Genomic DNA, 57,671 nt, shown 5'->3' with positions numbered 1-57,671 from the left:
TGCCCTTCTGGCAATTTTATCTTCATAAGCAGGGCCAATACCACGTCCTGTTGTACCAATAGCTGTATTACCTTTTTCTCTAGCTTTATCTAGTGCAACGTGAGTAGGTAAAATTAATGAACAAGATTGGCTAATATGCAAACGTTCTCGAACTTTAATCCCTTTGCTCTCTAGCTCACTAATTTCTTTTAATAAATCATTAGGTGATAGTACAACGCCATTGCCAATATAGCATTGGACATGGGAACGTAATATGCCAGAGGGAATTAAACGTAAAACCGTTTTTTCACCATTAATTTTTAATGTGTGGCCCGCATTATGCCCACCTTGATAGCGAACAACAACTTGAATATCGCCTGTTAATAAATCAACAATTTTACCCTTACCTTCATCACCCCATTGGGTTCCTACAATGACTACATTTTTACCCATAACTAACTCTTACTCTGCAAATTGGTGAATAATAGTAAGGAGTATTACGCCCGCTAACATACTTAATAAGCCCGTAATACGTAATACCTTTTCATCCTGTATAATGACTCTGCTCAGCAAACGTTTCCAACGCTCGGGAAAACCAAATGGCATTAGCCCCTCAAAAACAAATACTAAGGCTAGTGCTGAAAGAAAATTAATTAACACTTATATAGCCTCCACAAAAAAACAGGTTAAGCCACACCACTTAACCTGTCTTTTAGCTCCAGTTACCTACTCCAAGCTATTAAATCGATAGCCAACTTAAATTGCTCACTAAACTCTTTGCACAGATTAAAAAACTAAGAAAACCATGCTCAACCGGTATCCCAACTTTCGAAGCTCCCTTGCCAGATCCCACGAACAAGCCGCAAGTCGTTGGCATAGAGAAGGACACCTATTTATCAGTCTTTCAATTTTCCTGCGCTGAGCACCAAACTAATCATTATAATCCGTTTTTCCCTTGTACTCCATTACCTTTTAACAAAGAATGCTTAAAGTAATCAAAAAAAGTACTACTTTCATCAAGTACCATTAACGTACGCTCATTATTTAAGCTTGCTTCATAAGCTTTTAAACTGCGATAAAAATTAAAAAATTCTTGGTTTTTGCTATAAGCAGCATTATAAACAGCAGTTGCTTCAGCTTGGCCTTGGGCTCTTATGATTTCTCCTTGGCTTCTCGCCTGAGCAAGTAAGATAGTTACTTCAGCATCCGCAGAAGCTTGAATAGCTTCTGCTTCGGCAATACCGTCAGCTCGATGCCGGTTAGCAATTCTTTGCATGTCTGCACGCATTAATTGATAAACTGCATTCCTAGTGTTAGGGGGAAGCTCAATGCCTTTTACTCGTACATCGACTACCCTAATACCTAAGCCATGTGCCTGTTGTACTGCCTTTTCGCGCAGTAGATTCATAATGTCATCACGGCCAGATACTAGATCAGAAATGGTGCGCTTACCAAATTCCGCCCTTAAAAAAGTATTTAGTTGCTGCTCAAGCAGTGTCTCTGCCTTAAACTCATTGCCTCCTGTTGATTTAAAATAGTGAGCCAAGCTAGCGATACGCCATTTAACATAATAATCAACAATGACATCTTTCTTTTCTCGAGTAACAATCCGCGAAGATTTAATATCTAAAGTTTGTAGGCGTGTATCAAATACTCTAGCACTTTCTATAAAAGGCACTTTAAAGTGTAGGCCAGGTTGTAAGATCTTTGCCTCATTAGTATGTGAATCATTAACTAATCGACCTAGTCGTAACAAAATACCTTGTTGGCCCTGTTGTACAGTAAATACACTTGCTAAAATTAGCATTAAAATAAAAAATATAAATATTCCCAACATCGTTTTAAATGCATTCATCTATTCACTCCTTCCTGGGCGGAGAGTTTGTCTAACTGTATTACGAATTTTGTTATTATCTGTATCCCCATTAACTCCCATAGTTTGCTCTGCAACAGCATCACTACCTTCAACTTTACTTTGGTTTGGATTAGAAGGAAGTGCAGTCATTAATTTATCCAAAGGAAGATAAAGTAAATTGCCAGCCGCTGCTGCAACAATAACTTTATTACTTTGAGTCAATACTTTTTGCATCGTATCTAAATACATACGCTGCGAAGTTACAAAGGGTGATTGAGTATAAAATGGCAAAATAGCTTGGAATTCAGCGACCTCACCTTTTGCACGAAATACCACTTGTCTAGCATAAGCTTGAGCCTCTTCAGTAATACGTTTTGCATTACCTTGAGCTATTGGCACAACACGAGCTTGATAAGCACGAGCTTGCTGTTTAAAACGCTTCTCATCTTCCTGTGCTTTAATGGCATCATCAAACGCATCTTGAACATTCTCTGGCGCCCTTGCAGGTTGCGGTGCAACATTTACTATTACAATACCTGTTTTATATGTCTCTAAAATTTTAACTAAATAATCAAAGACATTACTACCCCAAGCCTCTCGCCCTTCAGTAATAATTTCATCTAAAGTAGTTAACCCAATAACATGACGAAGTGCACTTGATGTGGCTTGTTGTAAACTTTCTTCCGGATTACTAACATTAAATAAGTAAGCCTGTAAATCGCCAATACGATATTGGACTACTAGAGAAACAGCGACTAGATTTTCATCTTTTGTAAGCATTTGCGCTGAATAAGAATAATCCGATACACGCTCAACATTAACAACAATTTTAGAATCAATTAAGCGAGGTATCCAATGCGGCCCTGGCCCAACTGTTTTAATATATTTTCCAAAACGAAGAATAGCAGCCTGTTCTGCAGGGTCAACAATAAAAATACCTGATAGAGCCCATAGAATAAAAAGAATTAACAGAACTATTAAAGCAATCAAACCCCCATTACCATTAGCTGCTGTTGTTTCCTCTGGATCTTCAGGATTATTTGAATTTCCACCGCCTCTTAAGGCCTTCTTCAATTTACTTTGAAAGCGTTTTAAAGCCTCATCTAAATCTGGTGGCTGCTTCTTGCCAGTCCATGGATCTTTATCTTTCTCTGGCTCATTCCATCCCATTTGTTTCTCCGCCTTCTTAATTTTAAAGAAAGCTAGAATTCTAGGGCTTACCCAAGTTTTAAGCAAGGGTATAAATAATTAGTGGCAACTTTTAAGTCAGCTGCCACTAATGATTAACGTGTGTTTACCAACATCTGCTCTAATAGCGGTTGTTCTTCACTTTCAGTTAAATTAACATAAACTTCAGGCTGCGGTTTAGTCATCTCAGCCACAATACGTGCTGTCCGCGTTTTAGGATGTTCTTTTGCATACTGACACACGCCTTCCCACGAATTAATCTGACCCGTAGTGATTTTCCATAACATTTCACTCCAAGGCGAATAAATAGTAGCGCGCTTAATAACTTCTCTATATCTTTTTACAAAAATAGCAAATAATTTTTCATCTTGATCAAGCTCCTGCTTATTACTATCAGCAAGCACTAATTTCTCACACTTAAATGCTAGGCGATCAGAAATACCAAAAAATTTCTTTACAGAATATGACCATGTTTTATTAGTATAAATAATATCATGTAAGGAATTATTTTTATCATGGCTGGCACGTAAAAATTGAATACTTGAGTGGTTATCCTCTATTGTGTAGTTCTTTACCGCCTTCACCAACTCAACTCGATGAGTATTTAATAAATTACGAAACGTCTCGGTGGAAGGGGTTGTTGCCCCATGACATAGTAAAATAGCAATGCCTTGTAGCGCTTGTTTTGGGGCAATATTCTCTTGTAAGCGTAGACATAATAAATCAATTGCCGTATATCCATCATCATTTCTATGATTAAGTTGCTGCCTGCAAATAGCGCTCGTTTTGGGATGATTGAGTAACACTTTTAAAACATCTACCGAACCTGAATGTGCAGCTAATAATAAAGCTGTATCTTTAACCTCTAAACTAAGATTATCTGCACAAGCGCCAGCATCAAGAAGCTTACTTACTGCCTCAGGAAAATTTACTGCTATTGCATGCTGAAGCGGTTGCAAACAGCCCTGCAGTCCACCTTGTAGTTTAGTTTCACTTGCCTGATTAATATCTAAATGAAGTCCTATAATTGTAGAAAATGTGTCAGCATTACCTAAATTAATTGCATGCGCTAAAATAGTTTGCCCATTTATATCATAGGAATTTAATGCTTGCTTATAGGATATATTAGGCTCTGAGTCATTTTTTATTTCTCTATCTGGGGCATTTACCAGAGTAGATAACGGTAAACGAGCTAAAAAGACTGGTAACAAGTCTAGCTTACCAAGCTTTAATAATAGGTGAAATGGCTGATGCAAATAAATGTCTATTCTTTTCTCTAAAATAGTTTGAATAAATTCAGTTAAATTTTTATTTTCTTTATCATGCTGATGAATTAAATAATTTAATACAGAAACTTGCTGCCCGTTTAACCAATAAGCACGATACAAAAACTGATTATCTAATTCTAACTGATTATCAATAAATCTTTTAAAATCATTAATATTTTCAAGGTGCTGCGCCAGCTCATTAAACATATCCATAGTTTTACCTCAAGTCTTAAATTAGAGAGACAACCTCTCTTATCCTACAGTAAAAAAATTTATTACTCCTAATATAAATTACATGCTGTTCAGACTAAAAGTAAGACTTACCTAGATTTATTTAAGTTTAAACATTTAAATAAAGATTCAACTTTATTTTTTATAATAAATTAAATCCCAAACCCCATGCCCTAAGCGATTACCTCTTAACTCAAATTTCGTAATTGGTCTTGAGCTAGGTCGGGGCGCAAACCCATTATCAGGCTGGCTATTTTTTAAGGCAGTTTCAGCTGATAAAACTGCTTGCATAGACTCTGCATAATCTTGCCAGTCAGTCGCACAGTGCAAAAATCCGCCTGGTTTTAGGCGATTAGCAATTAATTTAACAAAATCTGATTGGATTAAACGTCGCTTATGATGTCTTTTTTTATGCCATGGGTCAGGAAAAAAGATTTGCACACCATCTAAGGATTCCGCTGCGATTTGCTGATTAAAAATAGCTACAGCATCGAACATAGCAACTCGAACATTACTAATTTCTTTTTCATGTAAATCGGCCACTAGGCTTCCAACACCAGCTCGATGGACTTCAATACCAATAAAATTTTTATGAGGATTCTGCTCTGCCATCGCAATAAGCGAAGCGCCCATACCAAACCCAATTTCAACGATAGTTTCAGTATTTCGGCCAAAAATAGCTTGAAAATCCCAAACGATATCATCTACAGGTAAAATATATTGTGTCAGCCACTTATCTAAAGCAAGTTGTTGACGTTTACTCATACGACCTGCTCTTAATACAAAGCTTTTAACAGTTCGTTGCATCTGAATCATTATCTCCACAAAAGGCAGCAATTATAAGCCGATAATCTATAATTAAGTAATTATTTGTCATCTTTTAACAGATGTAAGCTTTTTTAACTAAATAGGGTAAAAAAATCGCTTATCGATTGCAAAATTCTTCTTTTTTTGTTATAAAAGCGCTCTTTGCCTAACACTGAGTCAACACCCATGCCAATGGTTGTGATTTTTTCAGTTATGGTTTTATTTAGAGAAAATTTGGAGTAACAGCATGTCAAGAGTATGTCAAGTTACTGGCAAGCGGCCCATGACTGGTCATAATGTATCACACGCCAATAATAAAACTAAAAGACGTTTTTTACCTAATATTCAACAGCATCGCTTTTGGGTTGAAGAAGAAAACCGCTTTGTCACGTTAAAAGTAAGTATGAAAGGTATGCGTATTATCGATAAACTTGGTATTAAAACCGTTATCGATAAGTTAAGAGAAAAAGGCGAAAAAGTCTAATTAAGAGGATTAACCATGGCAGCTGTCACTATTAAAATTAAAATGGAATCTACTGCAGGTACAGGTTATTTTGTAACTACGACTAAGAATCCAAGAAATTGCCCTGATAAATTTGAATTTAAAAAATACGATCCCGTCGTGCGGAAGCATGTATTATTTAAAGAGAAAAAAGTAAAATAGATTGCTTTTATCTATTTAGTTCCTATTTCTCATTTTCGACTTAATAACGCCACAGTTTGGAAATAAATGTGGCTATTATTTTTTTGTCTAAAATTAATAGCCTGTTAATAACACCCACTATCTTAATTAATCCTTTATCCAATAACCAAGTAACCTAATTAAGCTTTAGAGAAGTTTTAACTTATATATAATAAAATCAACCTCTTATTACTTTTAATCCCATTATATATGGTATAAGCTACTGGATAATCTTAGTGAATCAGTTAAACTTAATAATAAGCAATGATCTAAGAGGATAGTGGATGAAACCCTCGTTGCAACTTAGTATTGGTCAACAACTGACGCTTACTCCTCAACTTCAGCAAGCGATCCGCCTGTTACAATTGTCTACTATTGATTTACAACAAGAAATACAACAAGCTGTTGAGTCAAATCCTTTACTTGAAGTTTTACCTAATGAAGAAAAGGAAGATATCACTGATAATTCCGAGCGAAGTTCTGAAGATAATGATTTTCAATGGTCACAACTTTATAATCTTAATAAACGCAGTAATTTTGAAGATACCGATTTTAATTATGAAAATTTATACTGTACAACAACTAACTTACAAGAACATTTACGGTGGCAGCTAGAATTAACGCCGATGAGTGATATCGATCGCGTTATTGCTACAGCAATTATTGATGCAATCGACGATGATGGATTTTTAACCCAGTCGGTTAATGAACTACATGCAAGTTTAAATAGTGATTCCTATCCTCTTGATATTGAAGAAATTGAGGCTGTCCGTCACCGGTTACAATTATTTGATCCCGTAGGCTGTGCTACCCTCAATCTATCTGAGTCATTGCTAATACAGCTTAGTCAATTTCCTGAATATGATAAAGATATTGAATTAACTAAGGCAATTGTTAAAAATGATTTAGAGTTACTAGGACAGCATAATTATCGGCAATTAATGAAGAATCATCATGTGAATGAAGAAACTATTAATCGAGTTTTACAAATTATTCATCAATTGCATCCTAAGCCAGGTAGTTTAATCCAACAAAATAATGTGGAATATATTATCCCAGATGTCATCGTAAAAAAAATGGATGGAACTTGGCAGGTTCTCTTAAACCAAACAATCCTGCCGCGTTTATCAATTAATAGTCAATATGCATCTATGATTCAACGTGCTAATAGCAGCGCTGATAATCAATTTTTAAAAAATAATCTTCAAGAAGCGAGATGGTTTTTAAAAAGTATTCAAAGCCGTCAAGAGACATTACTTAAAGTCGCTCGTACTATTGTAGAGAGACAAATTGAATTTTTAGAGCATGGTGAAGAAGCGATGAAACCACTCATACTCAATGATATTGCAGTTGCTCTAGATATGCATGAGTCAACTATTTCACGAGTAACAACAAAGAAATTTATGCATACGCCACGCGGAGTCTTTGAATTAAAATATTTTTTCTCAAGCCATGTCACAACAGTGAATGGAGGTGAATGTTCTTCTACCGCTATACGTGCTGTAATTAAAAAAATAATTGCTTCAGAAAACCGCCAAAAACCTCTTAGTGATAGCAAAATTGCACAGCTAATTAGTGAGCAAGGGATTAAAGTGGCTCGTCGAACAGTGGCAAAATATCGTGAAGCAATGTGTATTGCTCCATCTAATGAACGCAAAACAATCCGTAGTTAATAAGTTTTAAGAGGAGGAAAAATCATGCAAATAAACTTCACAGGCCATCAAATGGACATTACACCCGCATTAAAATCCTATACTGAAGGAAAATTTAGTAAATTAACTCATCATTTTGATAATATTACTGCTATTAATGTCGTTTTTAATATTGAAAAATTAGCACAAATTGCTGAAGCAACTATTCATGTTGCAAAAGGTACATTTCATGCACGTGCCGAACACGATGATATGTATGTTGCTATCAATGAATTGGTTGAAAAATTAGATCAACAGCTCATTAAGCATAAAGAAAAACTACGTACTCATTAAAATCTAATCTTTTACTCTGTGCCAAGGATAGGCGCAGAATAACCTTCAATTAACTGTCTAAACTTGTCAGAATTATCTAACCCACGATAAAATAATTCTTTTTAGCTGAAATGATCTTATGAACCTCGGTTATTTTATTGCGCCTCAGCATGTTTATATCGACTTAGCCTCCCAAAGTAAAACGGCTGTTTTTCACAAAATTAGTGAGTTGTTTACAACAACTATTCCTGAGCTTAACTTCAATGAGTTATTTGATGCTTTTTGGCATCGCGAACTTCTGGGTAGTACAGCAATTGGGCATGGAATTATTATTCCACATATACGGCTACCAACTATCAATCAGCCGAAAGCTTGCCTTATTAAATTAATAAATCCAGTTGACTTTGGTGCCGAAGATAAACAGCCGGCTGATTTAGTTGTAGGTTTAATTGTTCCGCCTAACCAAGAAGAACATCATTTGACAATTCTTGCTGCAATTATTAAACAATTTAGTGATTCAAGCTTCAGAAATGCTTGCCGAAAAGCAAATAATGCGGAATCATTATATGCTCTTGTAGTAAACGGTGCATTAGAGACACAAGCTTCTTAACCGTTTAATATCGTGAGTTTGACATCAAGAAATCAAATTCTCTAGATTGTAAAATGAACGTTATCCCGTAAAGGTAAAGCATTTACCGGGTCTACATCAAAGCAGGCTAGTTCAATATAAAAAAGTAAAAACCTATCTTTTATATTGAACTCACGTTAATTAATGATTATAAGTTGATTTCTATGATTGAAACAAATGTTCGGATTATTAATAAATTAGGACTTCATGCGCGTGCCTCAGCTAAATTTGTTTCTACAGCAGCCAAATTTCAAAGCCAAATTGAGGTTATTAAGCAATCTCAAAAAGTAGATGGCAAAAGCATTATGGGCGTTATGATGCTTGCTGCTACACAAGGCTCTGAATTAATTATTAAAATTAATGGCCCAGATGAAAAAGATATGGAGAAAGCGTTGGTTGAGCTCATTAATAATCGCTTTGATGAGCCAGAATAAAAAGGTTTAAACTGAAGCTTTAGAATTTTTTAAATTTCTATTATTTATCTTCAGAAGATTTTTTCTGCCTGCGTATTTTATTTAATTTTATTAATAATTGGATTGGCCCAGATAGAGCATAGATAACAAAACCTGTAAATAAGATTAAAGAAGGGTTAGCAGCAATAGCCACAAATAAAATAATCATTAATAATAGGTATAGAAAGGGAACATGCCCCTTAAAATCAACCTCCTTAAAACTATAATAATGAATATTACTTACCATAAGTGCTGCTGCAATAATCGTCAGCATTGCTGTTATTAAAGATATTATAAAGTAGTGACTTTGATTTTGGTGACAAAGCCAAACAAAAGAAGAAACTAAAGCCGCCGCTGCAGGACAAGCAAGCCCTTGAAAATAGCGTTTATCAACTGTGCCTACCTTAGTATTAAAACGGGCCAGCCGCAATGCAACTGCTGCTGTATAAATAAAGGCAACTAACCAACCAATCTTACCTAATTGCTGTAAATTCCAGCTATATAATAATAAGGCAGGCGCAACGCCAAAAGTTACCATGTCTGAAAGACTATCATACTGTGCCCCGAAAGCCGATTGAGTATTCGTTAAACGAGCTATACGACCGTCTAAACTATCAGCGATCATACCAATGAAAATTGCAATAATCGCTGCTTCATATTGGCCTTTAAATGCCGCAACAATAGCATAAAAAGCTGCAAATAAACTTGCTGTAGTAAAAAGATTAGGTAATAAATAAACACCAGAGGGATTTTCTTTTGAATTCACAACTTAAGCCTACCAGATAAATATACTTAAAATTATTATATAATATTTTCTTTGCTTGAAGTTTACTTTTTAAGTAAAGAAGTACTTAAAGCAAGCAAAATCACTTAAAATCAAACAAATATCCTAACACAATCAGCCTATTAACTGCTATGATCGATGTATTATTCTAAGCATCTTCTTGTTAAATAGGCTTTAAAAATCTAAATTAAAGTGAATCCGATATAAAAGTTAGATCTTTTATAAAAAACCTTCATCTCTTTTATAATGAACACATTAATTTCAGTTAAACTAACTTAATCATTACCTACCAATATGATGCTATAATAGGCATACTGTTTTGTTTGTGTTTTAGCTATGACTAATTCTGATGTAGATAAGAAAAAAATTGTAATTGAAGGCGTAACGGAACAAGGTAAGGCTTTTCGTCCGAGTGACTGGGCCGAGCGTATGAGTGGAGCTATGGCTGTCTTTAAAAATAATCGTATTTATTATTCGCCCTTCCTCCAACCTAGTATTAATACGCAAGGCTATAAATGTGTTTTATTAGATCCTAAATTAAAAGAAACAAGCCCCGATGTTTATCAATCGATTATAGAATTTGCAAAAGAAAATAACCTCAAGATTTGTGGTGAAGACTAATTTAAGTGCTTGTATAATTTAGAGTAAATGCAGCAATTTTACCGAAGATAGTTGCTATTACACTTACTGTATTATCAAAATTAACAGCTAAAATCCCTGCAAATAAAAACATAAACCCCTTCAATCCATCTTGACCTTGTGAGCCTGGATTACTAGCATGGCTTAATAATACAGCCCCGCGAACAAACCAAATCAAGCCAGCTATACGAATTATCAATCCCATTGAACCAAATATACTATTATGATCATAATCTGTATAGGATAAAACATTACCAATACCAAATGTCGTATTAGAAAGTGCATCTAAAGCAGAAGGTAAAAAAAGTAACGCCGCCCCGCCTAGAATATAAGCAATAGGCACATAAATGCTTTCTTGTGATGAGGAATTTGCCCGCTGATCTCCGATTTTAAGCAGCTTTTGCAGAGCTGTAATAAAAAAGAGAATACCAAGCATATAAGCTATTCCTACAATCACAGATTGGACAGGAAAAAGTGATCGGCTTAAGTTGCCGAGCATTGCAATTAAATCAGTATTTCCACTCATAGCTTAATTATACCCTAATTTCTGTATTACTACTTGCAATGCGAGCCATTTAGCCTATATTAGATAACTTTTTCAGTTAGTAGTAAAAACATGCAAGCAAAATTATTTCCCATTACTTTAATAGAAGCTTTTATGCTCTCGCCCAAGGTTAAGCATTTTATCTTTAAAGCTGATAAAACCCCGCCCTTTGATTATATTCCTGGGCAATTTATTACTATTCATTTTGAGCGAGATGGAAAACTACTTAAGCGTAGTTATAGTATAGCTAATATACCCAACCAAGATAATTATATAGAATTTGCAGCTGGATATATTGAAGGAGGGCCAGGGACCGATTTACTATTCAATTTAGCACCTGGCAACATAATTAATATTAATGGACCTTTTGGTCGCTTAATTTTGAAAGATGAGTTACCCAAGCGCTATATTTTAGCAGCGACAAGTACAGGCATAACACCTTATCGCGCTATGCTTAAGGAACTTACTAACCGGCTTAAACAAAACTTAGAGTTAAAAGTATTAATTATGCTAGGGGTACAGCGGCCAGAAGATGCACTTTACGAGTCGGAATTCTTAGCTCTGGCAAAGTCTTATCCAAATCAGGTTACTTTTAGAGTACAATTAAGCCGAGCTAATGATATAAGTCTACAGCCTCATCAGTTTCAAGGCTATATTCAACATGCTTTTCCAGAAATAGCACTAAACCCTGCTGAAGATGTAGTTTATTTATGTGGCAATCCAGGAATGATTGATGAATGCTTTGAAGAATTAAAAAATCGTGGTTTTGCAATGCAACAAATCATTCGCGAAAAATATATTTCTGCTACTACAAGGTAGTGGCAACTGTTTCTGCAGCCTAAATAAGGAGTGTAAATTAACATGTATTACGAAGAATTAGCCAACACCATAGAACAATTAACTCAAGAAGGAAAAGGAATACTTGCAGCAGATGAAAGTAATGGCACTATTGGTAAACGCTTTGCTAGCATTAATGTAGAAAATAGTGAGGACAATCGCCGCAATTACCGTCTTCTCCTGGCTACAACTTCTGAATTAGAGCAATATATTAGTGGTGTTATTTTATTTGAAGAAACCTTTCAACACCGCGATGATAATGGCACTTCAATTGCTGAGTTATTTACTCAAAAAGGTATAGTGCCAGGTATTAAGGTTGATAGAGGGCTAATTAATTTAGCTAATACTGAAAATGAAAAGGTTACTCAAGGATTAGATGGTCTTGAAGAGCGCTTAATCCATTTTAAAAAATTAGGTGCGCGTTTTGCTAAATGGCGAAATGTTTATTCTATTACTGAATCAACTCCAAGCTTAGCTGCAATGAGAGCAGGCGCTGAGAATCTAGCTCGATATGCAGCCTACTGCCAATCTGTAGGCATTGTTCCTATTGTAGAGCCTGAGGTTTTAATTGATGGTAACCATAACATTGATTTATGCGCAGAGGTCTCTGAAATGGTACTCCATGAAGTCTTCAAGGCTTTATTTATTCATCAGGTTGAATTAGAAAATATTATTCTTAAACCAAGCATGGTGACTAGCGGTAAAGAAGCACAGCCTTTCAGTTCACCCGAAGAGATTGCTGACTATACAATTGGTGTTTTCCGTAATACTGTGCCAGCTGCAGTACCTAGTATCAACTTCTTGTCAGGTGGCCAAACCTCTGAACAGGCAACAGCCAATTTAAATGCTATTAATCAAATTGGTTATCAGCCCTGGAATTTAAGTTTTTCATATGGTCGAGCTCTGCAAGACGATTGTTTAAAAAGTTGGCAAGGAAAGCCTGCAAACATTGAGGCAGCTCAAGCCGCCTTACTAAAACGGGCTCGTTTAAATAGTCTAGCCTGCTTTGGTGAGTATGAACCTAGTATGGAAAGAGAATAATTTAAATTTAATTAGAATAAATGACCTATCAAGTTGTTGCTTTATAAAGTTATAGCTTGATAGCGTTGCCTTTAGTTATCTAACTAAAGCAACTAGATTTATTAAATAGCTTAATCAAGCAATAGTGAATTTTGCAAACAAAGGCAAATGATCAGATAACGTTCGCCACGGCTTACCACTAAAACACTGTGCCTTTTCAACTTTTAAACCACGAAAATAGACCCTATCAATACATAATGTTGGTTTTAATGCAGGAAAAGATCGGGCGTGTTGCCCTTCTAAAACTTTAAAAGCTTCTTGAATGCCTAATGCTTCTGCTAGAGGCCTAGATAAATGCATCTGCCAGTCATTAAAATCACCCGCCATTAAAAGAGGCTCGTTATCAGGAATCACTTCTATAATCCGATTAACTAAAGCCCGGCATTGAGAAGCACGCTCTGCTTTAAATAATCCTAAATGCACACATAATAAGTGTAAAATTTGGTTATTATCTAATTTTATTTGTCCATGTAATATGCTTCTAGAAGCGCGATTTTGTCTCGATAAGTTAATATTTTCAAAGCTCACAAAGGGATATTTACTTAAAATAGCATTACCATGGTGTCCAGACTGATAAATAGCATTTTTAGCATATAAATAATGCGGCCAATCTTTCTCAGCAATATATTCAAACTGTGGTAGATTAGGCCAGGTTTGAATCCTTTGAGCCCGCCGTTGATGGAAACCCTGGACTTCTTGTAGAAATACAAAATCAGGATTTAAATTAGATAATGCATAGCGCATTTCAGGTAGCAAAAATCTTAATTTGCCAACTCCAAAACCTTTGTGAATATTATAAGTTACCAGCGACACACTTTGTCGCGGTTGCTTCATAATTAATAACCTTCAATAAACAGATTTAATAAGCATAACATTAATAATTTCTTTTTAAAGTAGTAAGTATTAATTTAATAGTTTAGTTTATTAAAATGTCATCAATAAATTATAAGCATCTTAAAAATTATAAGCGTCTTAATTTCGTCACAAAAATAAAATTATTTTATGTCACAAGATTTGAGATAAATTTTAAATTATGTTAGCTTGTATATGTTGTCAATGAAAATGAGGCAAAATTTAAATATAGATCGTGATGTAAATAAGGAGAGAGCTATGAAGCAATCTTGGTTAAAAGAAATTATATGTCTTACTAGTGCTGCCGTATTTAGCGGACTAGTCTACTCTTCCTCAGATGAACTAAGTTTGAATGACGGCTTACCTATTATGGTTGATAGTAGGACAGAACTTAATGATATCCATTTAAAAGACGATACCGTAACGTTCACTTATCAAATTAAAGATATTAATGTTGAACAAGCATTAGAGATAAAAGATGATAATAAAGCTATTATTGAACAAAACGCTTGTGAGGATGAACAAATTAAAGATTTATTTTGTAAAAATTTTCATGTCAATTTTGTTTATTGGATTGAAAATAAAAAAATCCTTGAAGTTCCTGTTGATAAACACCTTTGTCAAGTTCGGCAAAATCAAATTGCTTAACATAATTATTAATAAGAGTTAAGTTGTAACTTAACTCTTATCTTTGAAAGGCAATCCCTTTTTCTGTCATTTCTTCTATTTCATCAGCCATTGATTCCAATGCATCCACGAGGTTTGCATTATGTAGATTTAATACCTTAGTTGAAGGTTTATAATTTTTAATATTATGACTTCTTAAAGCGAGTCTTTGATCACCAGAAATAGGTTTAAAAAATCCTGAGGTTAAACGGGGTGAGATTGCATCATAATTATTAACGGTAGGATAACAGGCCGTTTCTGTTTGACTTATTTTTAACCAAAGTGGGTACTTAACTGGTTGTTGTAGCGGTGGAATTTTAAGCGTTCCCTCAAAATAAAGCTTGCCCAACTCATAGTCATTATCTACTTTGAGATAGCTACTTGCTTCCGATTCCGAGGTTATGATACACGCCTGATGATAATAGACAGATCCATCCTGACTAAGCTGAATACTGATATATGGAGAATTTCCTATATGATACTTAACTTTCATATGCAAATAAAATAATTAAACTTAATGTTCTTTATTATTACATAAGTGATAATAATTAGTCAACTATTAACATCAGTTCAGTATTTTAGTGATAAGAGTACATTTATAATCTAATAGCTTCTGCAGAAATTTAATTGGTAAAAAAATAGCATTTATTGCAAAATTAATTATGCTCGATAAAAAGCGATAATATTATGGATGAGTTCAAATTAAATATCCCAGGCTTTACTATTGCTATTAAAACATGGGGATCTAAAAATTTACCGCCCCTATTAGCCATTCATGGCTGGTTAGATAATGCTAATTCTTTTGAGCTACTTGCGCCTTATCTTGCTAAAAAATTCTACGTCATTGCTATCGACTTACCCGGGCATGGATTATCTTCGCATTTATGTGAAGGTGGTTATTATCACTTTATCGATGGCGTTTTTACTTTAATTAATATTATTGACGCACTTCACCTCAAAAAGGTTCACTTATTAGGCCATTCTCTAGGAGCTTGTTTAGCGAGTATATTAGCAGGTGTTGCTCCAGCACGTATTTCTACTGTTACCTTGATTGAAGGGCTTGGGCCCTTTTCCCGCCCTGAAGATACTTGCCGCGAGCAGCTATCAGCTTATCTATTTAAAATTATTGAGAAAAAACATCCTAAGCCTAAATTATATTCTTCCTTAGAATTAGCAGCTAAAGCCAGAGCTGCTCGTGGATTTCTGTCGCTCGATCTAGTGCGCCTTTTATGCCCACGTGGAATAAGTGAAAGCAATGGTAAATTTTACTGGCATCATGATCGCCGCTTAGTATATACAAGCCCCTTGCGTCTTACAGAAGCCCAAGTTATTTCTTGTCTCTCTGGCATTACATCGCCGACATGCTTAATCCTTGCTGAGCAAAGCTCCTTATTTAATGAAGCTGATATTCAGCAAAGAATTATGGCTGTTAAAAATTTAAAGCTCATTAAAAAAAATGGTGGACATCATTTGCACATGGAGAATCCAAGCGTTGTAGCACAACACTTGGATGATTTTTATAGAAGTGTCTAGTAATTAATCACAAGAATTAGCGTCAATTCCTACTTTCTTTAATGAAGCCTTAACACCTTCCAGCTCAATACCAAGATCTTTTGCTGCGCTCAATACACCACAACCACCTTCAGCAAAAGTTGAATAAGGTATCCAGTAATCCATATTTGCTTTAACCATAACATCAAACGCTTTACGAGCATCAAAGCCTGGAAGATTAGCTATTAAATAATATAGTCGGTTAAATACACCACTTGAGTAGTGAACATCTAAGCCACCATAATAATCATCAGCTGTGTCAATAGAGGTGCCATCACGGCTTGGTACATCCATAAAACGTAGTGCTTCATAACCGCTACTTTCTTTCATAATTTCTGCGCCAATCTGCCAGCTTGCTTTGCCCACTGAATAAAATTCAGCAGCTTGGGCTGCCATGTCAGAAAATGACTCATTCATGCCACCTGACTGACCATAGTATTCCAAGTTAGAATGTTGTTCAGTAAAGCCGTGACTAATTTCATGAGCACCAACGCCAAGTGAAACAAGAGGATACATCATGTATTCACCATCCCCGAAAGTCATTTGCCGACCGTCCCAATAAGCATTCTCATAGCCATCGCCATAGTGAACACGCATAACTAATTGCATCGGCGAGCCGTCAGATTTAGAAAGTGCGTTAATGCCGTACCACTCTTTATACATATGATTGATTACATAACCAGCATAATGAGCATCGTTGGTAGGTGAATAAGCGCCATTTTCTTTATCATAACCATCAGCTTTATAACCTGTCCAATAGATACCATCTTTACCAGTAGTATCTTTACAGTCAAATGTCATAGGATTATTTCTAGAAGAATAACGATGCTCCATATCCACTACGCGTACGCCATCATTTTCCATATAGCATTTAGCTGAATCAGAATCGCGGGTTATTTCAAGATAGGCTAATTCATCACCATATGAAAATCGACCTACTTTCTTATTACCACCATAACCTTTACCCTTTACTGCTGAACGTTCAGTTTTTACATCATTCCACTGAATAAAAGGTAGATGAGTCGTTGCATCAATTATTGCGGTTGGCCTTTCAGGAATTTTATCTTGATGAGTAACAAATACGCTAACTCTATAAGCCCAATGCGCTTTTGAATCTTTATCAATATAGACGATTGGTTTTACTGTTTCCTCACTTACAAGTTGATTAGCAAATTGAGCTTTAAATTGTTGTAATGCAACTGCAGCATTTTTAACAAATGTTGGTGATGGTTTACCAAGCTCACCTTGTAAGCCTTCATAAACAACACCATTCATCTTTACATAAGAATCATGTTTATCCGCTAAAATTGTCTGCGCTGCTTGTGGCGTATGGATAATAGCATAACCGCCAACCACTAAAAACCCTTCATATTGTTGCTGCATACGAATGTGAGTAACTTTATTTTTATCTGTATGCTGCTTAACGAAATTTAAGCTATTAGTAGAAAATAGTTTTCTCTCTGCAATACTAAGAGTAAATTGCTTCTTAATTGCTGCCAAAGAGGACTTATTTAAATGAATAGGTTCGGCTGCTTGTACAGAGGAAACCACAGTAAGCGCTAAGCAAGCTGCTGCAATAGGTGATAAATAAAAATTTGAGTGCATTAATCTTAACTCCTTCAGTTAATACACATGAAGCAAATCCATTTAGAATGCTCACGTTGTTAATCTTATCCATGTGTGCATAACTCATCCTCCATTTACAATAAAGTCCTTTGATTGTTGTACTATTCCTTTTACCGCTCGAAATGACAGGTACAACAAATAAGCTTACTTTGTTATTAAAATGGTTGACTCATAACATCCTAGCTATGAACAAGCATGGTAACAAAAGCAATTATTAGGTGCCTATTTTAATTGCATCGTAGAATTTAAGACTAAGAGGTTGGCCTTACTCTCGAATTCAAGGACGTAATTCTAACAGGTATAGAACAAACTACCATAATTTTTTAAATTTTAAAATCAGAAACTTAATTTCCAGACTATAAGCTATTCAGTTTGCTTTTTTGTTAATACAAAGAGGAAAAAATAAATTTAATAAGAAATCTTAGACTCCTTATGCTTGTTTTTAGTACAATAAAATTTGCCTTTTGAAGATATAAGCGCAATATTAAGTTTAAAATGAGTCAATAACATACGAGAACTAATATTATGTTAAACCTATGAGCACAGATAGAGCTTAACAAAAGAGCGTTATAATTAGAATTAGCTGAATTAAGTCACTTAAATTATGAGCACTATTACTAAAAACATCGATGAAGCAATTATTGAATTAAAGGCTGGAAATCTTGTTGCAATACCTACTGAGACCGTTTATGGTCTAGCAGGTAGTGCTGAAGATGAAGCAGCTATCTTAAAAATTTTTGCTCTTAAAAAGAGACCTATCAATCATCCGTTAATTATGCATGTTGCTAAAAACTCGGATTTAACTAGATGGGCTACATCAATCCCCGCTTATGTGCAAAAACTAATTGATACATTCTGGCCGGGTCCTTTAACTATTGTACTAAATTGTCAACCTAATGCAGTTAACCCTTTGATTACAGGTAACCAAAAGACGGTTGCAATTCGTTGCCCTAAGCACCCTGTCACTCAATCATTGCTTGAGGCGCTAAATTTTCCTCTTGTGGCGCCCTCAGCAAACCCTTTTGGCAAGATTAGCCCTACCACAGCCCTTCATGTACAGCATAGTTTTAGTAATCAACATCTATTAATATTAGACGGTGGGCGCTGTGAAGTGGGTATTGAATCAACTATTGTTGATGCTACTTCTCCTACTCACTATCAAATATTACGACATGGATTAATTGACGAGCAATCTATTCAAGAAGCGGTAGCAATAGAAATAGCGAAAGATGAGAGAGATATCCGCGTGTCTGGGCGTTTATTAACCCATTATCAGCCAGACAAACCACTTTATTGTTTCTCTGCAGCGCATGAATTGGATCACTTATTAAGCTTATATCCTAATGCTTACATTTTTTCATTTAGTAAAGATTTAAATTTAAATAGACCCTTTTACTATCAATTTTCGTTAAATCCTAAAGAAGTTGCTTACGAACTTTATTATCAGCTTCGTCATGCAGATAACTCACAAGTTTCCACCATTCTAGTAGAGTTACCGCCAGAGGAAAAAATTTGGAAAGGTATTAAAGAACGCTTATTAAAAATGGTTAATCGGCAAGCCGATAGAACATAATTTGAATAATTCGGCAATATTTGTGAAAATAAATGTTAAAATTATAGTTATATAGATAAATTGGAATACACATGACCGACTTACAAAAACCTTACAAAAAATTATATCGCTCCCGTATTGAAAGAAAGATAGCTGGTGTCTGCGGCGGGTTAGCAATTTACTTTAATATGGATCCTCTTTGGATGAGGCTGTTATTTGTTCTTTTCTTTCTTATTGGTGGCTCAGCGTTTTTACTTTATATTATTTTATGGCTTCTTGTCCCACTTGAGCCAACAACACTGCCTCCATCAGGAGATTGGAAACCTTAAATAATTTTTTTCGTAAAAAAGTAAATACATCTATACCTCTTGCCTTTGAAGAGACTGGTTTTTTTACGACTTAATTTTTGTTTCTAAGCAATTTTAAGAAGCGTGAGTAATTCTATTGCAAGTTTTTTAAAATTAGAAAAAGTAAAAATCCAGTACCTTCAATGGCGAGAGGTATATCACTATTGCAGGCTCTAATAAACTATAGTGCGCTATATTACACCATGGTGGCTAGCTCATTTTAGATTTTATAGATCGTGACTCTTACTTTTAAATTTAATTCCATGAATTCGACATAAAAAGCTCCCTTAGAGCTCAATTTTAGATAAATGCTTTACATGAAACTCCTATTTGTTAGTGAAATTACATTAATTAAAATAAATTTTTCTAAAACATGGTAACAATCATGCTTAGATCTTGCCGATATCATCTAAGTTCTAGACATTAGCCCTAACTTCAGGCAGAATCGCAAAAACATTGTTTAGTTCACCCAAAATGAGAAAAATTTTAGTTTTACATGGACCTAATTTAAACAGACTAGGTACTCGCGAGCCTTCTGTATACGGTTCAACAAACCTGGCAGATATTAATAGTAATTTGCGCAAACTAGCAGCAGATAACGGCTGGGACTTAAGTTGTTTTCAAAGCAATAGTGAAGCAGCATTAATTGAAGCTATTCATCAAGCTGCTGATGCTGGTATTAATTACATCATTATTAATCCAGCTGCTTTTACACATACTAGTATCGCGCTTCGTGATGCATTAAGTGCAGTGGCTATACCTTTCTTTGAAGTACATATTTCCAATATTTATGCGCGTGAGCCCTTTAGACATTATTCTTATTTGTCTGATGTTGCTCAAGGTGTCATAACAGGATTTGGTGTTAAAGGCTACCGATTAGCCCTACAAGCCATTTTAGAAGAATCTAATTAAGAGAGAGCTATATTAATGGATATCCGCAAAATCAAAAAACTTATTGAATTGTTGGAAGAAACAGGTATTTCAGAAATAGAAATTAAGGAAGGCGAAGAGTCGGTTCGCCTAAGTCGTTATAGTTACCCTCCTGCCGAAGTAGCGCCACCTCGTTATATCACTGCCCCCCAGCCTAATTCTCAAACAAATATACCACCGCAAACTGAATCAACAACATCTTCTATAGCTGAAGTAAAAACAACACAAAATTCAAGATTAGGACATCAAATTCGTTCTCCTATGGTCGGTACAATGTATACTTCTCCTTCACCTGATGCGCCTCCTTTTGTAACCGTCGGCCAGATGGTAAAAGCAGGCGATACGTTATGTATTGTTGAAGCAATGAAAATGTTTAATGAGATTGAAGCTGACAGAGCCGGTAAAATTGTCGAAATCTGCGCAAATAATGGTGATCCGGTTGAGTATGACCAAGTGTTATTTATTATTGAGTAAGGAAGTTGTGCATGCTTAACAAAATTGTGATTGCTAATCGTGGTGAAATCGCTTTACGTATTTTGCGTGCCTGTAAAGAACTTGGTATACAAACAGTTGCTGTTCATTCAAGTGTCGATAAAGATTTACTTCATGTGCGACTAGCTGATGAAACGGTCTGCATTGGTCCTGCACCTTCACAAAAAAGCTACTTAAATATTCCTGCAATTATTTCGGCTGCTGAAATAACCGACGCCGTTGCTATCCATCCTGGTTATGGATTTTTATCAGAAAATGCTGATTTTGCTGATATTGTTGAGCAAAGTGGCTTCACATTTATTGGCCCTCATAGTGATACTATTCGTTTAATGGGTGATAAAGTATCAGCAATTACTGCTATGAAAAAAGCGGGAGTTCCTTGTGTTCCAGGTTCAGATGGCCCCTTATCAGAAAATGATCAGGAAAATTTAAGACTTGCCAGAGAAATTGGTTACCCTATTATCATTAAAGCTGCTGGCGGTGGCGGCGGTCGCGGTATGCGTGTTGTTCATACTGAATCAAATTTGCTAAATGCGATTACTTTAACACGCAGTGAAGCAAAAGCGGCCTTTAATAATCCTACAGTGTACATGGAAAAATTCTTAGAAAATCCCCGCCATATTGAATTTCAAGTACTGGGCGATGGAAAAGGAAAAGCAATACACTTAGGGGAACGCGATTGTTCTATGCAAAGACGACATCAAAAAGTAGTAGAAGAAGCTCCTGCGCCCGGAATCTCTAAAGAATTGCGACAAGAAATTGGGGATCGCGTCGTAAAAGCCTGCTCAGAATTAAAATATCGAGGGGCTGGGACTTTTGAATTTCTTTATCAAGATGGCTGCTTTTATTTCATAGAAATGAATACACGTATCCAGGTTGAGCATCCTGTTACCGAGATGATTACAGGTATTGATTTAATTAAAGAGCAAATTAAAATTGCCAGTGAAGTACCTTTCACATTAAAGCAAGAAGACATTCAGTTAAATGGCCATGCTATTGAATGTCGTATCAATGCAGAAGACCCCCGAACATTTATGCCCTCTCCAGGAGCTATTCGCTTATTACATCAACCCGGCGGGCCAGGTATTCGCTTTGATTCTCATATCTATAGTAGCTATATCGTACCACCTAATTATGATTCGATGATTGGTAAATTAATTAGTTATGGCAAAACACGTAAAGAAGCTATTGGCCGCATGCGTAATGCGTTAGATGAAATCATTATTGAAGGCATCAAAACGAATATTGAATTACATCAGCGAATTATGCATGATAAGGGCTTTGTAGAAGGTGGGACAAATATTCATTACCTAGAGTCGATGTTAAAGGAATCTTAAATTGTGTGGTATCAGCTAGAAATTGAAGTTTGTCGGCCTGATGAAGTAGATAATTTAAGCGATATACTTGAAACAAGTGGCGCGTTATCAATTACTCTAAGCGATAAAAATGATGATCCGGTTCTAGAGCCACTACCAGGCGCTACTCCCTTATGGCCAGAAGTAACAATTAAAGCGCTCTTTCTATACGAAGAAATAGCACAAGAGCTCGCTTATAACTTATCTAAGCTGTATACCCACTTACAGATAAATATTTCTACATTGCCCGATCAGGATTGGGAAAGAGCATGGATGGATGATTTTAAACCACAATGCTTTGGTGAGCGTTTATGGGTTTGCCCATCTTGGATTGATCCGCCAAAACCTATGGCAATCAATTTAATTCTCGATCCAGGACTTGCCTTTGGCACAGGAACTCACCCTACCACTCAACTTTGCTTAACTTGGCTTGCCAAAGCAGATTTGTCTCATAAAGTCATTATTGATTACGGCTGTGGTTCAGGTATTCTAGCTTTAGCTGCTTTAAAATTAGGTGTCCAACTGGCGCATGCCGTTGACATTGATCCACAAGCATTACAAGCTACCCAAAGTAATGCGAAAGTTAACCAAATTAATGAACAACAATTGATTATAACTACGCCTGATAAGCTTACCGATAAAGCTGACTTACTTATCGCCAATATTCTTTTAACACCTTTATTGCAATTGAAGGCTAAATTTAAACAATTGCTCAATAAACAAGGAATATTAGTCGTTTCAGGTATTTTAAATGACCAAGCAGCCACCTTAATAGAAGCTTACAAAAATGATTTTGTTCATCAGCAAACGGATAATTTAGCGGATTGGTCATTACTTGTATTTACAAGTCGCTAAATCAAAATACCTATGGCCTTGCCTACTAATCTTTAGATAAGGCGCAAGTGACTGAGGCGAAGGAGTGTATAGGAAATACATGACTTAGAGCCGAGCGAACTTGCAACGCTGTATAAAGCTTAGCGGACAAGGCTATATTAAAAATTACATAATTGGAGAAGTACATGCTCCCTTTTAGCCCTAAAAGAGCGTTATTAAGTGTTTCAAATAAAAATGGATTAATTGAAATAGCTACTACACTTCATAAGCATAATGTTGAATTAGTTGCTACAGGAAATACTGCTGCTTTGCTACGTCAAGCCAGTCTTCCTGTTACCGAGGTTAGCGATTGCACCCATTTCCCTGAAATCTTAGACGGGCGTGTTAAAACTTTACATCCTGCTATTCATGCAGGTTTACTAGCACGTGGAAAACAAGATCAACACATCTTAAAGCAGCATGCCATTTACCCTTTTGATATTTTGATTGTTAATCTCTATCCGTTTGAGCAAGTTATTAGTGATCCTGATTGTAAATTTTCAGAAGCAATTGAAAATATTGATATTGGTGGCCCTGCAATGATTCGAGCAGCAGCTAAGAATCACGCCTATCTTACGGTTATTGTTAGCCCCCATGATTATCAGGAGTTAGCGGAGTATGTTAATTTAAAGAAAATACCTAAAGACTGGCGCTTTAACCTAGCAAAAAAAGCATTTGTTCATACTGCTGCCTATGATGCAGCTATTTCTAATTATCTTAATGCCTTAAATGATGAAAAAACACCTAGTGGCTTTCCTACTGTTTTAACTTGTCAATTTAACAAACAGTATGATCTTCGCTATGGGGAGAACCCTCACCAACAAGCTATTTTCTATACAGATAAAAATGCGTCGCCAGGCTCCCTCGCTCTTGCTAAAGTTATTCAAGGTAAAGCACTTTCTTACAATAACTTATTAGATGCTGATGCAGCTCTAGATTGCGCACGTGCTTTTTCAACAACTACTTCAGTCTGTGTCATTGTTAAACATGGCAATCCCTGCGGTATTGCTTTAGCAGACAGCCAATTACAAGCTTATCAACGAGCCTACCAAACTGATCCCGTATCAAGTTACGGTGGTATTTTAGCTTTTAATCAGTGTCTAGAAGAAGAAACAGCTTGCACCTTGCTTGCAACCCAATTTGCTGAAGTGATTATTGCACCAATTATTAGTGACGCTGCAAAAAAGATTTTCGCAACCAAACCCAATATTCGAGTTTTAGAAATCGGTAATTTACCTGTAAGTGATCAATTCAAACTTGATATGCGGCATATTGATGGTGGTTTTTTAGTTCAAGAACATGATAATTTTCCTATTGATATCGACAAGTTTACTACTGTCACAGAGAAAATTCCTACTCAGCAACAAAAACAGGATTTACTCTTTGCTTGGCAAGCTGTTAAGTATGTTAAATCTAACGCCATTGTATTAGCCAAAGATTTAGCAACTATTGGAATAGGTGCAGGTCAGACAAGTCGCGTTATGAGCACACGTATCGCATTATGGCAAGCAGAGCAAGCAGGCTTTTCTAGTCGAAGTGCCATCTTAGCATCTGATGCTTTTTTTCCTTTTCCAGACAGTATTGAGCTAATTGCTAAAACGGGTATCACAGCTATTATTCAACCAGGTGGTTCTATTCGCGATGAACAAATTATCGCAGCGGCTAACTCAGCAAACATTGCCATGATATTTACAGGAACAAGGCATTTTAAGCATTAGAAGATAGGCTAAGGATAGTTCAGACAAGCTGTTAATCTCTTAGAGCAGAAAAAAACAATTAATTTTATTGACTGATCAATATACATGAAGAATAATCATTGATCACTGAATTTAATTGTTCAGTTTTTTGTCATTTGTAAACGTAATTTTAAATTACGAAGAGGTTCATCATGCTTACCAAAATAGAAATCCACCACCTTATAGCAGTTTGTCAATTAATTGGTAAACTAGGCCTCGATAATGGAGTAAGCGCTCAAATACCTAAAATCCATATCGATATATTACAACCACCCAATGATTTTATAGGAGTTAATACCAATCCAGCCATCTTTATTAACAAATATACTTATCAGCTTTTAGGCAGACTTCATCCAAACTGGATAGTGAATCAGACAATTGCTGTTAAAGCAACTTTACTAAGTCAACCTAAGCTTGAAATTATCGGCGCCCTTATTCATGAAGTAGGACATGCCTTTAATGTCACAGCAAATATAGCAAATACAGAAGAGAATGCTTATATATTTGAAATTGAAGTCTTATGTAAATTATTTGCCTCAAAATTAGCATTTCTTGACGAAGTTTCTAGTAAAGATCTAAAAACTTATTTTGAATCTCGCCTTCCTTATTACAAAAAATGTATTGCTACTAATAATTACCTTACGAAATTAGTCGAACAAATTAGTAAGCAATTTAATTTAAGCTTAACGCATTATACACTACCTATACTTCAATCAGGAAATAGTACCCTTAGCAAGCTCATGTTTTTTCAAGGGAAATATAAATTAGAAGATGAAATTGTGGTGTCCAATTTAACCCTATCTTAATTAAATTTTGTAGGTAAGGTTGTTAACCATGACCTTACCCCTATAAATGTCTATATTGCAAAACTTCTTTTTAACTACGCCAAATAAGGAATTGATTGCTAGAGAAAAATCGTCTGGTAGAGGAAAAGTACTCTTTGTTAATTTACCATTGACTAGATTGTTTTCATAAACAGACGCTATGTTTTTACATATATTCCTCCGCTATTTTGCAACTGATATGCTGAAATTACCTATACTAACAGCTGTTCCTAATGTAATAGGTGGAATTATTATATATCTTCAGAAAGTTATGGCGATGTTTCACTACATTATTGGTTATTTTTTGACGCAAAGTTAAATTTACTACGTCAAGCTAAACAAAAAATTGGCGTTGGCTTTATCGATTCTAAATATGATTTAGATCATCAAATCCAGCGGGATATTCCGTGGCTATTTACTAATAATACAGAAGCGATTAGTTTTTATTTGAAGAAGCGACGAGAAGGTAATTTTAACGTAATATAGAATACCTCTTCGCTTGGGCTGGTCATATTTAGCATATCTTGCAAGAGTGTAAGAGCTTAGATCCCTCTGCTGGCAGTGGCACAAACGGTCAGATTTGTACACAGATTGTGAGAAATTATTTCTAGAATGGCTTATACTCGTGTGATTTCTAAGGCGTATAATAAAAAGGATTGGGAAGCTTAAAATTTTTTTCAGAAAAGCCGCCTACAAAATCACTGTCTTGATCACCTAAATTCAACACAATATCATAACCTTCTGAGGTAATTTTTTGCCTTACTTCTTCTTTGTAACTACTAATGGAATATTTTCCTTCTTTATTTTTATAGCCTGGGGGAATTAAAAAAAGACCATCCCAATGATTAAAGCCGACATTCTTTAAACTTTCGGCTGTAGATTCTAAGCCATCTGTGCTTCTACCAGAAATAAAAAAGACTGCTACGCCATGTTTTTTCGCTTCGTTGTATAAACTGAGCACTTGAGGAATGGCTTTATCCGGAGTTTCAAAAGCCCCAGGGCAAAAATATTTTTGATTTCTACTAAAATCGACTTTTAGTAAAGTAGACAGATTTGAAAGTGCAGTATCATCTATATCTAAAACTATTGCTAATTTTTTAGGCGGAACAATTGATTTATTTGATAAAACACGTGCTTTTAAATAAGCCCTGGCTTGCTCAACGATTCGACTGATATCTCTTTCATAATTTCCGGATTCAATATAATTTAAAATCTGCAGCTTAATAAGACCTAAGTTTGGTGGCTGAGTGGTAGTTTCTGGCGCGCGCGCAAAGACTGACGTATTAATGAAGATATTAAATAAAAATAAAAAATTTACAGGCAATAGGAAAAGATTCTTTCTGTTCATAGTATCACTCAATATAAGAGTTTGACTTTTTAATATAAACGCTATACGTTTAATAAAAGCTCTAATTTTTCTTTTAGTTTTAAAACAATATTATATTGTACTTTCAAAATTATGAAGTGTTAACTTTCCTCTCTAAGTAAGTTATTCCTCTAAATATTTAGGGAGATGAATTGTCAACGTGCTTCCGATTCTGACTTAATTGGCATCAAGTTGATTTTTATGAAAAAATTACTGTTAAATGTAAAATCCATTTTGATTTTTTTATATATGGGGTTAATGATAGCTTTCCCCTTGGGCACATTTATTTTAGTTGGCGTATTGAAAAATATTTTGCCTCATGTGCGTTCAGCAGGTTTGAGCTATCATTTCGAAACTGCCTTGACTTTTTTCTTTATCCTCCTTTATCTAATTATTACATTTTTTCTTACCGTTAATTTTTATTACTGGTATCGGCTGTCTAAACAAATTCTAACAAAAGTCTTATTACTGTTAATTCTTACAGGTGTCGCAGCTGCAAGCATATCTTACTGGTTTTCACCAAGCGGCAATAAGAATAATTTCTATGCTATTACAACAAATAACCGTTTTACGATAGGCCCATATCCTGATTTAAAGTTAATGTATCAATTAAAAGAACAGCGCTATACTACAATCATTTCTCTTCTAAGTAATTTAGTTGTACCTTTTGAGCCTTATTTACTACAAGAGGAAAAAATAAATGCAGCGAAAGCCAATTTGGAGCTAATTCATATACCTATGCTGCCATGGGTTTCAACGAATGATCAGGCAATCAAAGAAATAGAAAAAATTGTAAGAACAACTGATCAAAAGAAATACTATGTACATTGTTATTTTGGCGAGGATCGAGTTTTAATTGCGAAAAGATTAATAGCAAAGCATCTACCCTTTAAAAACACTGCAATAAAAACAAAATCATCTAGCGAAAAAAAATTAGAGTTTAGTCGTGGGCGTGCAATATGGCTGGATAAAAACGTTCTTATGTCGCCCATGATGTCTAATCTGCAAGACTTTATGTATATTATTAATAATTTTAATATTAATACGGTTGTTTCGTTAAATAGCGAAAATTCAGCTTCTGATCCAGTAAATCTAATTAAAGGATCTATACAAAAATACAATTTTAAATTAGTACAATATCCTCTTAAAAGTTATCCGTATGAACCTGAAGAGGTTTTAAAGGCTGCGAATAAAGTTAAGACACTTAAACCCCCTGTATTAGTTTATGATTACTATATGCCTCCATTGTCTGTTATAGCTGAAGGATTTATACAATCTTACACTACTGGCTTGCCATCCATCTCTGCTGCATTGTTTAAAGAGTCTTTAAAAAATGGCAAAGCTCAAACGGTAAAGACCAATTTAGTTATAGGTCCAGAACCGCAAGAGAAGGAATTTGAGTATTTAGGGAACTTGGGTGTTCGAAACTTTGCTTATATAGGTCGTTGTACAAACGTTAAAAAGCCAGAATTTTTTAGAAGAAAAGTTAATAAATTGTCCTGGGAATGTTTTGAATGGGATCGTAAAGGCTTGAGCAAGAGGTTAACCGAAAAAGGACCATGGTATATTTATGGTCCTGATGCAGAAAAAGTAAAAAATAAAATAATAGACCGAGAGTAAGAATATTATACTGGCCTTTAATCAAAAATTTTTGCAACTATTGTAACTTCTATTTAGAGAATGTTACATTACAAAACTGAATGGAAGATTTAAGTTTTTTTAAATTGAGTAAGATGATGATAAATAGGGATATTATAAGCTGTGCTATTAAATTTCTTTTGCTTTGTGCTCCATCTATAGCGCATTGTCAGACTGAATTTCCTTCAGTTACTTCTTACTCTATTAATCCCTATACATATAATATATTAAGCTTAATAATTTTAATTCCTCTTTTTTTAATTCTTTTTATTTTAGGGATTTACGCCGTTAGGCATTATGCTCTCAGCTTCAATAGATTATTTGGTTATCAGCGTAATTTATATGCTGAAATTATGGAATGTAGGTGGCCAACAGTGACCATTTTAATTCCTGCGCATAATGAAGAAAATGTTATTGAATATTTATTATCGGCTTTAGTAGATACCGATTATCCAAAGGAAAAAATTCAGGTTATTGTTATTAATGATCGCTCAACTGACACTACAGGCGATATTGTAGCAACTTATGTAGATAAATGCCCAAATTTATTTACCTTAATTAATCGAACTGAAGGAACTGCAGGGAAATCAGCTGCCTTAAAACATATTATGGATTTAGTGACAGGAGATATTACAGTAGTCTTTGATGCTGATAATAAACCAGGACGTTTCTTTTTAAAAAATATTCTTACGCCTTTTATAGACCCTGAAGTAGGGAGTGTAATGGGGCGTGCAATGCCAGGTAATCCAGAAGTAAACCTCTTAACTCGTCTTTTAGAAATGGAGCGTTCTGGCGGTTATCAGGTCAATCAACAAGCACGTGAAAATTTAATAGGCGTTCCTCAATATGGAGGAACAGCTGGAGGAATCAGGACACAGGCTCTCAGAGAAGTCGGCGGTTGGGATGAAAGATTCCTGGCAGAAGATACTGAAATAACTTTTCGGTTACTAGAGAGTGGATGGAAAACCATTTATCAAAACAACGCAGAATGTTTTGAATTAGTTCCGGATGCATGGCCAGTCCGCATTTCTCAAATCTCTAGATGGGCAAAGGGGCATAATCAGGTTTTGGCACATCATTTCTTAAAAACTATTTTTGGTCGTAATTTAACTTTAGTTCAGAGATTAGATGGGCTTCTTTTATTATTTCTTTATTTAGTATCTCCTTTATTATTTATTGGTTGGCTTTTATTTATCCTGGCTTACTATCTGGATATTGTTCCTGGTGCAAGTACTATTCTAGGCTTTTTAATTATAATTTCTTTCAGTGGCGCTGGTAACTTTACAATTTTCCACGAAATATCGACAGGCATATTTTTAGATAACCTTAGAAACATTAGAGCTAACCGTATGCGCCTTTTGCCATTCAGTTATTTTAATTTCTTTGTGAGCCTAATTGTATTAACAAAAGTATTTATTAAACAAATTACGGTTGATCTATTTAAGAAAGATATTGTTTGGGTGCGAACAGAACATAATTACAGTAAAAATAAAAAGAAATCATAATGAAATTGCCTAAAAAATTATTGCGCTTGCTTGCTGTTAGTTTCTTAACCCTTGTTAGCTATAGCTTTATAGTTAACTTTCTTTACACTCAATCAATAAGAGCTCAGGAAAAAGCAGATGTTTCTGAGACAAAGCCAAAACAAGAATCTGAAGATTTAACAGTAACCGAGTCTAAAGATAATCAAGATATTGAACTTAATGAATTACTTGATTTAAAAGAGGATGGCGCTCAAGTAGAGCAAAGTCCCTTAATGCGCATTAAACCACCTTCAGCGCCTAAGAATTTGGATGAGCTGCTCAAAACATCATCGGAACCAAAAGGCCCACCAGGCCCACCAGGACCGCCCGGGCCTAAAGGGCCACCCGGCCCACCAGGCCCACCAGGACCTAAAGGGCCACCCGGACCACCCGGACCTAAAGGGCCACCAGGAGCTCCTGGGGCTAAAGGACTACCAGGACCTAAAGGGCCACCTGGACCTCCAGGGCCACCAGGACCGCCCGGACCTAAAGGGCCACCAGGACCACCAGGACCTAAAGGGCAGCCAGGAGTTCCTGGAGCTAAAGGATTACCAGGACCTAAAGGGCCACCTGGGCCGCCGGGACCTCCAGGGCCACCAGGACCTCCTGGGGCTAAAGGACTACCAGAGCCTACTAAAGCGCCACCTGGACCACCTGGACCACCTGGACCACCTGGGCCACCTGGACCTCCTGGGCCACCAGGACCAGTGAGTACTAAACCAGCACCTATACAGCCATCAGCTGAAGGAACGTATGTCTATGGAAGGAGGGGCTATATAGAGGCTGGTCATCAACATGGAACTTTAACTGATGGGTTTGATAATATGAGGTCCCAATATGCTAGAGGCTCTATTCAAATAGGTGAGCATGATAGCCTTTTCGCTGAAACAGTTCACAAAGAGCAGTTTTTCCAATCTGGTAATTTTTTTGGGTTAGCAGAGACTCATGATTTTGATCCAAGATGGTATGGAAGAATATCTGCGGGATTTAGTGATCGAAGCGACCTTTTCGCCAGAGTACAACCTGGGGCTACAGTCTATAAAAAATGGTTAGAAAGCAGAAACTTAATAACCTATTTTGGCGCGCGTTGGTATTTTTGGCGCTCGGGTGCAAAAACTAGAGTGTTTAATCCAGGCGTTATTTATTATTTTGACTCGCCTTGGATTATTGAGGCCGGAATTAATTTTAACCGTAGTACGCCGTTTAATTTAAAATCGCGCTCACAATATATTGCAATAACCTATGGCAGGGATAAAGAATATTATCTTACCTTTAAACATAGTTTTGGGAGAGAAGCCTATTCTTCATTGGGGGAAGGCTTTCCTATATTGGGACAAGCCGATACCATGTTGGGGAATAATTTTACTATTTTTAATTTTGGCAGTCGCTCATATAGTCTCACCTGGCGTAAATGGATATCAAAAAATTGGGGTTTTAATGCAGTAGGTATCTATTACAAGAACAAATATTACGAGCGATATGATGTAGCGTTTGGCATTTTTAGAGATTTTTAATATGGATGACAACAAGAAAAGGATCAGTATATTTTTTCCCTTCAGGGCTTTTCATAATCAAGACTTTAATTTTAAAGTCTTGATTTTTCTTTTTCTCCCTCTCCTGTTTAATGGCATTACTTTATATTTACTTCCATATATCACTGCTTTTTGGGGCATAGTATTTGATTTTTTTCTTAATGAATTAGGCTTTGCAAATTCTGTATTATATACAAAATATACGCTTTTTAATTTCGATTTTATACTACCTTCAATTACTCTTAGTGCTGGATCGCCTAGTGCTATACTTTGGTTTTTTACTCTCGTTCTGATATTAGTTTTATTTTTATTGTCATTTCTAATATCAGAGCCTTTTACTCCCCTGAAATATTTATTTAGAGCTTTTCTATTTGTTCTCGCTACTTCATTATTATACTTTTATATCAGTCCAGCTTACTTTCCTTATGACATTGAGATATACACAAGAGTTGGAATGATGCAAATTCTATCTTTACTCTTTTTTATACCCTGGATATTTGCTTTAACCTATTACCTCTTTGGTTATAAATTTATAAGAAAAATAGTAATGACCGCTATTGTTCTAATATATTTTATTATTTTTGGCCCATTTCAAAATTTATTAAGCGCCTACATTATTCATAAATTCTCTTTGCTTTATATGAGTGTTTTATACATATTTTTTGGTCTCTTAATAGATATCTTTATCTTAATAGCGTTTTACGGTTTTGCTCTAAGCATAGAGCCAAGACTTCTGAAATACATGAAGGATTAGTTTTTTTCATAAAACATCGGATTTTAATATTATGTGGATCTTAATAATTATTTTTATTTGCCTGACTCTCTTTATAATACCTTTTATACCTGCTATCTATGAATGGCAAAAAAAGACTGATGCTGGATCTTTTTTTTTCAATTTCGAAGATCGCAGTATAGTTTCATACTATAAAAGACAATTTGAACATTACATTGATTCAAATTTCAATGCGATGATTAGCTCTTGTATAAAAGAAGACAAGGAAGAGAAGGGAAAACTAGCTGATGGAACTGAATATTATGTTATAGCAAGCTCACAAGATATCAATTTAAAGGCAACAGATTTAGAAGACGAAAAAACAAAAAAATTAATTTTATTCTGCAAACCGATCGTTACCCCTCCTCAAATTTTTAATGAAGATAAAATTTTTGCTCTAGATTCAATCCATATAGGTAAAAAAAATATTATTTATGATCTTTATGCTAAAAAAGATATTCATTTGGGAGAAGAATCGCAGATAAAAAACTTTATATATAGCGGTTCAGATATTTACATAAGTAAAAATTGTGACTTGTCTTTCTATGCGCAATCTTTAAATAAAATTGAATTTATTGGAAGTGCAACATTTCAATGTTTGATGGCCCCACTTATTCAATTTGGCAATGTAACTGACGCACAGGCTATACCTGAGATAAGTTTTGATAATTATGATTTTAATAACATAGAGAGATTAATTTCCAAGAAAAGTTTAGTCATCGCCCAAAACAGTCAGGTAAAGAAACATTATATTATGAAAAATTCATTACAAATTGAGGAAAACGCGCATGTGACAGGCAATATTAAAGTTTATAAGGAGTTACATATTAATAATAATGTTGTAATTGATGGGTCAGTTATTTGTGAAGGTAATATTTTTATTGGCAATAATTGTAAGATTCAAGGTCCCATAATTACTTATGGAAAAATTACATTTGGTAAAGACTGTATTATCGGAACCCAACAAGATTCTACCAGTGTGGTTGCAGATAAAGTTGTTGTAAGTCAGGGCTGTTTATTTACTGGACTTCTTTTAGCGAAGAGAGGAGGATATTTTAACGTGAATGCGTAACAGTATAGAATCCTTTTACATTCATTAGGTATTCATGGCCATATCCAGGAAGCCTTTTTATAAGAGTAAAAATCCAGATTTTTATACCCAAGGCATAAAGAAAAAAGCTATTACCAGTGGGAAAAATAACATAGTAAAATTATCGTCTAAACCGGGCTGGTTAATTAATTCTGCAATAACTACAGCAGGTATTAAAAAAGGTAAAAACCACCATACTGCACCTAAAAAAAGTGCAGAAAATATCCATACATATGAACTAATTATTATGCCAACTGCAAAGATATTCTTTTGTTGAAACTGAAAAATTCTGAGTTCACCCATTATAATGTCACACAAGCAAGCCGACCAAATAATGGGAGCGCCTATGGCCGCTCCTTTAACCCCTATATTTGGAGCTGTAAGCAATACTAATCCATTTGAAAAAATTAACCACATCCCACCTGAAATAGTTCTCTTCTCATAATCTCGCTGTCCATAGACATTAAAGTTCCCTGTAAATCTTAGCAATTCGAAAGTAATAGCGATCCCCACGAAAAGACTGACTAACTGTTCCCTACTTAGAAAAAAAAGGTTAGCAATTGCTTCTCCATGCCAATAATATAAATAAGGAGTTAGCAGAGAAAAAGCATGAATAAGTCTCCTAAGTAAATGTCCTTTTAAATAAGTAGTATTTTTATACATTTTAATATTGTTCGATTAAAGTGAATGATAATTAATTCCTATACAAATATTTAAAAATGCTTTAAATTATATTTTAAAATTTACGTCATCTTTAATGATTTGTGCATTTTGTTAGCATTTCCATCTTAAATGGATTGTTTCTCTATGAAATTATATATTTTTGATTATTTAGTAGGGTTAAACTCTCCATAGATTTTATTAGCTTTCAATTCTACCAGCTTTGCACTACCTGCTGTAAGTACTTCAACTCGCTTAGTTTTTTCTCTCTTATTATCAAGAGGGCTTTCCTAATGTTGGGCCTCTTCTTGGTTAACATCGAAATCTGCCAGGATTAAATAAAACTTTTTCACAACAGAAATAAAGAATCTATAGTTATCGGATCTAGATAAAATGATTCGTGAATGATTGGAAAGTATCTTCCATACTAGCATTTGCACATTTAGATTTGAATACATGAAATACGGTATTTACCTATCAGGCATGTTATCGGCAGCTTTCAGATGACCTGGCAAATTTCCTCCAGAGGTTTAAAGCTATCCCTATAATGTACTGTTACTATCAAGCGTTTTAAGTCATCTAGATTTAGATTAAACAAGTATATTTAACCTCGCAGTGTGAAGTAAGGTGGTAATTACTGAGTTTCCTGCGAGGTAAATTGTATTTTCAGAGATTTTTCTTGAATCAATGTTTTCTTGTAAAATTTATTAGAGCAAAATTTAAACTGACCAAAGAAGAAGGTTACAAATTTAAATATTTTCCTTAGAAATGCATTTTCCATATTTTTCATACGTAATCCAGCTTTTAAATGAGAAAAAGGATACACTGATAAAAAAGCATTAATGACGTGATAAAAAAAATAATGGTATCGCCTTCAGCAAGGATAGAACTGGTTTCTTCTGACCCTTGTCAAGATAGGTAATAAGTTTCATGATAAAATCAATTATACAAATCTTCTAAGATTGCTATACTATTTCTCTCTTTTCTTGGAACAGATTTTGCTAAGAAATATCAATACTAGACGAAACTTAGGTATAAGGCTGATATAGGGATAATTATCAATCAGTTAGGATTATAGTTTAAAATTTTGGAAAATTTAATGTCTAAAAATAGAGCTTTCTTAGAGAAATTAAAATCAAAACAGGCTATAAAAATCCTGATATTTATTTTTGCCTTATGTTTCTTAATAGTGGTTTATGTTTATTTAAAGAATGTTTTTCAGGAAAAAAATAAGTCTGACTATATAGTCCTATTAATACCTAATCAATATGAAGAAAATAGCTTACTTATTAAGGCTTGGAAAAATATTGCGATTCAACAGGGTATACACTTAAAAATTTTACGTGATGATGATTTTTTAAGGCCTTCATTAAAGCCAACTTCTTTCGCAGGTATTATCTTGGCAGACGAGATACATAAAACCGTCCCTGTCCCGCTTGTAAATCATCTAAAAAAATATGTAAAAAATGGCGGTAAACTTATGTTAATTTACGACGCAGGTACTTTAACACAGGGAAATGTATTTTTTAAGGATAAGGCTCCCTTTTCTGATTTAGTTGGTGTCGACTATGCGTTATATGAAAAATTAGGCCGCTTTACAATACAATCAAGCGAGATTGGTAATACTAAAGAAAATTTGTTAAAGCTCGGTATTCAACCAGGAAAATTTATACCCTTTAATAACCTGGTAAATGGCGGTGAAAGCCAATCTTTCCAAATGATATCAAATTATGGTTACGGACCATTAATTTACTCTTGGTTCAGTTCAAACAAAAAATCGAACAATATTCAAGTCCTACTAAAAACCCCAAACGATAACTTAATTGCTGGACGAAGATCTTATGGAAATGGTGAAGTATTATTTGTAAACCTTCCTTTAACTTTTTTATGGCTACATAGAGACAGTATGCCGCTTAATATCTTTTTACACTATTTTGTTTCTGAGATGCTCCACCTGCCAATTTTAGCAAGTACTCCAAATGGCGTCGGTGGTATGGTTTTAAATATCCAACTGGCTTCTCTAGCCGATTTATACAGCCTTTGGCTTTTAGAAAAAACTGGTCTCTTTAATCAAGGCCCTTATACCGTATCAATAGGTATCGAGGGGTATGATGGAACAGTAAGCAAGGAAAAAAGATTAGACCCAAAAGGAAATAAAATGCTGCAAGATTGGATTAAATTTTTCAAATCTGCTGGTTATTCTTTGGGAATCTATGGAATATCACCAGAAAAGTCGGATCGTTTAGAAACTAATTTAATTAAAAAAACTATTTTTAGAAATTATATTACTGATAGTCAGCAAATTTTAAGCAAATTCTATGATCAAAATATAGTTGAATATAGTCACCCAACAGGTTATCAACCGGATTGGGTTACAGATATCCTTGAACAATTAAATTTCAAAGTAGCTTATAATTATGGGAACTCTGGAGGTTCTCCTCTACAAGAATTATATAAAACCAAGCAAAATAAATTATGGACATTTCCAGCCACGCCACTTGGCAGGTATATTACTTTTTCTGAATTTTTTCAAAATAAAATTTCATCAACAGTCGTTACGAATTGGTTAATTGATACAACTAAATTTGTGGCTCAAAAGCATGTGGTACAATTTATATTCTTTCATCCTAGTAAAGCGAAGAACTATCTAGATTCTATTAGTAAGTGGCTTCAGCTAACAAAACAGTTGCAAAAGAATAATACTTTTAAATGGTATACCATGAAAGAAATAGCAACTTTCTTGGAAGCCAGACAAAATGTTAAGTGGGAAGCCCTAAGAAATGAGACATTCTTGATTCTAGAAGCTAGTCATCCTAACTCATTAGAAAAGCAAGCCTGGTTTATTAATAAGGATATTTGCTTTAAACCTATAATTACTAAAGGGGTTGGGGCGATTCAAGAAGATACGAAACGATGGATTGTCTCAGCTGGGAAAGTTACAAAATTAGGCTTTAAGTGCAAATTAATCAAAGAAAATTAACATTCGAAAGAGATATTAGTTAATATTAATCTCTTCATCAAGAATATGCTCTAAAAAGTTGGTATAAGTCTGTTAGTGTTTTGCTGCTGGTGATACTTTCTATTTTCAGAAAGATTATTTATAAGCTAAGAGATATAAGCTAGGCGATAAAACCTAGCTTTACGTTCTAAAGGCTATTTAATCCAATAAACCTAATGATTTTACCATTTCTCTTTCTTCGCGTAGCTCATTTAACGTTGCTTCAAATTTACTGCGGCCATAATCATTATGCTCTAGCCCTTGAACTACCGTTGATTTTCCTTGCTCTGTGCGGCATGGAAAAGAAAAAATTAAATTTTCATCCACGCCATATTCACCTTGCGAACTGCGACACATAGAGTAAGAATCATTGGTATTCGTATCATTAATTAGATGTTTTACGCCTTCAATCACAGCATTGGCAGCAGAAGCCGCTGAAGAAAGACCGCGTGCTTTAAGGATAGCAGCGCCACGCTGTTGCACAGTAGAAACAAATGTTTCTTTTAACCATGTTTCGTCATTGATTACAACTGCTGCTGACTGACCATTGATTTTAGCATTATAAAAATCAGGATATTGTGTTGAGGAGTGATTACCCCAAATAGTCATATTGGTTACTGATGTAATATCGACATTAGCACGTTTAGCTAATTGGGTTTTTGCCCTTAACTCATCTAGCGTAGTCATAGCGAAAAAACGATCATTAGGAATATCTTTAGCGTGATGCATAGCAATTAAGCAATTTGTATTACAGGGATTACCTACTACAAATACACGAACATCATCAGCAGCATAATCATTAATTGCTTGACCCTGTTTAGTAAAAATACCGCCATTTATTTGGAGTAAATCTGAGCGTTCCATACCTTGCTTACGAGGTACTGATCCCACTAATAAAGCCCAATTAACATCGTTCATTGCTTCATTTAAATCTGAGGTGCAAACAATACGCTTTAATAAGGGAAAAGCGCAGTCATCAAGTTCCATTGCTACCCCATTTAACGCTGGCAGTGCTTGCTCCAGTTCAAGTAATTGCAATTCAACTTCAGTATTAGGCCCAAACATTTGACCTGAGGCAATACGAAATAATAAAGCATAGCCAATTTGGCCAGCGCCGCCAGTTATGGCAACTTTAACTCGATTAGTCATTGTTTTTCCTTTCTAACCATTGTTTAACTAAAAATAGCGCAGCAATACTGCGCGCTTCTGAAAAAGATGGGTGGTTTAGTAATTCGCCATATTCTGCTAGCGGCCATTCCACCACTTCAATAGGTTCAGGCTCATCACCTGGTAGTGAACTTAAATAAAGATCACGAGCTAATACTAATTCAGTATGGGATGTAAAATAGCCAGGTGATAAAGCCATTGACTTTAGCCAGTAGAGTTCTTTTGCTGCAAAACCAACTTCTTCTTGTAATTCTCGATTAGCCGCCACTATAGCTTGCTCACCAGGCTCAATAATTCCTTTAGGAAAAGCAAGCGTATAATCATCAACACCCGCTCCATATTCGCGTACTAACAGGAGACTATGGTTAGCAGTGACAGCAACTACTAAAACTGCTCCTGCGTTACTGTGGCCGCCAACACGTTCATAAATACGTTCTTCACCATTTGAAAAGTGTAATTGTAATTGCTCAATTGTAAATAATTTAGTTTTAGCAATTACTGTTTTCTTTTTACAAATAGGTTTCTGTCTTTTTTCTACTGTCACTTTTTCTCTTTTTGTAAAATTAATTCTAATCTTAAGTCACAACTAGGATAGTTATTGCGACTCATGATACTATTGCAACGTTTAACAAGCCAGTATCCTGTAAATGATGTTACCTACTTCGCTCTATATTCATATTCCATGGTGTGTTCGTAAATGTCCTTATTGTGATTTTAATTCCCATAAAAGTCCGGAAATTTTACCTGAAAAAAATTATATTAATGCATTAATCGCTGATTTAAAAAATGACTTAACTCTCTTCCCTAAACGAGAAATAATTTCTATTTTTATTGGTGGCGGTACACCTAGTCTATTTTCCGCAGACTCTTATCAGGAATTATTTGAACAACTGCAATTATACTTATCCTTTGCCCCAGATATTGAAATTACTTTGGAAGCAAATCCAGGAACAGTAGAACAAAAACGATTTCAAGCTTATAGACAGATAGGCATCAATCGCTTATCACTTGGGATTCAAAGTTTTAATCCCAATCATTTACGCACCCTTGGGCGAATCCATAATGATAAACAAGGCCACCTTGCCATTGAAGCGGCAAGACTTGCAGGATTTGAAAACATCAATATTGATTTAATGTATGGTTTGCCAAATCAAACGGTAGAGCAAGGACTTAATGATTTGCAGCAAGCTTTTAATTATCAACCAGAGCACCTTTCTTGGTATCAGTTGACTATAGAGCCTAATACTGTTTTTTATAAAAAACAGCCTAATTTACCTAACGAAGAGATTAATGAGGAATTAGAACAAACAGGATTTCAGCTACTTAATGAGCAAGGTTTAATCCGTTATGAAATATCTGCTTTTAGCAGAAATAACAAAATGGCACGCCATAATCTTAATTATTGGCTATTTGGCGACTATTATGGGATTGGCGCTGGCGCACATGGCAAATTGACCCTTAATTTAGAGTCCACTGTATATCGTACACAGAAATATCGCCAACCTAAAGATTATCTAGATTCTGATAAAGTATTCCTAGCAGGTAAAGAAAAAGTCATGCCAGATACATTGTTATTTGAATTTATGTTAAATGCCACTCGCTTACAACAGCCTATTCCTAATAATCTTCTCACTGAGAGAACAGGCCTTCCTTTTAGCGCTCTAGTAGCCAAATTACAAGAAGCTCAAGACAAAGGTTTAATTATATTAAAAGATCATTATTGGCAAGTAAGTGAGCTAGGTCGACGTTACACCAATAATCTACAAGCATTTTTTTTACCAACTTAAGCTTATAAATTAACGTGAGTTCGCTATAAAAGGGGCGAAGTCTCTTTTGTGGTGCTAAACGAACGTTATCCCGTAAAATGCGTAGCATTTGTGCGGGATCCAAAGCAAAAATAAATAAATTCGACATAAAAGACATTCTTTTATGTCGAATTTAGGTTAGCTTACTTATCTTACTTCACAAATAAGCAACTTTCACAGATAATAACACCCTTCTTTCGTTTGAGCTTAAAAGATTATTTTTTCTTGCAGCGTTTATAGATTAACTTGTTAGAATAAGACCTATTAAATCAAATGATCATTGCTTGGAGGCATGATGCTAAGCTTTTTATTTTTTATAATCTTTGTAATTTTTGGCTATATTTGTGGTTCTCTTTGCTCAGCTATTATTGTGAGTCGGATTTTCTCTCTTCCTGATCCTCGGTTAGAAGGCTCTTTAAATCCTGGAGCGACCAATGTTTTGCGTCTTGCTGGTAAAAAATATGCAGCCTTGGTATTAGTCGGTGATATGCTTAAAGGATTTATTCCTGTTATTTTAGCTAGATCTTTAGGTCTAGGCCCTATAATAACAAGCTTTACTTGCCTTGCCGTAGTGTTAGGACATATGTACCCTGTATTTTTTAAATTTCAAGGTGGAAAAGGTGTGGCTACCGCATTAGGTGGATTATTAGGGTTAAGTTTTGTTACCGGTATTGCAACCATCGTAATTTGGCTTATTGTTGCTAATTTCACAGGTTACGCTTCTTTAGCTTCAATTATTGCACTTATATTTGCGCCACTTTACAGTATTTTAGGCTTTGGTAGTGTTGACGTTTTTCTGCCATTATTTTTTATGACTCTTTTTATTTTATATAAGCATCGTAATAACATTAATCGTTTAATTGATAGAGAAGAACCTAAATTAAACTTTTCTCAATACCGCTTTAGTGATGTTACTGATGATATTGTCATTGATGAGCAAGTTAATCAGGCTTTTGAGGAAGAAGAAAAAATAGCAGATACAGTTGCAAAAGATGTATCTGCTACTGAGACAACAGAAGAACCCATCTATGCAACCGCAGATCAGCAAGAGGATATAGCGTCAGAGCCCCCAAGTGCTGCTGAGCAACCGATTATCACTGATCCTACTACGCCTGAAACAGTAGAAACCCCGAAAAAAAAGAGGAAAAAGAGTGATAATCAACCGTCTTAGCTACTTGTAAAGTTTTTAAGAATCTGTCTACAAAGTCTACTTGGCATTGTTGCGTAGATAATGAATGTCTTTCCCGCGCAGGCGGGAATCTATCTACAAATTAACTTCAGTGCTAATTGATGAATAGATCCCCGCCTGCGCGGGGATGACATAGGATTACTTTTGGTTATAATTAACTCTAAAACTTATCCACGCAACAATGCCAGTCTACTTTGAAGACAAGTTCTAGGTTAGTGGCCAACGTGCTTGTACATTGATTGCTAAACTTAAATCGCGTTTACCCTGCTCTAAATGTAAGCTACCAGCGAAGGCAACCATTGCACCATTATCTGTGCAATACTCAATGCGAGGAAAAAAAACTTCTCCTTCATTATCTTTCATCAACGTTGTTAGTGCTGTACGCAACGTACGATTTGCACCAACTCCTCCAGCTACTACTAATTGCTGCAAATTTGTTTGTTTAACGGCTCGACTACATTTAATAATTAAAGTATCTACAATAGCCTGTTGGAAAGCAAAGGCTATTGCTGCTCGTGCTTGCTCGTCTTGCTTGCTTTTTCGCCAAACGGTTAAAGCATGTGTTTTTAAGCCACTAAAACTAAAATCAAGACCTGGCCTGTCTGTCATCGGTCGCGGAAATGACGGAAAATCAGGTGTTAATTCTTTGAGAGCAAAATCATCAGCTAGACTTGCAAGTAGGGCACCACCTGGATAAGGAATACCCATCAGCTTAGCTATTTTATCGAATGCCTCGCCCACAGCGTCATCTAAAGTATCACCTAATAATTGATAATTACCTAAGCTTTTTGCTTCAATTAATTGCGTATGGCCACCGGAAACGAGTAATACTAAAAAGGGGAAATGTAATGCATTTGTTTCTAATAAAGCTGCTAATAAATGAGCTTCTAAATGATGAACCGCAATAGCAGGTATACTTAGACTAAATGCCAAGCTTTTAGCAAAGCATGCTCCTACTAACAGCGCCCCTACTAACCCTGGACCTGCCGTATAAGCAATAGCATCTAAATCACTTTTCTTTAAATTTGCTTCTGCTAATGCCTGGTTAATTAAGGGAATAAGCCACTTAATATGATCACGTGATGCCAATTCAGGTACAACACCGCCGTATTGCTGATGCATTTTAATTTGCGAGTATAAGGCATGGGCAACTAATCCTTTTTCTGAATCATAAATAGCAATACCTGTTTCATCACAGGATGATTCAATTCCTAATACTCGCATTTCTACCTCTACTAATAACTAATTAAATACGCTATAATGATCGATACTTTATCTGCTAAGCTTATAATTTTAATCTTTCATTGATTATATTGCTAAAATTTAAGCTTAAATTTGCAAAAAGCACTCGCAATCTAACAATAACTTGACGAGTTTAACAAGTGGCACTAGAATTGCCAGCTTATTGTGTTTAATTATACCAGAGGACTAATTAATGCCCACCGTTCGTGTGAAAGAAGGTGAAAATCCAGAATACGCATTGCGTCGTTTTAAACGCTCTTGCGAAAAAGCAGGAATTTTGACTGAATTACGTCGTCGTGAATTTTATGAAAAACCCACTGCTGAGCGTAAACGTAAACAAGCAGCAGCTGTTAAACGTCATTTAAAGAAAATAGCACGTGACGTGTCTAATCAACGTAATGCTAAGCGCAGACGAAAATAATATGTCGATTAAAGATCGCATTAATAATGACCTCAAAGAAGCCATGCGTGCTAAAGATCAGAAACTGGTTGGTACGCTACGCTTAATTACAGCTGCAATTAAACAAGTTGAAGTCGATGAGCGCATCCATGTTACCGATGATCGTATGCTTGTCATCTTAGATAAACTTGCTAAGCAGCGAAAAGAATCGATTTCTCAATTTAATAGTGCAGGTCGTGAAGATTTAGTCGCTCAAGAGCAATATGAGCTCGGCGTTATCTCTAAATACTTGCCTGAACCCTTATCGGAGGCAGAAATTAATTCTTTGATTGATGAGGCCATTGCCAAACATGATGCAAAACATATTAGCGATATGGGCAGAGTGATGAATTCACTTAAGCCATCTCTTCAGGGCCGTGCTGATATGAGTAAAGTGAGCGCCCTAATAAAGGCTAGGTTGAGCTAACCATTTTATGTCCGGCTTAATACCGCGACCTTTTCTTGATGAATTACTTCATCGTACTGATTTAGTAGAATTAATTGATAGCTATGTCCCTTTAAAAAAAAGGGGTAATAGCTATACTGCTTGTTGCCCATTTCACAACGAAAAAACGCCTTCATTTAATGTTGTCGCTAAGAAACAGTTTTACCATTGCTTTGGTTGTGGTGCGAGTGGAAATGCAATTAGTTTTGTGATGAGTTATTTAAGCCAGGGTTTTATTGACGCTGTTGAAACGTTGGCTTCACGATTAGGCATGCAGATTCCACGTGAACAAAACCAAGAAAAAATCCAGCAGTCTTTAAGTCTATATCAACTTTTAGCTAAAGTTAATCAATACTATCAAAAATCATTAAAAAGCGCGCCTAATGAAGTTATTAATTACTTACGCAGCCGCGGCTTGACAGGCGAGATGGCCAAACATTTTCAACTAGGTTATGCCCTTTCAGGCTGGCATACACTAGAAAACGAATTTAAAGATTACAAAGCTGATTTGATTACCACGGGAATGCTAGTTAAAAAAGATGATGGCAAAACTTATGATCGCTACCGACATCGCATTATGTTTCCTATTCACGATAGAAACGGACGAATCATTGGTTTTGGCGGCAGAGCAATCGATAAAGAACAAAAACCTAAATATTTAAACTCACCTGAAACCATTATTTTTCAAAAAAATCGTGAATTATATGGCTTGCACCAAGTTTTACAGCAAAAAGCGACTATAAGTACTATTTTAATAGTTGAAGGTTATTTAGATGTTATTGCACTGGCTCAATTCGGTATTATCAATGCTGTTGCAGCCTTAGGAACAGCAGCAAGTAGCTATCATATTCAATTATTAAGTAAACATACTAAACAAGTAATATTCTGTTTTGATGGTGATGAAGCTGGCAGGCAAGCTGCCTGGCGGGCATTAGAAAATAGCTTACCTTTTCTAGATAATAATCTTGACGCGCGCTTCGTTTTTCTACCAGAAGGCCATGATCCAGATAGCTTAGTACGCACTGAGGGTAAAGAGAAATTCTTAGAGCATCTAGGCCATGCCATTCCCCTTAGCCAATATTTTTTTGATACGTTAGCTCAAAAAATTGATATGCAAAGTGTGGCTGGCAGAAGCCAATTAATTAGTGAAGCTAAGCCCTTTTTATCAGTTATACCAGAAAGTACTTACAAACAATTACTATTAGATGAGCTCGCTTTGCGTACTCGGATAGAGAATCATCGCTTAAGCCAACTATTAACAAGTGAATCAATACCTTCACCTAAGCTTAATACACCTGTTCATCGCTCACCACTGCGCCTAGCAATCGCCCTATTATTACAGCATCCAGAAATTTATTCTGCTTGCAAGGATTCTATTAACTTAGCAACGCTAGACACAGGCGAGCAGCAATTACTGCAACAATTAATTAAGCAAATTGCTGCTAATCCTAATACAAATACTGCTACACTAATTGAACAATGGCGTAATACATCTTTTTTCGATTCATTTAATAAATTAGCAAGTTGGGAACTTGAAATAGCAGAAAATGCACTTATTACTGAATTTGTTGATATACTTAACTTTATGCAAAAACAAAATTTAGAGCATAAAATTAATGAATATATTGCAAAATCTAGAAAACAAGGCTTAACTGAAACAGAAAGATTACTCTTGCAAAAGTTGTTACAACAACGGCATCAAACAGCAACTGATAAAAAATAATACAATTTTTTACTGGCAAGTTTGAAGCTGCAGGTTTATAATCAAAAACTTTTTTTATATTTAATTACTCATCTGACCGATATTGCCTATGACTACAAACGAACAAGAGCAACAACGCTCCCAAATCACTAAAGTGATTAGTTTGGGTAGAGAACAAAACTACTTAACTTATGCCCAAATTAATGACCTATTACCTAATATTGTTGATACTGAGCATTTTGATGTCATCATTAGCATGCTAGAAGGCATGAATATTAAAGTATTTGAAACGCCTCCCAGCGATGATGAATTAGCTCTTTTAGGTAACACGGAAGAAGTACCTGAAGATGTTGAAGAAGCAGCAGCTGTTCTCGCTTCTGTCGATAAAGAAACAGGCCGCACGACCGATCCTGTTCGTATGTACATGCGCGAAATGGGCACCGTCGAGTTATTAACTCGTGAAGGTGAAATCCGAATTGCTAAGCGAATTGAAGAGGGAATTTATCAAGTCCTTAAGTCACTCGCTCACTACCCTGAAACCGTCCAATTAGTCTTAGATGATTATGACAGTGTATTGCGTGAAGAAATGCGCTTGAGTGAAATTATCAGTGGTTTTTCAGATAGCGATGAAGAAGCGCCTGCTTCAAGCATTGGTTCTATGCTAGATGAGGTCCAAGCTGAAAATGATTTGCTCGATGAAGTTGCCTTAGAGGAGGTCGATGAAGATGAGGATGGCGAAGGTGGCAGCATTACAGATGCAGATGATGGCCCTAATCCTGAGCAAGCAAAAATTTATTTTGATGAATTACGTGAAGCTTATGATAAAGCTATGCTTGCTTTACGAGCGAAAGGACGTCATGATCCGGAGACGGTGGATTTGCTTGAAGCAATGTCTGAATCCTTCCTAAAGCTTAAATTAACCTCACGACAAGTCGATAAGCTAACTCGACATTTTCGCCAACTGCGGAATCATATTCGTGAGTTTGAGCGTAATATCATGCGCCTGTGTATTGAACGTGCACGCATTCCACGCAAACTCTTTATCGATACATTCCCAGGTCAAGAAACTGATCCAAAATGGCTTGATACAATCATTGCTAAACATGGCAAAAAATTAGATTTAACCCGGATTGAAGAATATCAAGATGAGATAAAGCATATCCAAGCAAAACTTGCTTCATTTGAAGAAGAATTTGGTCTAACTATTAGCGAAATCAAAGACATTAACAAGAAAATGTCTATTGGCGAAGCAAAAGCCAGACGTGCTAAGAAAGAAATGGTCGAAGCGAATTTAAGACTTGTCATTTCTATTGCTAAAAAATACACCAACCGAGGCTTACAATTCTTAGATCTCATTCAAGAAGGTAATATTGGCTTAATGAAGGCGGTCGATAAATTTGAATATCGTCGTGGGTATAAATTCTCAACCTATGCAACATGGTGGATTCGCCAAGCCATTACCCGTTCGATTGCAGACCAAGCGCGCACTATTCGAATTCCTGTGCATATGATAGAAACGATTAATAAACTTAATCGAATCTCTCGTCAAATTCTGCAAGAAACAGGTAGAGAAGCCACACCTGAAGAATTAGCTGAAAAAATGGATTTAAGCGAAGATAAAATTCGCAAAGTCCTAAAAATTGCTAAAGAGCCAATCTCTATGGAAACACCGGTAGGTGATGATGACGATTCTCATTTAGGTGACTTTATTGAAGACAATAATATTGACTCACCCATTGATATGGCAACAGCAGAAGGGCTTCGAGAAGCAACCCTAGAAATCTTAGAAACACTTACCCCTCGCGAAGCAAAAGTCTTGCGCATGCGTTTTGGTATAGAGATGAATACCGATCACACGCTTGAAGAAGTGGGTAAACAATTTGATGTAACTCGTGAACGGATTCGTCAAATTGAGGCAAAAGCTTTAAGAAAACTACGCCATCCTTCTCGCTCAGAGAAGCTTCGTAGCTTCTTAGAAGGAGACGATGATTAATCATCGCCCTACGCTGGTTAGGCTTAAAAGAACTTACAAAAAGGCTAACCAGCGTATACTTTTTTTAACAATTTAATATAAAATTATTATGGTTTTCTTTTAAATTTAAGATTACAATACACCTTCCTCCGGGCCCATAGCTCAGTTGGTCAGAGCAGCGGACTCATAATCCGTTGGTCCTAGGTTCAAGTCCTAGTGGGCCCACCAATAAAATCAAGTAGTTACGTGAGATTCAGAAAAATTCAAAAAAGTCATGTAGACGCAATGTAGACAGATTAATTGCACCTTCATTTTATCTCTCTTAAAAGAAAAACTATAATAAAAGAAAATGCACTTTTTTTGTACAATAAAACAGGGAGGTATATATGAATCAGTTAAAATGTTTGGAAGGTGAAATTCAATTTATTCACAAAAACTCTAAAGGAAATATAACTGGAATCGAAATACTCGGGAAAGATGGAAAACGATACTACTCACATGTAGGAGATTTTAAAGAAGTTGAAGATGTAATTTACAAAATTAGAGATGAAATACAAGCAAATATTAAAAAGGGCTCAAAAGTTTCTTTCTCTCCATTTATCGATAAAAGAGATGGTAGAGCTACGTCAGTTCAAATCATATAATTATAACGTAGGTCACCTAACTTACTCTTAAATGATAGACATCTTGATAGTATTATTTTGTTCTAATTTCTGGTTTTGTATTAAGTATATCCCTGATCTCAAAAAAAGCTCTAACACATCGATTTAAAGTGCTGATTGAATAATCATTTTCATATTCACTTGATGTTATGTCCATTAAGTGAATGTTACTTCTTAACGTCCATACATAATTAAGATCCTCCATTAATTTTTTACTTATAATCCCCTTTTTATAAAGAAACTCATTTCTTTTGCTGAAACACTTACCACATTTACCTTTTAAATAATTTTTAGTGCAGCTTTCAATAACTGCCCCTATTAGAACAATATATAATTTGATAAGCATAGATTTTGCCGTACCTGCTATATCAGTTCTTATTAACAACCATCTTATGCTATCTGACAGTTGGATTGTGTAAGCTATATTGCTTTTTAAATGTGATTCTGAAATAAAATTAAACTCATTTCTTATATTATTGCAGGTTCGTAAAAAGCCTCTTGGAAATTTGATTTTTGCCTCCGAAATTTGCTCTTTCCTACAATAGTTTTGTATATCTTGTAAAATTTCACTTACTTTTTCTACAGATTTAATTAATTCACTTTGATTACTAATTTCCATATTACCTTCCTTATTTAAACTGGCTTACATGTGGGAAAATTTAGCCTTCTAATTATAAAAGTTATTAGATCTTTTGTGGGAGGTAAAAAATTCGAGGGACAAAGGGGGCTTGTGGGCAACCCGCACCAGCATTGAGTTATAGCGCCCCTCAACCTATTTTGTACTGTGGGACGCGAGGGACATCTAATTATATCAATAGCTTCTGTCTAGAAATCGTTCCTGTTGTTTATTGCTAAGTTCCTTTATTTTTACCAATAATTGTAGCAATTTGACTTGCATCTGCTAAACGAACGTCTTATTAGTTAACAATCTTTGTGATAGTACCTGCATTTGCTTATCGGCTCTTTCAACGAGAATCACGTAGGCAAGTACCAAACCGATGACTGCTAACAGCTAAAGCACTATGACCTTTAGCACAGGTATGAATTGAAACACGGGCAAAAAGAATCGCCATGAAACCACTAAAATAAAAATTCTCTATCGTTGCTTTTAGCGAGTGTAGCCTGGGTGAAACGAAGTGAAACCCGGGTTTCGAACCTGCGGATTTGCACGCAGGCTACACTTGCCTACCTATGCTCTGCTTATATGATTTAATTTAAAATAATTAAACCAATACTGATTAATAAAATGAGAATGATAACTAGTATTTTGTGTTTATGTGCCATTAGAAAATATCTCCTGCACAAATAAAATGTTGAAATTTGATTACATGATAAAATCATAGCTTAATTTAAATTTTACGAGTATAAGTTATGACCTTTTTCTCAAATTAGCCAAGCCTTGATGCAGCAAGTGTAATTAAGGTTATCTATTGCCCTTCTAATAGAAATATAAGGTGAATTTGGACTCACTTAATCCTCCAATTGACTGAAAAAATGCTACGTTTATTGACACCTTATCAAAAACTATAGGGACAAAGGGGACTTGTGGGAAACCCGTACCAGCATTGAGTTATAGCGCCCCTCGCCCTATTTTGTACTGTGGGGCTCGAGGGACACTTAATCAGATCAACTGCTTCTATCTAGAAATCTTTCCTGTCGCTTATTGCCAATTTCTTTTATTTTTACTAACAATTGCGGCAATTAGCTTTGAGCCTACTCAGCGAATATTTATTCGTTAACAATCTTTGTGATAGTGCCTGAATTTGCTTATCGGCTCTTTCAGTGAGACTTATGTAAACAAGTACCAGAACGATGACTACTAGCAGCTATCACACTATGACCTTTAGCTCGAGTGTGAATTGAAACACGGGCAAAAGCAATCGCCATAAAATTACCAAAATAAAAGTGCTTCATCGTTGCTTTTGAAGAAAAAATTCCTATCCGTGCGGAATTTTTTTGTAAGTCTTGGGCCAAGATTAGCAAACATTCGAATGAATGTATATTGCGCCCTTACGTTTCACTTAGGGATAACGTCTACTTAAATCATTTATATAACTTACTTATTAAGTTTCTTTTAACCGTAGTATAAATTGACGCTAAATTACTATTCCTTCATTTTTTCTCTGTCGAATCTACAAAATTGACATAACATGCTATCTTCTTCATATGATATTAAAAGACTTTCCTCATCGACTTCTCCAGTGCCATTACACGTATCATGATCTTCCCATCCCATAACACCCTCACAGGCTGGGTAAAATAATGGCTCAATTTTATCTTCGAAAACTTTAATTTGTTTATCAGAAAGATTATTAGTAGATTTTTCAGAAATAAGCTGTTTTGTAATACCTTCCGCAGCATCATGATCTGTAAAATGTTCGATTTTAATAAAATATTCTAAAAGCTCTATTTGTCTGGCTGATAGGTTCATAATTCTGTCCTTAGAAAAATAATTACTAATTTATAATAAAAATTATATTTTCTATTTTAGAAGTAAACTGATGATTAATTGTTCTATTCCTAAAACAGGAATAGAACAATTAATCTCCCTACATTAAAATTATAGCTTTTATTCACTCCATATTTTGTCGGTAAACACATACAACCTCGGCGTACCCACACCTCTAGTCCTTGGCTTATGCGACGCCTTACCATCCGGCGCAGGCTTCAACCAACCAGCATTGAGTAGCACGCGAGTAACCATTCTTGGTTCAAATCCTTTGCATAGCTCATTTCTATAGACTTCTGGCAGAACCATGAAAATGCGATACCCTTCATCATTAGTACGATAAAATCCAGCACGATTTAATATACGTTCATTATTTGGCGCACGAACATTATCAAATCGACTTGGTCCGTAGGATTCAAAAAAAGCACGTACTTGTGCTAATATAGCTCGGTCTTCACGGTTTCCGTGTATGCCAAAATCCTCTAGCCAGGATTGAAAGCATTTTTGAGCTGCGCGACATGATTCACCGCTTTGCCAGCCAGTTAAACCAAATTGGCTGGCTAGCTCACCTGCTGCAGCGACTAGTGCAAACCGTCTTGCTACACGTATCATTTGGCCGGTGGCTTCTGGGGTAATCACTTTATCTACGAATTGCTTAGTCATGTTAGTTATTGCTGAAGTAATGGTTAGTCGGTTAGCTACAATACTCTGTAACCAAGCCATACCTACAGCACCATAATATTGGTTAGCAAATTCTTTAAGATTTAAAGCCATGGTTGCAGGGGTTAGTTGATTATGAAGTGTTTCAAACAATCCCATACCCGCACCTGCATCAGATTCAATATCAGCAAGTCTTATCTCTTGACCAGCATTAGCTCGCAACCCTGCTTTGGCCATAAGAGCGGTTAATGATTCTTCACCAGCTGAGAGAACAAATAAAGACCATGAGGAAGATTGCTTAACCGTTCCAGCTCGAGAAGCACGCGTTTTTCCTTGACCATTAGCAAGAAGATAAGCTGCCTCCCCTGCTTCTTTCGGATCAACTTGGCTTAACTCATCAAGAATAAGTAAGCCATCGTTATGTAGCGCTGCTAAGCCTTCTAACCCATTCGATGTGCTGCGCCATAATCGGCAGTAGGATTTAGGATTTCCCCAAACAGAAGCGGCTACTTTTAGCGCGGTACTCTTACCAGATGACGATGCACCGCGCAAATGAAAGCCGCCAGAATCTTCCCCTACAAGCTTTGCCAAAGCAGGAGCAAATGCAGTAGCTATAGCAAAAACTAGTCGTGAATTACCAGATGCGAGCTTGCCAATAGAGTTACGCCAATCCTCTACTGTTCCTGACACTGACAAAGCGGGCTCTATTGCATGTGTGTTTTGAAAAACCACCTTCTCACCCGTGTTACCGATTGTTTCATTAGCCGTTACAAAAATATCTTCATACCAACCTAGTTTATCAACGCAGCGTGCGCGCGCATCCACTGGAAAGATTTGTAAATAAGAGGTCAGTAACTCTCTTGCTGATTTACTAGGTGATATGGCTACACCTAGTCTAGCTAACTCACGCCGAACATCTGAAACATCACCCTGCAACATTGCTAAAGGCATAGCCCATTGATGAATAATGCCATCTTCATCTTGCCATTGGAGCAAACGACCCCATTCACCGCTTTTAGCATCACGCGTCTTTGCTACGATGTACAAAGGTGAGCAAAGCCAGCGTGGCGGCAGTTGATTGCCATCCTTATCGCTACTTGTGAAAAATACACCTTTATCGGTTAACTTAAAGTAACCTCCGGCATAGCCGCAAACGATAGAACGATATTTTGCAGCGTTTATTAATGTAATATTATTCTTTGACATAAAGCATTCTCCAATCAGCATTTATGGAAAACCAAGCTCGACACCGGGTAAATTCCATAAATGCAAAAACAACAATAAAAATGATTTGTTAACCTAGGCGGATAATTGCCCTTGATGGGTGGTTGAACAATAAACTCTTTGTTGTTGGAGAAACTCAAGCACATCGCTTTTGCGATATAAGATTCTGCCACCAATTTTTAAGTATGGCACGCCACTGCCTGCCCAGCGATTACGCTCAAGCAATTGCGTAGAACAGCTCAATACCGCAGCAATGGTTTGTTGATTAAATAAGGCAGAAAGGGGTGCAGATTCAAATTCGTTTAAAAGATCTAGGCGTGATAGTTTTTGTAAAGACATAAAAAGGAACCTCGTCAATTGATTTCATTTCAGCATAATGCCGACCAGTCGCATCCTGCGTAATGAATATCACTTGTATACCCGGTTCAATTTCAGATAAAACGATGATCATTCTTTTCCATTAACTACTAGCCTTTAAGGCCATGAGCGCTAATTAAGCTCGAGAGAAATATGCAGAAAATTTAAAAGGTTGTCAAGAGATGTAGATCTGATTAAAAGAGATGATAGGGTATTATTCAAATGATATTGAAGTTTAAATGTCCCCTAGCCCCATTTTTGCAAATGAAAGCAGGGACGTTTAAACTCAATACTGATGCGGGTTTCCCACAAGTCCCCTTTGTCCCTGCATTTTTTTATGTGATTGAGAATAACTTCAAATTACTCGTTTCATTTTAATGTAAAAAATATTAATAATTACTTTATATTCCATATTAGCCGAACCTTTAATCCATAATGGTCGAATTTTTAAGACGGAACCAATGACTTTGTTGTTATTCCCCATAAATTTACCGCGATAATAGTAATTTTTAGAAATTTGAACTAAATAAATACACAGAAAATTAGGAAACTAATTAAATTTACCGCTATACCAGTAATTTACAGCGAATTTATACAGAAAAGATGAAGGCATAGCTGTATTTATATTGATTTTACTGCTATAACAGTAATATATGGTTAATTTTTGGTGTTCCATGCCCACATACGATATTGCTAATTTAGTCCATTACTACCGCAAACAAAGCGGCTTATCGCAACAAGAATTAGCCCAGTTAGCGGGTGTCGGCAAGACAGTTATCTATGATATTGAAAAAGGGAAAGAATCAGTGCGCTTAAATACCTTGCTAAAAGTGTTAGATGTTTTAAATATCCAAATGAAATTTGAAACGCCTTTTCCTCAAACAATGGATAATAATTCATGAGAAAAGCATACGTATCAGTGAATGGCATTAAGGCTGGAATATTAGAAGAATTACAAAGTGGAGCATATCAATTTACTTACTTTGATGATTATCAGGGCGCACCTGTTTCGCTTACTATGCCTTTGAAAAATAAGGTCTATGTTTTTGACGTATTTCCCCCTTTTTTTGAAGGATTACTTCCTGAAGGCATTATGCTTGAAGCCCTATTACGTAAATATAAGATAGATAAAAATGACTATTTTGGTCAATTGATAATAGTTGGCCAAGATGTCGTAGGCGCAGTGTCTATTGAGGAAATAAGATGAAACGCTGCCCTATTACTTATGAAAAGATTAGTGACCAAGAAAACTATTCACAACGTGGATTGCATCTGCTTTCTCCTCAATTAAAAAACCTTAGTCCATTAGATTTAAGTGCTGATGAGCAGCGTCAGGAAGCAATTGCTCGAGTAGGAAAGATGTCTATTCAAGGTGTCCAAAAGAAATTAAGCGCAAAACTAAAAATTAAAGATGGTTGTTTTGAAATCGTTGATCAAAATGGTCACTATATTTTAAAACCACAAAGTGATATTTATCCAGAATTGCCGGAAAATGAAGCCATTACTATGACCCTTGCAAAAACCATTGGCCTTGAAGTTCCAGTTCATGGTTTAGTGTATTCTAAAGACAACAGTTTGACCTACTTCATTAAACGGTTTGATCGAATAGGCCATAATAAAAAATTGGCCTTAGAAGATTTTGCACAGCTATCAGGTGAAGATAGACACACGAAATACAAGAGTTCAATGGAAAAAGTGATTGCCATCATAGGCCAGTTTTGTACATTCCCAAAAATTGAATTTGTAAAATTATTTAAGTTAACATTGTTTAATTTCTTGGTAGGCAATGAAGACATGCATCTAAAAAATTTTTCCCTAATTACTAAGGATAGAAAAATTTCTATATCACCCGCCTATGATTTACTTAACTCAACTATCGCTCAAAAAAATACAAAAGAAGAAATCGCTTTGCCCCTAAAAGGGAAAAAAAATAATTTAACAAAGAATGACTTTCTTAACTATTTTGCCGTTGAAAAATTAGGATTAAATCAAAAAGTCATCGATGGGATCATACAAGAGTTCCATCAAATAATACCTGAGTGGCGAAAGCTGATTGGCTTCAGTTTTTTATCTCAACCAATGCAGGAAAAATATTTCCAATTGCTCGATCAGCGATGCAAGCGATTAAATTTTTTTGATTAACTGAGATCAGCGGTCTCCATCATATGCTTAAGTATAAAATTAGTTACTTGTTGCATGGGTTTTCTTAACCGCTCAACATCTTTCATGATATATCCAGCTGTTACATCATTATTCATTTTATGATTAAGCAATCGTTTTAAAGCATAAGCTGGCAAATCAAGGCTCTCAGCAATTGTTGCGAAAGTTCGACGTAAATCATGTAAGGTAAATGGTACACCTGATAGCTCAACCACTTTTAACACGGCTTTTTTAGGTTCATAGATATAGCCTGTTTTACTATCTGCTGGAAAAACAAATTTACTGCTTTTCTGACGACTTCTGCGCTCAAGCAACTCATAAATAAAATCAGACATCGGCAACGTATGTACTTCTCTATTTTTAGTATCTTGTAGCGTAATGATTTTAGCTTTTAAATCGATATCTTGCCAACGCAAAGAACCCGCTTCCGTTTTACGCATACCAGTAAACAGGAGTAATAAAAAGTAATCATGCCAGAGTAAGGCATTTCGATAGTCCTCTCCTTCTATTAACTGCTTTAGCCCTCTATACCAGTCAGCGAGTTGATACGGCTTAATAACTGTTTGTTTGCGATCGACACGAAACCATCCACGAGTATGCGATAAATACTTTACAGGGTTAACTACAATAATCGGCTGGCCATCACCCGTTTGGTATTCATACATGGCAAAGTTAAATAGTGCTCTTAAAACTCGCATAGCGTTATTAGCGCGTGCTTTGCTATTGGTTTTTCCATGTTCCGCATGACGTTTAGCAATCATTTCACGAGTGATTTTAGTTATAGGTTTATCAAGCCAATCAGGTACGACTTCATGCAGCACACAATGATAGTCATTTAAGGTTCTTGGTTTTAGATCTTTACGAGCTTTTAGATAATCTTTAAGTACTTGCTGCAAAGTCATTGCGTTAACTTTTTTAGTTCGCTTTTCAGCAATAGGATCATCCCCTCTAGCTACACTACCCAGAAGACTCTTGGCCTGCTTTCTAGCTTCTTCAGCAGTTATGTTACCGTATTTACCAATCGTGACTCGTTTTACTTTGCCATTGATGCGTGTTTCGACAATGAAGCTTTTCATGCCACTACTAGTAATTCTTAACGCAAAGCCTTTTAGGTTTTCATCACGGTAAAAAGATTGATCTTTTCCTGGAATGGGTTCAAGTTTATCGATAATTGATTTTGTTAGGCGCAAATTAGTTGGATTAGCACTCATATTTTTCCTTCAAATGTCATGTAGACAAAATTCTCATGTAGACGCAATGTAGACAGATTATTTAAAACGATAGAAAATCAAATAAAGCTGATTATGGCTTAGTCCCATTGATTTTAAAAGGTTTTTAAGGAAATTTAAAAAGAAGTAAAACTAGCTAAAAGGGGTATATTTCAGACTCATAATCCGTTGGTCCAGGTTCAAGTTCTAGTGGGCCACCAATAAAATCATTTAAAATCAATGGGTTACAATTTACTATCCCAACCCCCAAAAACTGTTGTGGGGATTTTGTGGGATTTATTGCCCACAAATTTACACAAAAACCTAATTAAAATTATATAACCATATGATTTTAATTGCTTAATTTACTAAAAGCAGTGGACTATTGGTCCTTCGTTTTTCTCCAGAAGCAAAATAGTCTTACTTAATGATGCACGCAAAAAGGTTTCTCTATCAAAAACTTTGCCATAGAATTACGAAAAGCCAGATACAATTTGTCTGTTAAATTTTACAAATATGAGAAAATATTTTAAGGAGTAAATCCCATGAACCGAAATAACGTTAAATGGGGAATCTTAGGTACAAGTTTTATTTCTCAACAAATGGCAATTGCTATCGCAGAATCTACAAATGGACAGCTTACAGCGATTGCTAGTAGAGACGCATCTAAAGCAAAAGATTTTGCTAGGAAATTTTCCATCCCCCAAGTATATAGTAGTTACACTGATTTAATCACTGATCCAAATCTGGATGTAATCTATATAGGTTTACCTAACCATTTGCATAGGGAATGGACAATAAAAAGCTTAGAAGCTGGTAAACATGTTTTATGTGAAAAGCCTCTGGCTCTCGATGAAATTGAGGTGCTTGACATGATTACAACCGCCAAAATGAGGGGATTAATCTGTATGGAAGCCATTATGTATCGCTGCCATCCTCTTATACAAGAAATCAAAACACTTCTACAACAAAAACTGATTGGTAAAATTAAGCTCTTTCAGGCAGCCTATACAGCAAAAATAGCCCATCTGGCTAATCCAGTCGCAGGAGGAGCAATTTATAATCTTGGTTGCTATCCATTATCCCTAATTCAATACTTGTCAAATGCTGAACCTATTGATTTAAAAGCTTTCGGTATAAAAAAATTGGACCATCCTCAAAATGATACTTGCGCATCCGTCATTTTGGGATTTAATGACCAATCTATAGCAACAATTACAGTATCAGATGATTTAGCAATGAGTTGGCAATTTATTGTGTGGGGCAGTAATGGCCGGCTGGAAATGCTAACAAATCCTTGGTTTCCAACGATTGGTGAACAGGTCTTCCGTGTTTATATGAATAATGAAGAAAATCCGCGGGAGATAAAATTAACGAGCGATTTATCTGCTTATACTTATCAAATCAATACAGTGAACACACACTAATTCTACATCCATACACCTCATTACAAGAACAGGTAACACTCCAAGAAAGTTTAAATAATATCAAGTTACTAAAAGAATGGCGAAATAAAGTCCTTATATGCGAGCCTGAGGTTATTTAAATTGCTGACAGCCATTGATTCAAGTCACTAATAACTGTCTCTATCTTTCAAAAAGATCTTTCCTATATTTTTATAAAGGAGCACACCATGCAAAAGCAGGAAATCACACTCTAAAATAGAACA

Annotated in this window: 57 protein-coding genes and 1 tRNA gene (1 of these 58 only partly in view); 37 read left to right on the top strand and 21 right to left on the bottom strand. The window is 35.7% G+C overall.

What is annotated here, in order from left to right:
- The 6 genes from ACQUW5_RS03155 to trmB all read right to left on the bottom strand — a co-directional run.
- Nucleotides 1-432 carry the beginning of an adenylosuccinate synthase gene (locus ACQUW5_RS03155; RefSeq protein WP_444989758.1) on the bottom strand. 861 nt of this gene lie to the left of the window's left edge, so the window shows 432 of its 1,293 coding nt (coding positions 1-432); it begins with the start codon at nt 430-432; its stop codon lies beyond the left edge, outside the window.
- 9 nt (nt 433-441) lie between these two features.
- On the bottom strand, nt 442-639 hold the full coding sequence (locus ACQUW5_RS03150) for a DUF2065 domain-containing protein (RefSeq protein WP_444989757.1): 198 nt from the start codon (nt 637-639) through the stop codon (nt 442-444).
- A 277-nt stretch (nt 640-916) separates the two neighbouring features.
- Complete coding sequence (hflC, locus tag ACQUW5_RS03145; RefSeq protein ID WP_444989756.1) at nt 917-1,834, bottom strand: protease modulator HflC; 918 nt, start codon at nt 1,832-1,834, stop codon at nt 917-919.
- Nucleotides 1,835-3,004 (bottom strand): FtsH protease activity modulator HflK, encoded by a 1,170-nt coding sequence (gene hflK, locus ACQUW5_RS03140; protein WP_444989755.1) that lies wholly within the window; start codon nt 3,002-3,004, stop codon nt 1,835-1,837.
- 113 nt (nt 3,005-3,117) lie between these two features.
- Nucleotides 3,118-4,503: an ankyrin repeat domain-containing protein gene (locus tag ACQUW5_RS03135; protein ID WP_444989754.1), complete on the bottom strand. Its 1,386-nt coding sequence runs from the start codon at nt 4,501-4,503 to the stop codon at nt 3,118-3,120.
- Between the two features lie 153 nt (nt 4,504-4,656).
- On the bottom strand, nt 4,657-5,328 hold the full coding sequence (gene trmB / locus ACQUW5_RS03130; RefSeq protein ID WP_444990021.1) for a tRNA (guanosine(46)-N7)-methyltransferase TrmB: 672 nt from the start codon (nt 5,326-5,328) through the stop codon (nt 4,657-4,659).
- A 247-nt stretch (nt 5,329-5,575) separates the two neighbouring features.
- Here trmB and rpmB point away from each other — a divergent pair, with 247 nt between their 5' ends.
- The 6 genes from rpmB (at nt 5,576) to ACQUW5_RS03100 (ending at nt 9,036) form a co-directional block, all read left to right on the top strand.
- The gene (rpmB, locus tag ACQUW5_RS03125) at nt 5,576-5,812 is read left to right on the top strand and encodes a 50S ribosomal protein L28 (protein WP_444989753.1); all 237 of its coding nucleotides are present in this window, start codon (nt 5,576-5,578) and stop codon (nt 5,810-5,812) included.
- A gap of 15 nt (nt 5,813-5,827) precedes the next feature.
- Nucleotides 5,828-5,992, top strand: coding sequence for a 50S ribosomal protein L33 (gene rpmG, locus ACQUW5_RS03120; protein WP_444989752.1), 165 nt, complete (start codon nt 5,828-5,830; stop codon nt 5,990-5,992).
- Between the two features lie 302 nt (nt 5,993-6,294).
- Nucleotides 6,295-7,683 (top strand): RNA polymerase factor sigma-54, encoded by a 1,389-nt coding sequence (locus ACQUW5_RS03115; RefSeq protein WP_444989751.1) that lies wholly within the window; start codon nt 6,295-6,297, stop codon nt 7,681-7,683.
- A 24-nt stretch (nt 7,684-7,707) separates the two neighbouring features.
- The gene (gene hpf / locus ACQUW5_RS03110) at nt 7,708-7,995 is read left to right on the top strand and encodes a ribosome hibernation-promoting factor, HPF/YfiA family (RefSeq protein WP_444989750.1); all 288 of its coding nucleotides are present in this window, start codon (nt 7,708-7,710) and stop codon (nt 7,993-7,995) included.
- A 118-nt stretch (nt 7,996-8,113) separates the two neighbouring features.
- A complete protein-coding gene (locus ACQUW5_RS03105) occupies nt 8,114-8,584 on the top strand; it encodes a PTS sugar transporter subunit IIA (protein ID WP_444989749.1) in 471 nt (156 codons plus the stop codon).
- 182 nt (nt 8,585-8,766) lie between these two features.
- Entirely contained in the window at nt 8,767-9,036 is a 270-nt protein-coding gene (locus tag ACQUW5_RS03100; RefSeq protein ID WP_115330234.1) for an HPr family phosphocarrier protein, read from the top strand.
- 40 nt (nt 9,037-9,076) lie between these two features.
- Here ACQUW5_RS03100 and pssA read toward each other — a convergent pair whose 3' ends face one another.
- Complete coding sequence (pssA, locus tag ACQUW5_RS03095) at nt 9,077-9,820, bottom strand: CDP-diacylglycerol--serine O-phosphatidyltransferase (protein ID WP_444989748.1); 744 nt, start codon at nt 9,818-9,820, stop codon at nt 9,077-9,079.
- 354 nt (nt 9,821-10,174) lie between these two features.
- Here pssA and ACQUW5_RS03090 point away from each other — a divergent pair, with 354 nt between their 5' ends.
- Nucleotides 10,175-10,459, top strand: a complete 285-nt coding sequence (locus tag ACQUW5_RS03090) for a DUF3579 domain-containing protein (protein ID WP_444989747.1) — start codon at nt 10,175-10,177, stop codon at nt 10,457-10,459.
- A gap of 1 nt (nt 10,460) precedes the next feature.
- Here ACQUW5_RS03090 and ACQUW5_RS03085 read toward each other — a convergent pair whose 3' ends face one another.
- Nucleotides 10,461-11,003 carry a type IV secretion protein IcmC gene (locus tag ACQUW5_RS03085; protein ID WP_444989746.1) on the bottom strand — a complete coding sequence of 181 codons (543 nt, stop codon included), beginning with the start codon at nt 11,001-11,003 and terminating at the stop codon, nt 10,461-10,463.
- Nucleotides 11,004-11,093: 90 nt separating this feature from the next.
- On the opposite strand from ACQUW5_RS03085, the gene ACQUW5_RS03080 reads away from it, so the two are divergent.
- Nucleotides 11,094-11,840 (top strand): ferredoxin--NADP reductase, encoded by a 747-nt coding sequence (locus ACQUW5_RS03080; protein WP_444989745.1) that lies wholly within the window; start codon nt 11,094-11,096, stop codon nt 11,838-11,840.
- 42 nt (nt 11,841-11,882) lie between these two features.
- On the top strand, nt 11,883-12,899 hold the full coding sequence (locus ACQUW5_RS03075; protein WP_444989744.1) for a class I fructose-bisphosphate aldolase: 1,017 nt from the start codon (nt 11,883-11,885) through the stop codon (nt 12,897-12,899).
- 114 nt (nt 12,900-13,013) lie between these two features.
- Here ACQUW5_RS03075 and ACQUW5_RS03070 read toward each other — a convergent pair whose 3' ends face one another.
- Entirely contained in the window at nt 13,014-13,772 is a 759-nt protein-coding gene (locus tag ACQUW5_RS03070) for an endonuclease/exonuclease/phosphatase family protein (RefSeq protein WP_444989743.1), read from the bottom strand.
- 276 nt (nt 13,773-14,048) lie between these two features.
- Between ACQUW5_RS03070 and ACQUW5_RS03065 the strand changes: the two genes are divergently transcribed.
- Nucleotides 14,049-14,438 carry a hypothetical protein gene (locus ACQUW5_RS03065; RefSeq protein WP_444989742.1) on the top strand — a complete coding sequence of 130 codons (390 nt, stop codon included), beginning with the start codon at nt 14,049-14,051 and terminating at the stop codon, nt 14,436-14,438.
- Between the two features lie 37 nt (nt 14,439-14,475).
- Here the strand turns inward: ACQUW5_RS03065 and ACQUW5_RS03060 are convergent, their stop codons facing one another.
- Nucleotides 14,476-14,949 carry a hypothetical protein gene (locus ACQUW5_RS03060; protein WP_444989741.1) on the bottom strand — a complete coding sequence of 158 codons (474 nt, stop codon included), beginning with the start codon at nt 14,947-14,949 and terminating at the stop codon, nt 14,476-14,478.
- 194 nt (nt 14,950-15,143) lie between these two features.
- Between ACQUW5_RS03060 and ACQUW5_RS03055 the strand changes: the two genes are divergently transcribed.
- Nucleotides 15,144-15,989, top strand: coding sequence for an alpha/beta fold hydrolase (locus ACQUW5_RS03055; protein WP_444989740.1), 846 nt, complete (start codon nt 15,144-15,146; stop codon nt 15,987-15,989).
- Between the two features lie 3 nt (nt 15,990-15,992).
- Here ACQUW5_RS03055 and proA read toward each other — a convergent pair whose 3' ends face one another.
- Nucleotides 15,993-17,612 (bottom strand): zinc metalloprotease ProA, encoded by a 1,620-nt coding sequence (gene proA, locus ACQUW5_RS03050; RefSeq protein ID WP_444989739.1) that lies wholly within the window; start codon nt 17,610-17,612, stop codon nt 15,993-15,995.
- A 625-nt stretch (nt 17,613-18,237) separates the two neighbouring features.
- Between proA and ACQUW5_RS03045 the strand changes: the two genes are divergently transcribed.
- The 8 genes from ACQUW5_RS03045 (at nt 18,238) to ACQUW5_RS03010 (ending at nt 25,724) form a co-directional block, all read left to right on the top strand.
- On the top strand, nt 18,238-19,206 hold the full coding sequence (locus tag ACQUW5_RS03045) for an L-threonylcarbamoyladenylate synthase (RefSeq protein ID WP_444989738.1): 969 nt from the start codon (nt 18,238-18,240) through the stop codon (nt 19,204-19,206).
- A gap of 71 nt (nt 19,207-19,277) precedes the next feature.
- Nucleotides 19,278-19,514, top strand: a complete 237-nt coding sequence (locus ACQUW5_RS03040; RefSeq protein WP_444989737.1) for a PspC domain-containing protein — start codon at nt 19,278-19,280, stop codon at nt 19,512-19,514.
- Between the two features lie 492 nt (nt 19,515-20,006).
- Nucleotides 20,007-20,444: a type II 3-dehydroquinate dehydratase gene (gene aroQ, locus ACQUW5_RS03035; protein WP_444989736.1), complete on the top strand. Its 438-nt coding sequence runs from the start codon at nt 20,007-20,009 to the stop codon at nt 20,442-20,444.
- A 15-nt stretch (nt 20,445-20,459) separates the two neighbouring features.
- The gene (gene accB, locus ACQUW5_RS03030) at nt 20,460-20,936 is read left to right on the top strand and encodes an acetyl-CoA carboxylase biotin carboxyl carrier protein (protein ID WP_444989735.1); all 477 of its coding nucleotides are present in this window, start codon (nt 20,460-20,462) and stop codon (nt 20,934-20,936) included.
- 11 nt (nt 20,937-20,947) lie between these two features.
- Nucleotides 20,948-22,291, top strand: a complete 1,344-nt coding sequence (accC, locus tag ACQUW5_RS03025; RefSeq protein ID WP_444989734.1) for an acetyl-CoA carboxylase biotin carboxylase subunit — start codon at nt 20,948-20,950, stop codon at nt 22,289-22,291.
- A gap of 3 nt (nt 22,292-22,294) precedes the next feature.
- Complete coding sequence (gene prmA, locus ACQUW5_RS03020) at nt 22,295-23,164, top strand: 50S ribosomal protein L11 methyltransferase (protein ID WP_444989733.1); 870 nt, start codon at nt 22,295-22,297, stop codon at nt 23,162-23,164.
- Nucleotides 23,165-23,328: 164 nt separating this feature from the next.
- Nucleotides 23,329-24,900 carry a bifunctional phosphoribosylaminoimidazolecarboxamide formyltransferase/IMP cyclohydrolase gene (purH, locus tag ACQUW5_RS03015; RefSeq protein ID WP_444989732.1) on the top strand — a complete coding sequence of 524 codons (1,572 nt, stop codon included), beginning with the start codon at nt 23,329-23,331 and terminating at the stop codon, nt 24,898-24,900.
- A 170-nt stretch (nt 24,901-25,070) separates the two neighbouring features.
- Nucleotides 25,071-25,724 carry a hypothetical protein gene (locus ACQUW5_RS03010; RefSeq protein ID WP_444989731.1) on the top strand — a complete coding sequence of 218 codons (654 nt, stop codon included), beginning with the start codon at nt 25,071-25,073 and terminating at the stop codon, nt 25,722-25,724.
- A 652-nt stretch (nt 25,725-26,376) separates the two neighbouring features.
- Here ACQUW5_RS03010 and ACQUW5_RS03005 read toward each other — a convergent pair.
- Entirely contained in the window at nt 26,377-27,090 is a 714-nt protein-coding gene (locus ACQUW5_RS03005; protein ID WP_444989730.1) for an HAD family acid phosphatase, read from the bottom strand.
- 219 nt (nt 27,091-27,309) lie between these two features.
- Here ACQUW5_RS03005 and ACQUW5_RS03000 point away from each other — a divergent pair, with 219 nt between their 5' ends.
- The 5 genes from ACQUW5_RS03000 to ACQUW5_RS02980 all read left to right on the top strand — a co-directional run bounded on the left by ACQUW5_RS03000 (nt 27,310) and on the right by ACQUW5_RS02980 (nt 33,645).
- Nucleotides 27,310-28,728: a protein-tyrosine phosphatase family protein gene (locus tag ACQUW5_RS03000; RefSeq protein ID WP_444989729.1), complete on the top strand. Its 1,419-nt coding sequence runs from the start codon at nt 27,310-27,312 to the stop codon at nt 28,726-28,728.
- 113 nt (nt 28,729-28,841) lie between these two features.
- Nucleotides 28,842-30,251, top strand: a complete 1,410-nt coding sequence (locus ACQUW5_RS02995) for a glycosyltransferase family 2 protein (protein WP_444989728.1) — start codon at nt 28,842-28,844, stop codon at nt 30,249-30,251.
- A complete protein-coding gene (locus ACQUW5_RS02990) occupies nt 30,251-31,783 on the top strand; it encodes a YaiO family outer membrane beta-barrel protein (protein WP_444989727.1) in 1,533 nt (510 codons plus the stop codon). The genes ACQUW5_RS02995 and ACQUW5_RS02990 overlap by 1 nt, the downstream gene beginning before the upstream one ends.
- Nucleotide 31,784: 1 nt before the next feature.
- Complete coding sequence (locus tag ACQUW5_RS02985; protein WP_444989726.1) at nt 31,785-32,555, top strand: hypothetical protein; 771 nt, start codon at nt 31,785-31,787, stop codon at nt 32,553-32,555.
- 31 nt (nt 32,556-32,586) lie between these two features.
- The gene (locus ACQUW5_RS02980) at nt 32,587-33,645 is read left to right on the top strand and encodes a glucose-1-phosphate adenylyltransferase (protein ID WP_444989725.1); all 1,059 of its coding nucleotides are present in this window, start codon (nt 32,587-32,589) and stop codon (nt 33,643-33,645) included.
- 81 nt (nt 33,646-33,726) lie between these two features.
- Here the strand turns inward: ACQUW5_RS02980 and ACQUW5_RS02975 are convergent, their stop codons facing one another.
- The gene (locus ACQUW5_RS02975) at nt 33,727-34,326 is read right to left on the bottom strand and encodes a hypothetical protein (RefSeq protein WP_444989724.1); all 600 of its coding nucleotides are present in this window, start codon (nt 34,324-34,326) and stop codon (nt 33,727-33,729) included.
- Between the two features lie 1,084 nt (nt 34,327-35,410).
- Here ACQUW5_RS02975 and ACQUW5_RS02970 point away from each other — a divergent pair.
- A complete protein-coding gene (locus tag ACQUW5_RS02970; protein ID WP_444989723.1) occupies nt 35,411-37,303 on the top strand; it encodes a polysaccharide deacetylase family protein in 1,893 nt (630 codons plus the stop codon).
- A gap of 177 nt (nt 37,304-37,480) precedes the next feature.
- Here ACQUW5_RS02970 and ACQUW5_RS02965 read toward each other — a convergent pair whose 3' ends face one another.
- Nucleotides 37,481-38,470, bottom strand: coding sequence for a malate dehydrogenase (locus tag ACQUW5_RS02965; protein ID WP_444989722.1), 990 nt, complete (start codon nt 38,468-38,470; stop codon nt 37,481-37,483).
- Nucleotides 38,463-39,032: an ADP compounds hydrolase NudE gene (nudE, locus tag ACQUW5_RS02960; protein ID WP_444989721.1), complete on the bottom strand. Its 570-nt coding sequence runs from the start codon at nt 39,030-39,032 to the stop codon at nt 38,463-38,465. Before nudE ends, ACQUW5_RS02965 begins: the two co-directional genes overlap by 8 nt.
- Before the next feature lie 106 nt (nt 39,033-39,138).
- Between nudE and hemW the strand changes: the two genes are divergently transcribed.
- Entirely contained in the window at nt 39,139-40,275 is a 1,137-nt protein-coding gene (hemW, locus tag ACQUW5_RS02955) for a radical SAM family heme chaperone HemW (protein ID WP_444990020.1), read from the top strand.
- A 310-nt stretch (nt 40,276-40,585) separates the two neighbouring features.
- Nucleotides 40,586-41,464 carry a glycerol-3-phosphate 1-O-acyltransferase PlsY gene (gene plsY / locus ACQUW5_RS02950; protein WP_444989720.1) on the top strand — a complete coding sequence of 293 codons (879 nt, stop codon included), beginning with the start codon at nt 40,586-40,588 and terminating at the stop codon, nt 41,462-41,464.
- A 225-nt stretch (nt 41,465-41,689) separates the two neighbouring features.
- On the opposite strand, the gene tsaD is transcribed toward plsY, so the two are convergent.
- On the bottom strand, nt 41,690-42,706 hold the full coding sequence (gene tsaD / locus ACQUW5_RS02945) for a tRNA (adenosine(37)-N6)-threonylcarbamoyltransferase complex transferase subunit TsaD (RefSeq protein WP_444989719.1): 1,017 nt from the start codon (nt 42,704-42,706) through the stop codon (nt 41,690-41,692).
- 211 nt (nt 42,707-42,917) lie between these two features.
- On the opposite strand from tsaD, the gene rpsU reads away from it, so the two are divergent.
- The 6 genes from rpsU to ACQUW5_RS02915 all read left to right on the top strand — a co-directional run bounded on the left by rpsU (nt 42,918) and on the right by ACQUW5_RS02915 (nt 47,926).
- Nucleotides 42,918-43,145 carry a 30S ribosomal protein S21 gene (rpsU, locus tag ACQUW5_RS02940; protein WP_115330206.1) on the top strand — a complete coding sequence of 76 codons (228 nt, stop codon included), beginning with the start codon at nt 42,918-42,920 and terminating at the stop codon, nt 43,143-43,145.
- 1 nt (nt 43,146) lies between these two features.
- Nucleotides 43,147-43,590: a GatB/YqeY domain-containing protein gene (locus ACQUW5_RS02935; RefSeq protein ID WP_444989718.1), complete on the top strand. Its 444-nt coding sequence runs from the start codon at nt 43,147-43,149 to the stop codon at nt 43,588-43,590.
- Nucleotides 43,591-43,597: 7 nt separating this feature from the next.
- On the top strand, nt 43,598-45,331 hold the full coding sequence (gene dnaG, locus ACQUW5_RS02930) for a DNA primase (RefSeq protein ID WP_444989717.1): 1,734 nt from the start codon (nt 43,598-43,600) through the stop codon (nt 45,329-45,331).
- An 88-nt stretch (nt 45,332-45,419) separates the two neighbouring features.
- The gene (rpoD, locus tag ACQUW5_RS02925) at nt 45,420-47,303 is read left to right on the top strand and encodes an RNA polymerase sigma factor RpoD (protein ID WP_444989716.1); all 1,884 of its coding nucleotides are present in this window, start codon (nt 45,420-45,422) and stop codon (nt 47,301-47,303) included.
- Nucleotides 47,304-47,433: 130 nt separating this feature from the next.
- Nucleotides 47,434-47,510: transfer RNA gene (locus ACQUW5_RS02920), tRNA-Ile, on the top strand.
- A 158-nt stretch (nt 47,511-47,668) separates the two neighbouring features.
- Entirely contained in the window at nt 47,669-47,926 is a 258-nt protein-coding gene (locus ACQUW5_RS02915) for a hypothetical protein (protein ID WP_444989715.1), read from the top strand.
- A 52-nt stretch (nt 47,927-47,978) separates the two neighbouring features.
- Here the strand turns inward: ACQUW5_RS02915 and ACQUW5_RS02910 are convergent, their stop codons facing one another.
- From ACQUW5_RS02910 to ACQUW5_RS02895, 4 genes are all read right to left on the bottom strand, one after another.
- A complete protein-coding gene (locus ACQUW5_RS02910; RefSeq protein ID WP_444989714.1) occupies nt 47,979-48,563 on the bottom strand; it encodes a hypothetical protein in 585 nt (194 codons plus the stop codon).
- 1,485 nt (nt 48,564-50,048) lie between these two features.
- On the bottom strand, nt 50,049-50,375 hold the full coding sequence (locus ACQUW5_RS02905; RefSeq protein WP_444989713.1) for a hypothetical protein: 327 nt from the start codon (nt 50,373-50,375) through the stop codon (nt 50,049-50,051).
- Between the two features lie 138 nt (nt 50,376-50,513).
- On the bottom strand, nt 50,514-52,259 hold the full coding sequence (locus ACQUW5_RS02900) for a DUF927 domain-containing protein (RefSeq protein WP_444989712.1): 1,746 nt from the start codon (nt 52,257-52,259) through the stop codon (nt 50,514-50,516).
- Between the two features lie 93 nt (nt 52,260-52,352).
- Nucleotides 52,353-52,616: a helix-turn-helix domain-containing protein gene (locus ACQUW5_RS02895; protein WP_444989711.1), complete on the bottom strand. Its 264-nt coding sequence runs from the start codon at nt 52,614-52,616 to the stop codon at nt 52,353-52,355.
- Between the two features lie 692 nt (nt 52,617-53,308).
- Here ACQUW5_RS02895 and ACQUW5_RS02890 point away from each other — a divergent pair.
- From ACQUW5_RS02890 to ACQUW5_RS02880, 3 genes are read left to right on the top strand one after another with little or no spacing between them, the layout of a single operon-like run.
- Nucleotides 53,309-53,536 carry a helix-turn-helix transcriptional regulator gene (locus tag ACQUW5_RS02890; RefSeq protein ID WP_444989710.1) on the top strand — a complete coding sequence of 76 codons (228 nt, stop codon included), beginning with the start codon at nt 53,309-53,311 and terminating at the stop codon, nt 53,534-53,536.
- Nucleotides 53,533-53,841, top strand: a complete 309-nt coding sequence (locus ACQUW5_RS02885) for a HipA N-terminal domain-containing protein (RefSeq protein ID WP_444989709.1) — start codon at nt 53,533-53,535, stop codon at nt 53,839-53,841. The genes ACQUW5_RS02890 and ACQUW5_RS02885 overlap by 4 nt, the downstream gene beginning before the upstream one ends.
- Nucleotides 53,838-54,776 (top strand): HipA domain-containing protein, encoded by a 939-nt coding sequence (locus ACQUW5_RS02880; protein WP_444989708.1) that lies wholly within the window; start codon nt 53,838-53,840, stop codon nt 54,774-54,776. Before ACQUW5_RS02885 ends, ACQUW5_RS02880 begins: the two co-directional genes overlap by 4 nt.
- Here the strand turns inward: ACQUW5_RS02880 and ACQUW5_RS02875 are convergent.
- The gene (locus tag ACQUW5_RS02875) at nt 54,773-56,005 is read right to left on the bottom strand and encodes a tyrosine-type recombinase/integrase (protein ID WP_444989707.1); all 1,233 of its coding nucleotides are present in this window, start codon (nt 56,003-56,005) and stop codon (nt 54,773-54,775) included. The genes ACQUW5_RS02880 and ACQUW5_RS02875 overlap by 4 nt on opposite strands.
- 542 nt (nt 56,006-56,547) lie before the next feature.
- On the opposite strand from ACQUW5_RS02875, the gene ACQUW5_RS02870 reads away from it, so the two are divergent.
- Nucleotides 56,548-57,429 carry a Gfo/Idh/MocA family protein gene (locus ACQUW5_RS02870; protein ID WP_444989706.1) on the top strand — a complete coding sequence of 294 codons (882 nt, stop codon included), beginning with the start codon at nt 56,548-56,550 and terminating at the stop codon, nt 57,427-57,429.
- Nucleotides 57,430-57,671: the final 242 nt, after the last annotated feature.

Source organism: Legionella pelazae, assembly GCF_052527395.1.
The sequence above is the reverse complement of the archived record's forward strand: the minus strand, read 5'-3'. Positions and strand labels throughout refer to the sequence as shown.

Bases quoted from the DNA above. Each gene is read 5' to 3' on its own strand.
- ACQUW5_RS02880 (WP_444989708.1), top strand. From the start codon at position 53,838: ATGAAACGCTGCCCTATTACTTATGAAAAGATTAGTGACCAAGAAAAC.
- hpf (WP_444989750.1), top strand. From the start codon at position 7,708: ATGCAAATAAACTTCACAGGCCATCAAATGGACATTACACCCGCATTA.
- tsaD (WP_444989719.1), bottom strand. From the start codon at position 42,706: ATGCGAGTATTAGGAATTGAATCATCCTGTGATGAAACAGGTATTGCT.
- ACQUW5_RS03065 (WP_444989742.1), top strand. From the start codon at position 14,049: ATGAAGCAATCTTGGTTAAAAGAAATTATATGTCTTACTAGTGCTGCC.
- aroQ (WP_444989736.1), top strand. From the start codon at position 20,007: ATGAGAAAAATTTTAGTTTTACATGGACCTAATTTAAACAGACTAGGT.
- accC (WP_444989734.1), top strand. From the start codon at position 20,948: ATGCTTAACAAAATTGTGATTGCTAATCGTGGTGAAATCGCTTTACGT.
- accB (WP_444989735.1), top strand. From the start codon at position 20,460: ATGGATATCCGCAAAATCAAAAAACTTATTGAATTGTTGGAAGAAACA.
- ACQUW5_RS03135 (WP_444989754.1), bottom strand. From the start codon at position 4,503: ATGGATATGTTTAATGAGCTGGCGCAGCACCTTGAAAATATTAATGAT.
- ACQUW5_RS02890 (WP_444989710.1), top strand. From the start codon at position 53,309: ATGCCCACATACGATATTGCTAATTTAGTCCATTACTACCGCAAACAA.
- rpmB (WP_444989753.1), top strand. From the start codon at position 5,576: ATGTCAAGAGTATGTCAAGTTACTGGCAAGCGGCCCATGACTGGTCAT.
- ACQUW5_RS02870 (WP_444989706.1), top strand. From the start codon at position 56,548: ATGAACCGAAATAACGTTAAATGGGGAATCTTAGGTACAAGTTTTATT.
- ACQUW5_RS03040 (WP_444989737.1), top strand. From the start codon at position 19,278: ATGACCGACTTACAAAAACCTTACAAAAAATTATATCGCTCCCGTATT.
- ACQUW5_RS03005 (WP_444989730.1), bottom strand. From the start codon at position 27,090: ATGAACAGAAAGAATCTTTTCCTATTGCCTGTAAATTTTTTATTTTTA.
- ACQUW5_RS03075 (WP_444989744.1), top strand. From the start codon at position 11,883: ATGTATTACGAAGAATTAGCCAACACCATAGAACAATTAACTCAAGAA.
- rpsU (WP_115330206.1), top strand. From the start codon at position 42,918: ATGCCCACCGTTCGTGTGAAAGAAGGTGAAAATCCAGAATACGCATTG.
- ACQUW5_RS03070 (WP_444989743.1), bottom strand. From the start codon at position 13,772: ATGAAGCAACCGCGACAAAGTGTGTCGCTGGTAACTTATAATATTCAC.
- ACQUW5_RS03010 (WP_444989731.1), top strand. From the start codon at position 25,071: ATGCTTACCAAAATAGAAATCCACCACCTTATAGCAGTTTGTCAATTA.
- ACQUW5_RS02895 (WP_444989711.1), bottom strand. From the start codon at position 52,616: ATGTCTTTACAAAAACTATCACGCCTAGATCTTTTAAACGAATTTGAA.
- ACQUW5_RS02900 (WP_444989712.1), bottom strand. From the start codon at position 52,259: ATGTCAAAGAATAATATTACATTAATAAACGCTGCAAAATATCGTTCT.
- proA (WP_444989739.1), bottom strand. From the start codon at position 17,612: ATGCACTCAAATTTTTATTTATCACCTATTGCAGCAGCTTGCTTAGCG.
- ACQUW5_RS02985 (WP_444989726.1), top strand. From the start codon at position 31,785: ATGGATGACAACAAGAAAAGGATCAGTATATTTTTTCCCTTCAGGGCT.
- ACQUW5_RS03045 (WP_444989738.1), top strand. From the start codon at position 18,238: ATGAGCACTATTACTAAAAACATCGATGAAGCAATTATTGAATTAAAG.
- ACQUW5_RS02965 (WP_444989722.1), bottom strand. From the start codon at position 38,470: ATGACTAATCGAGTTAAAGTTGCCATAACTGGCGGCGCTGGCCAAATT.
- ACQUW5_RS03080 (WP_444989745.1), top strand. From the start codon at position 11,094: ATGCAAGCAAAATTATTTCCCATTACTTTAATAGAAGCTTTTATGCTC.
- ACQUW5_RS02915 (WP_444989715.1), top strand. From the start codon at position 47,669: ATGAATCAGTTAAAATGTTTGGAAGGTGAAATTCAATTTATTCACAAA.
- ACQUW5_RS03115 (WP_444989751.1), top strand. From the start codon at position 6,295: ATGAAACCCTCGTTGCAACTTAGTATTGGTCAACAACTGACGCTTACT.
- ACQUW5_RS02885 (WP_444989709.1), top strand. From the start codon at position 53,533: ATGAGAAAAGCATACGTATCAGTGAATGGCATTAAGGCTGGAATATTA.
- rpoD (WP_444989716.1), top strand. From the start codon at position 45,420: ATGACTACAAACGAACAAGAGCAACAACGCTCCCAAATCACTAAAGTG.
- ACQUW5_RS03060 (WP_444989741.1), bottom strand. From the start codon at position 14,949: ATGAAAGTTAAGTATCATATAGGAAATTCTCCATATATCAGTATTCAG.
- ACQUW5_RS03090 (WP_444989747.1), top strand. From the start codon at position 10,175: ATGACTAATTCTGATGTAGATAAGAAAAAAATTGTAATTGAAGGCGTA.
- ACQUW5_RS02980 (WP_444989725.1), top strand. From the start codon at position 32,587: ATGTGGATCTTAATAATTATTTTTATTTGCCTGACTCTCTTTATAATA.
- plsY (WP_444989720.1), top strand. From the start codon at position 40,586: ATGATGCTAAGCTTTTTATTTTTTATAATCTTTGTAATTTTTGGCTAT.
- ACQUW5_RS03100 (WP_115330234.1), top strand. From the start codon at position 8,767: ATGATTGAAACAAATGTTCGGATTATTAATAAATTAGGACTTCATGCG.
- ACQUW5_RS02975 (WP_444989724.1), bottom strand. From the start codon at position 34,326: ATGTATAAAAATACTACTTATTTAAAAGGACATTTACTTAGGAGACTT.
- rpmG (WP_444989752.1), top strand. From the start codon at position 5,828: ATGGCAGCTGTCACTATTAAAATTAAAATGGAATCTACTGCAGGTACA.
- hemW (WP_444990020.1), top strand. From the start codon at position 39,139: ATGTTACCTACTTCGCTCTATATTCATATTCCATGGTGTGTTCGTAAA.
- trmB (WP_444990021.1), bottom strand. From the start codon at position 5,328: ATGCAACGAACTGTTAAAAGCTTTGTATTAAGAGCAGGTCGTATGAGT.
- ACQUW5_RS03000 (WP_444989729.1), top strand. From the start codon at position 27,310: ATGAAAAAATTACTGTTAAATGTAAAATCCATTTTGATTTTTTTATAT.
- ACQUW5_RS02935 (WP_444989718.1), top strand. From the start codon at position 43,147: ATGTCGATTAAAGATCGCATTAATAATGACCTCAAAGAAGCCATGCGT.
- ACQUW5_RS02875 (WP_444989707.1), bottom strand. From the start codon at position 56,005: ATGAGTGCTAATCCAACTAATTTGCGCCTAACAAAATCAATTATCGAT.
- ACQUW5_RS03105 (WP_444989749.1), top strand. From the start codon at position 8,114: ATGAACCTCGGTTATTTTATTGCGCCTCAGCATGTTTATATCGACTTA.
- dnaG (WP_444989717.1), top strand. From the start codon at position 43,598: ATGTCCGGCTTAATACCGCGACCTTTTCTTGATGAATTACTTCATCGT.
- ACQUW5_RS02995 (WP_444989728.1), top strand. From the start codon at position 28,842: ATGATGATAAATAGGGATATTATAAGCTGTGCTATTAAATTTCTTTTG.
- ACQUW5_RS02905 (WP_444989713.1), bottom strand. From the start codon at position 50,375: ATGAACCTATCAGCCAGACAAATAGAGCTTTTAGAATATTTTATTAAA.
- ACQUW5_RS03055 (WP_444989740.1), top strand. From the start codon at position 15,144: ATGGATGAGTTCAAATTAAATATCCCAGGCTTTACTATTGCTATTAAA.
- ACQUW5_RS02910 (WP_444989714.1), bottom strand. From the start codon at position 48,563: ATGGAAATTAGTAATCAAAGTGAATTAATTAAATCTGTAGAAAAAGTA.
- hflC (WP_444989756.1), bottom strand. From the start codon at position 1,834: ATGAATGCATTTAAAACGATGTTGGGAATATTTATATTTTTTATTTTA.
- purH (WP_444989732.1), top strand. From the start codon at position 23,329: ATGCTCCCTTTTAGCCCTAAAAGAGCGTTATTAAGTGTTTCAAATAAA.
- ACQUW5_RS03085 (WP_444989746.1), bottom strand. From the start codon at position 11,003: ATGAGTGGAAATACTGATTTAATTGCAATGCTCGGCAACTTAAGCCGA.
- ACQUW5_RS02990 (WP_444989727.1), top strand. From the start codon at position 30,251: ATGAAATTGCCTAAAAAATTATTGCGCTTGCTTGCTGTTAGTTTCTTA.
- hflK (WP_444989755.1), bottom strand. From the start codon at position 3,004: ATGGGATGGAATGAGCCAGAGAAAGATAAAGATCCATGGACTGGCAAG.